A 57671-nucleotide genomic window follows, 5' to 3' on the forward strand; every position below is an offset into this window, starting at 1 on the left:
CGGCGTTTCTCGCTGATGGCGGCAAAATTGTTGTACAAAATGCAACATTTCTGCCCATGCCAGCATAGACCACCTCAAAATGTTGCAAAAACTACAACATTTCGCGGCTGCAGTGAGGAGTTGACGGTAACCAAAGTGTGTAGATTCGCTCAGTCGCACGCGCTAGCTCCCTAAGCACGCACTAGCTCCAGTGCACGCACTAGCTCCAGTGCACGCGCTAGCTCCCCAAGCACGCATTTGCATCAGTGCCATGCGCCTGCTCCAATGCACGCGCGAGCTCCCTAAGCACCCGCTAGCTCCACCCACGCCTGCCGTACGCCACGCGCTAAGCGCCGCGCGATTCTCGATCAGCCTTTCACCGCACCGGCTGTTAAGCCGCTGACGATGTATTTTTGACCAAACAAATACAGGATAAATACCGGCAGGGAAGTTAACACCAGGTTGGCGAAGATCAGGTTCCACTCCCGGCTGTACTTGCCGTAGAAATTGTAGATGGACAGCGGCATCGTCCAGGTCGAGCTGTCGGTCAGGAAGTAGAGCGGAATCGTGATATCGTTCCATACCGACATGAAGACCATGATCGCAACCGTGGCATTCACCGGCAGGATCAGCGGCGTTACGATTCGGAAGAATACGCCAAACACGCTGGCACCCTCCAGGAACGCGACTTCGTCGAGCGCTTTCGGGATCGTTTTGATAAATCCGCTGTACAGAAACACACTAAATGCGGTGTTTAGCGATGCGTAAATTAGGATGACACTAGTGATGCTTCCGTAAAAGCCCAACGCTTGCACAATGCGAATGGTCGTAATCGTAGACATCGGAGCGATCAGACCCATGAAGAAGTACATGTACAGCGTATTTGCGAATTTCGTCTCCCGCCGCGCCAGGATAAAGGAGGCGGCTGAGGAAGCAACGATGTTGATCACGGACGATATGCCGGTAATCAATACGCTGTTCCAGAACGCTCGGGCGAGCCCGCCTTCCTCAAACACGCGCGCGTAGTTGGTGAACATCCATTTTTCGGGCAACTGGAGCGAGAAGTCGAGCACTTCGGCGCTTGTCTTGAACGAGCCGAAGATCATAATCAAGACTGGCAAAATAATCAGCAGAGAAGCTAGAAGCAGAAGGCCTTCAACGATATAGTTTCGTATGGCGACTTTGCGTGTGAATCCCATTATTCGGTGACCTCCTTACGCCGCATAAAGATGAGCAGCGGGATGGCAATGATCGTGACCGCCACGAACAGCAACGTGTTGATGGCCGTCCCCAGCCCCCAGCTTCCTTCGCCGAAGGACCGCAAAATGATCGTACCGACGACCTGGGAAGCGTTACCCGGCCCGCCGCCCGTCAAGACGAAGACCTCCGAGAAGACCTTGAGTCCGCCGATGAGCGTGAGCATCAGGTTAATATTGATCGCTGGCAGCAAGAGCGGCAGCGTGATTTTCGTAAACTTCTTCCAGGATCCGGCCCCATCGATGGTCGCCGCTTCGTAATACTCCTGGGAGATGGATTGGAGTCCAGCCAAGTAAATCGCCATTTGGAAGCCGGCATGCTGCCAAATCGAGATGATGGCGATCGTCCAAATGACGATATGCGGATTCGTGAGCCAAGCCTGGCTCAGAGCGTGCAGCCCAACCGCATCAAACATCCGATTGATGGCGCCTTCGGTGCGCAGGATCGGCGTAAAGACGATGCCGATAACCAGGATGCTGAGGATGGACGGGGAATAAAAGATCGCCCGCAGCAGGTTCCGCGTCTTCAATCGCATGTTGAGCGCGACCGCCAGCACAATGCCGATCAGGTTCTTCCCGAACACGGTGACGACGGCAAAGATCAAAGTGTTCTTCAGCGCCAGAATCAGCGTTTTGTCGGAGAAGATCTTTCGGAAGTTCTCCCAACCAACGAAGTCGATCGTTAGGCGATCCAGCCGCCAATCGGTAAAGGAATAATAAAAGCCCGTAAACGCCGGGATAACGAAAAAGATCGAGTAGATCAATAACGCCGGTAATACGAGATAATAGGAATATAGATTTTTGACCGATGCTTTCGATTTCATGTTCTCCCACCCCATTATAGACTGGGGCAGCATAAAACCCCGGACGGGACTTTATGCTGCCTGCCATTCTTCCGATTTAGAAACCGGGGATTTCTTTATCTTTCATCAATTGGCTGAACTTTTCGTCCCAGGATTTCAAGACTTCTTCCGGCGTTAATCCACCGGCGAATTGATCCTGCAGCAGCCGGTACAATTCACTGCGGTCAACCAGCATGAAGGCGTCGGTCGTCAGCACGGTTTTCTTCGGCGTGATGTAGTTATCGACAATCTCCTGCTTGTAGGCCGGCAGTTCCGGTGTGTTGACGTCGTTCAAGTTAGAGACGTAACCTTTGGAATCAACGATTTTCTGTGCGATTTCCTTGGATCCCATGAAGTTCAAGAACTCTTTCGCTTCTGCCAAGTGTTTGGCTTTCTTCGGAATGAACAGTTGTCCGCCCAGTGGGCTGGCTCCCAGGCTGGCATCCTGCTCGGAAGGGATCGGGAAAACACCTAGGTGCATGTTAGGATCTTGTTGAAGCACGCCTTCGATCAGCCAGTCGCCCATGAACATCATCGCGACTTCCTTGTTCAGGAATTTACCAACCGCCATATCGTAGCTGTCGCTCAGGACGTCGGTGTTGGTGTAGCCTTTTTTATACACTTCATATTGCTGCTCCAGGAACGTTTGGAATTCCGGAATGTCGGACCATTTTCTCTTGTTGTTGTTCAATTCATCAAAGAAGGTTGGATCGTTTTTGGATACGAAGTTAGCAAAAGCGGCGGCCGGCCAAATATTGGCGGACCAATTGTCCTTGTACGGCATGAATACCGGAGTAACTCCGCTTGCTTTAATTTTCTCACAGACGGCCAGGAACTCTTCGAAATTAGTTGGAATCGACAGGCCCAAGTCATCAAAGATGTCCTTGTTGTACACAACACCTTGCATCCCTGTATCCTGGCTGACATGGAAACTGTAGACATGCCCATAAGCGGAAAGGACGTCTTTGTTCAGAATCCGGCTGGCCCAAGGCTCGTTATCTAGAATCTCGAAGTTGCGCTCCAGATTCAGGTCGGTGGTGGCACTTGCCAGGTTGTATTGAATGATGTCCGGCGTTTCCTCAACAGCCAGCTTCGTTTGCAGGACCGTGGTCGTTTGCTCGGCTGGAATCAACTGAAGATTCACTTTGATGTTCGTTTGCTTCTCAAACTCATCAAGCAGGTCTTGCTGAATGAAGGCGGAGTCCTGCGAGCTCTTGGAGATCGCTAACTCGATGGTGACTTTGTCTCCTTTGGCGGCACCGGCGTTCGTACCGTCCTTCGCGGTATTGCCGGATTTTGCGCCTCCCGACCCGCAGGCCGCGAGCGATACGGCCAGTAAACCGGCGACAATCGCGGTGGTCGTTCTTTTCATTGCGTAATTCAAGGCAAATCCCCCCGTCTTTATGTTGTGAACTTGAATGCGCTTGCAACTTGATTATAGAATCCAGGGCAGCGAAGGTACATGTCTGAGGGTGACAGATGATGTGTAAAATTGTGAACTTGAAACCGTTGTCATGACGGGAGCCGAAATGGTACAGTTATACCATCAATTAAACGCAACAAGGCACAGTAAGGAGGCCTAAGGCTACGTCATGAGAGCTTTTTTCCCCGGCAAAAATCAGCTCAGTCTGCAAAACAAAGTCTTTCTAACTTTTGTGGCCTTGCTGTTGTTTATACTCGGCTGCTTTATCGTATATGTGAATCTGGTCGTCATCAAACCGCTGAAGGAGAAGACGGTCGAGGCCAAGCTGGCCGCGGCGACGAAGGTCAGTCAACAGCTCGACGACTATGTCGACAGCCAAAACCAGCTGTCCCAGCGGATCTTATCCAGTAAGGACATTTTTGCCATCCTTGAACGAGGGTATCAAACCGATGTAAACCTCGAACGGCTGAATCAAAGCCGCAGGCTCAAGGATCTGATGTTTCAGGCCATCGGACCACGAATGAACATCAAGGATATGGTGATTTACGACAAGTCCGGACGGCAGATCGTGTCTTACCTTGGGGAACGGGGCGACGAAGCTTCTTTGGAAGGCTATTTAAAGAGAAGCCTGATGAACGGGAGCTGGAGCGGCAACGGATTTGTGCTGGAGCGCCAGGGGAAGTCCATTTCGTTCATACGCGCGATCAACAACCAGAACGGCAAAGTGTTTGGATATCTCAGCATTCAATTGAACGAGACGTTTCTGCAGAGGATGACGAATGGCGTAGGCGCCGGAGAGGTATATATCCTGGATCGGCAAGGCCAAGCCGTTGCCGGTTCCAAGCCGGAGGCGGAGCATGCGGAGCTTACGGCGCGAGATTCGGACAGCGGGGTTTATGCGGATAATTACCGGAATTACGTAGCCTATTCCCGCTCAGAGAGCACCGGATGGACAACCTATCTCGTAACGCCAAAACAGGACGTGCTGGGACCGGTGAACTCAGTGAAATACCTGTCTATCTTGTTGATTACGTCGTTGTTGCTGTTGTCCTTCGTCTACATTTACTTCTCCTCGCGGAACCTGTTGTTGCCTATTCGCAAGCTGCGCAGCCAGATTTGGCGGATCAGCTACAGCAATATGAATATCAAAATGGACACTCGTTCGCAAAACAACGAACTGATCTTGCTGAACGAAGCGTTTCAGGACCTTATGGAACGTCTGCAGGAGTCGATCGAACGGGAGAAAGTCGCTCTGCACGAGGAGGTCAAAGCGCGAAACTCCGCGCTCCAGGCCCAAATTGCGCCGCATTTCATCCATAACGTGCTTTATTTGATCAGCATCGCCGCTCAAGAGGGCAAGACCGACGTTGTCTCCGATATGTGCAAGCATTTGTCGGACAGCTTACGTTACATCGTCTCATCGCCTTATGTACATGTAACCTTGGCCGATGAGCTGGAGCATACACGGCACTACTTGTCTCTCGTTCAGCAGAAATATGAAGAGGATCTGGTGTGGGAGATCCATGCGGACGAGTCGGCGCGGAACGTCCAGCTGCCGAGGCTGGTGCTGCAGCCTTTCGTGGAGAACTGCATCGAGCATGCCTTCTCGCGCAGCGACCCGCCTTGGCGGATCGACATCACGGTTAAACAGTTCAATGGCTTATGGGCGGTAGAGATTAAGGATAACGGCGATGGATTTCCACCCGGGAAAATCAGCGAAATCATGGACAATCTACGGGCAGCGGAAGCCGTCGGAGAGGGAGAAACACGGGGGACCTCGATCGGCAACATGGGGATCGTGAACAGTGTGGGACGGCTGAAATTGATGTATCAGAACCGGTTATTCTTTAATGTGTTCAATCACGCTGACGGAGAGAAAGGGGCTACGGTGCAGATCATCGGATCGTTAACGAAGGACTTCTACTGAACAAGGAGGGCACAGCATGTACAACGTGATGATCGTGGAAGACAGCAAACCGATTTTGCGGAACATCCGAACGCTGCTCAGTTCTCTGGAGCTTCCGGTTCAGGTGGTGGCGACAGCGACGAACGGTGAGGAAGCGCTGGAGTTGATCCGACAACAGCCGGTGGACCTGGTGCTAACCGATATCCGCATGCCGAAGATGGACGGTTTGACGTTGATCGAACAAGCGAAGCAACTCCGCCCGCGACTGTTGTTCATATTGATCAGCGGGTACAACGATTTTGAATACACGCGGAAGGCCATCAATTTGCAGGTCTTCGATTATTTGCTGAAGCCCATTGAGCGCAAACAGCTGGCGGAGGTCATGGATCGGGCGATCGAGCGGCTCCATAGCCGGATTCCCAGCGAAGCGGAGTTGTTCAGGGAGATTGTGGAGCCCGGGTTTTATGAAGAGCTGCAGCTCGGCGACCAGTTTCGTCATTATGGCAAGCTCCTGATCCTCATTCGGAGGCAGCCGTTTACGGTCGGACGGGAGCGTTGGAGTCCGGAGGAGCTGCAGCGCAGGCTGGGGGAGTTATTTTCCCCGCATCTGTGCTGGGTGTTTCCAACCCAAATGGCTAGTCAGTTCCTCGTGTTGGTGCAAAAAATGGCCATGGAGCCCTATTCCTCGGTGTATGAATGCTTCGAGTCGGTCCGCCGTACCTTAGAGGCTGAAGGGCTACCGGTATCGGTTGGCGGGCAATTGCAGTCCGGGGATCCGGACAGACTCCCCGAGTTGTATCACCGCGTATCGGGGATTTTGGATAAAGAGCAGCGCATTCACTGCGGCGTGGTGATCGATACGGAGATCTCGCATGGGCTCGGCGGTTCGGATAGCCCGGACTTGGATCGGGTGACGGTGGCCGCCTTCAACGAGCTCATCCAGGGTCGAGGGAAGGAGCAATTTTTGTTAAAGCTGAACGAGCAACTGGCGAAATGGGCCGTCGACAATTTCCGGCTCACGGAGCTGGAACGGTTCGTCGCGTTGATGGTGGATGCCTTCTCCCAAGCCTGGAACGACCAAGGCACCGGACACCGTCTGGAGCTCGAAGCGACATCACGGCGGTTGTTGGAGGCAGATAGCTTTGAGAAGTTCTGCCTGGGGTTTCAGGAATGGGCAAAGCAATCCTTCGAACAGGTGCAGGCACAGAACCGGAAAAGCGGGGAGGAGCTGTTTCGACAGATCGAAGAGTACGTCAGGCTCAACTTGTACTCGTATCTCTCACTTGCGGATGTAGCGCTCAAGTTTCATGTCAGTCCCTCGTATGTGAGCCGGGTCATGAAAAAATATACCCAAAGCACGTTCGTGCAGTATTATACGGGACTGAAAATCAAAGAGGCCTGCAGGCTGATGGCCTGCAAGCCGGAAATGCGTATGAAAGAGGTGTCTGACGCCTTATCGTTTAGCGATCAGCACTATTTCTCCAAAGTGTTCAAGGAATACACGGGGTACAGTCCGACGGATTATAAGGAACGTTGTCCTCCAAACAATTCCGACAGCAGCTCGTAAGAACGTAAACGAGCCTGATGATCGTAGACCTGCGCGGCGACGATGATCTCGTCGGCTTCGGTCTCCGCCAGCAAATGCTCCAGCCGGTTCCGTACGGTTTCCGGCGAGCCGATGGCCGAATAGCTGAGCTGACGTTCGACCAGGGCTTGCTCCTGCGGCGTCCAATCCAGCTGGTCGACGGGCGGGCTAAGCTGCGCGGTGCGCCGGCGGATTAGGTTGAGGAACTGCTGCAGCTGGGAAGTCGCCAGGCGGCGGGCCTCCGCGTCGGTATCGGCGACAATCACGTTAACGCCGATCATCGCATAAGGCTTCGCCAGTTCCTCCGACGGGCGGAAGTGCGTGCGGTACAGATCGAGCGCCGGGAGCAGGTAATCCGGCGCGAAATGGCTGGCGAAGGAGAACGGCAGACCGAGCTGGGCGGACAGCTGTGCGCTGAAGCCGCTGGAGCCTAGCAACCAGATCGGGATATGCAAGCCTTCGCCGGGGATCGCCCGCACGCGCATGGAGGAACCTGAGACGGGCTGGAAGTAGTTCCGCAGCTCGGCGAGCCGTTCCGGAAAGTCCTGCCCGTCGCTGCCCGGTCCGCGCCGCAGCGCATGCGAGGTCAGCGGGTCGGAGCCGGGCGCCCGGCCAAGTCCGAGATCGATCCGCCCCGGGTATAGCGACTCCAGCGTGCCGAACTGCTCGGCGATGACCAGCGGCGCATGGTTCGGCAGCATGATGCCGCCGGAGCCGACGCGGATCTTCTTCGTGCCTCCGGCGATGTGGCCGATGACGACCGAGGTCGCCGAGCTGGCGATGCCGGGCATGCCGTGATGTTCCGCCAGCCAATAGCGATGGTAGCCCCAGTCTTCGGCGTGCCGGGCCAGATCCAGCGAGTTGCTCAGGGATTCCGTAGCGGTGCTGCCGGTCGTGATTGGCGCCAGGTCGAGAATGGAGACGGGAATATGGGATAAACGATGCGATGAATCGTGTGAATGTGATGCGTTGGGCATAAATACAAGCCTCCTTAGGCATGAAATAGATACGAAAGCCTAATTTCTATTATAATCGAATTTTAAATAAATGAGAAAAACAATCACCAATCCGATAACAGTTATGAATAGGAGGAAATAACATGAGTGAACATGCTAGCATCACGAATCCGATTTTACGCGGTTTTAATCCGGACCCCTCGATTCTACGGGTCGGAGACGACTACTATATCGCGACCTCCACCTTCGAGTGGTTTCCAGGCGTACAGATTCATCATTCCCGGGATCTTGTGCACTGGCAATTGATCGGTCATCCGCTGACTCGGGTTTCGCAGCTCGACATGCTGGGTAATCCCGGGTCCTGCGGGGTATGGGCTCCGTGTCTCAGCTATGATAACGGTTTGTTTTACCTCATCTACACGGACGTCAAAAGCCGCCACGGCGCATTCAAGGACACCCCGAACTATCTGGTCACGGCCACCGATATTCGCGGCCCTTGGTCGGAACCGGTGTATTTGAACAGCAGCGGTTTTGACCCTTCCTTGTTCCACGACGAGGACGGGCGCAAATGGCTGGTCAACATGTTGTGGGATCATCGGAAAGGGAAAAACCATTTTGCCGGCATCGTCCTTCAGGAATACGATCCACAACAACAGAAGCTGGTTGGCCCGGTCAAGAATATCTTTCTGGGTACGGAGCTTAGGTTAACCGAAGGCCCGCATTTATATAAAAGAAACGGATACTACTACCTGCTCACGGCGGAAGGGGGCACGTATTACGATCATGCGGTAACGATGGCCCGCTCGCGAACGATCGACGGACCGTATGAAGTCGACCCCACCAATCCGATTCTGACGTCGTCGGGCAAACCGCATCTAGAGCTGCAAAAGGCGGGACATGCCTCGCTGGTCAAAACGCAAACGGGCGAGTGGTACATGGTCCACCTGACCGGGCGGCCGACGAAAGACATCTATTGCACGCTCGGCCGGGAAACGGCGATCCAGCGCGGCGTCTGGATTGAAGACGGCTGGTTCCGGCTAGAGACTGGCGGGAATGATCCGCGGGTCGAGGTGGATGCGCCTGCACTGCCGCCGCATCCGTTTGAACCGGTGCCGGAGCGCGACGATTTCGACGGCGGTGGGTTCGAGCTCGGCGTTCACTGGAGCACGCTGCGCGTTCCGCCAACGGAGGATTGGTTGACCTTACGCGAGCGCCCCGGTTTCCTGCGCTTGTATGGCCGCGAGTCGATGAACTCGTTGTTCCGGCAAAGCCTGGCGGCTCGGCGGCAGCAGTCGTTCCATTGCCTGGCGGAGACGGTAGTAGAGTTTGAGCCGGAGACGTTCCAGCAGATGGCCGGCTTGACCGTCTTTTACGATACGAATGATCATGTCTATTTGCGTATCTCCCGTGATGAAACGAAGGGAAAAAGTCTGAATCTCATCCAAACGAAAGCCGGGGTTTATGACGAACTGCTGGAAGAGGACATCTCGATCGAAGGCGTTTCGCGCTGCTGGCTGCGAGTTACCATTGAGCGGGAGCTGGCGCGTTTCGCCTACAGCCTCGACGGGGAGACCTGGCAGGCGGTCGGCAAAGCGGTTGACGTTAGCCACTTGGCCGACGATCCGGCGGAGAAAGTACGGTTCACCGGCACCTTCCTCGGCGTATGCGCCCAGGACCTCAGCGGGATGCGTAAGCCTGCCGACTTCGACTATTTTATTTACAGGGAGCTCGATTAATTCACACCGAAGGGAGAGGACGCGAGATGTATTTAAGAGAGGTGACGCTCCTGAAAGACAACATGCCCTCATCCAGAGAATACCCTTTCTCTCTCCCGTTAGTCCGGAAGTTGAACAAGCTTCGCCTTAGCCGTCCGGTCACGTTTTTTGTCGGGGAGAACGGTTCGGGTAAATCTACGCTGCTGGAGGCCATCGCCTACCAATGCGGGTTTAATCCGGCCGGGGGCGGGAGAAATAACGTCTACGAGGTGGACCGGTCAGAATCGGCGCTCGGCGATTATATCCGTCTCTCGTGGAACCCGAAAGTCACGAACGGCTTCTTCCTGCGGGCGGAATCGTTTTATTCGTTTGCTTCGCATATCGATGAGGTTGCGGCAACGCCGTCCTACGGAGGGTTGTCCTTGCACAACCAATCGCATGGCGAGTCGTTCCTCAGCTTGTTCAAGTACAGATTTGGCAGTCGGGGCATTTATCTGCTCGACGAACCGGAGGCCGCGTTGTCTCCAGCCCGACAACTGGCCTTGATGCGGATCATCCGCGACTTATCGGATCGCGCCCAGTTCATCATCGCCACGCATTCACCGATTCTAATGGGTTATCCGGATGCAGATATCTTGAATTTCGATGGGGATCGAATGGAAACCGTCCGTTACGAGGATACCGATCACTACCAAATTACGCGTCGTTTCCTGGAGAACCGGAACAGCGTACTTCGCACGCTGTTTGAGGATGAGGACGAGGATGACACGGTTTAGCCGAATAACTGCAAAAATACAGTTATTTACCAAATAACACGATTTACGCGAAATAGTTGCAAAAGCGCAGTTTTTGACTGCTTTTTTCGGCCTAATCGCAAAAAAGCCCAAAACACCTGCACTTTTGCAGGTGTTTTGGGCATTTGTCGATTTTACCCGCAAATACCTTCAGTTTTGCAGTTATTTGCTAAGCAACACGAAAACAGCCCCCGGTCCGTTGGACCAGGGGCTGTTCAAATTCCGCTTTAAAAGAAGATCAACCTTTCACCGCGCCGGCGACAACGCCTTTGACGATGTATTTTTGCAGGAAGATAAAGACGATGATCGAAGGCAGTACGGCCATCACCATGGCGGTCATCGCGTATTGCCAGTCGGAGGTGTATTGTCCGACGAAGGTGTACGCAGCCAGCGTCAATGTCTTCGTTGCCGGAGAGCCGTTAACCATGAGCAATGGGAGCAGGAAGTCATTCCAGATCCACATGACGTCGATGATGATGATCGTGGTGGTGACGGATTTCAACAGCGGGAAGATCACGCTGAAGAACAACCGGAAGCCGGAGGCGCCGTCGATCGTAGCGCTTTCGTCGATTTCCTTCGGAATCCCCTTCACGAAGCCGTGGTAGATGAATAGGGCGAGCGGAGCGCCGAAACCCCAGTACAAAATGCCGAGTCCCCACGTGCTGTCGGAGAGATGGAAGTTCTTCGCCATCTGCAACACCGTCAGCATGATCGATTGGAACGGAATCAGCATTGGCATGATACAGATGAAGTAAATGATCGAGCTGGCTTTGGATTTCGTACGAGCCAGCTTGTACGCAGCGATGGATGAGATCAACACGATCCCGGCCAAGCCGAGGACGGTAATGACCGTATTATTCAGGAACAGCCGCGGGTAGTTGATGAACTCCCAAACATAGCTATAGTTGGCAAAGGTCAATTTTTTCGGTAAAGCGATCACGTCGGTCATGACCTCGGAGAAGCTCTTCAACGAGTTGATGATGGTCAGGAACAACGGATAGAGGAACAGGATGGAGAGGAGCACCATCCCAATTTCCAGGACGATGCGGCCTGTTTTATGTTTTTTCATTACGCCTCAACCTCCCTGCGTTTGAAGATAGTAAGTTGGATCACCGTAATAATCAGCACCGCTACGAACAGAATCAGCGCTTTGGCCGTACCGTAGCCGTACAGGTTGTTCTGGAACGTGTCGCGGTAAATGTCGTACGCCACGCTGTAAGTCGTTCCGCCAGGCCCGCCGCCGGTCAAGGACAAGATGACGTCAAACACCTTGATCGAGTTGGTCAGCGCCATAAAGACAGAAATCGTAATCGATGGAGCGAGCAATGGCAGCGTGACGTTAAAGAATCTGCGGATTGGGCCGGCACCGTCCACCGTTGCAGCTTCCTTCAGATCTTCCGGAACCGATTGCAAACCCGCGATGTAGATGACCATGTAGAATCCGATGGATTGCCAGATGGATACGAACAACACCGAGATAAAGGCGAGTCCGGGTTCTCCGAGCCAGCTTAGGGCAAATACCCCCCAGCCGGTGCTGGCGCCAAGCGATTCAAAACCTTGCATGAAGATGAACTTCCAGATGAAGCCGACAATGACTAAGCTGAGGATGTAAGGAATAAAGAAGGCCGCTCTGAGCCAGGTTGTCGATTTCAGCTTCATATCGAGCACCAACGCCAGCAAAATCGCCAGCACGTTGATGAGCACGATATAAAGGATGGCGTATTTGATCGTAAACCAGGCCGCATGCGAGAAATTCGCATCGCCCATAAAAATCTGCTTAAAGTTGTCGAGCCCGACAAATTTCGGATGCTTGGAGATCCCGTTCCATTTGGTCAGAGAATAACGTATCGTCATGATGAACGGATAATAGAAGACGGCGATGATGGAAATCAGAATCGGCAACGTGAATACGCCAAACTCCAATTTATCGCCCCGTTTTCTCCCTAGTTTGAACATAATGGCACCTCTTTTTCGTGACGTATTGTTTAAAGCTCGGGTGAGGTTGGTTCCCTGCACACCTTGACTTTTTCGGCTATAATGATTATAAAACAGCGGTATTGCCGCCAAAATGGATTTAAGAAAACAGTTAAGGGTAAAAAGGTGAACTTGCTTTTTTCCCCGACGTACTAGAAATGAGGGGCTATGTTCAACCGCATCTTAAGCCTGCTAACGACGCTTACTGACCGGATTTCGCGCAGACTGGTCAATAAGCTTATTTTGTTGTTTACAACGATTATTATTCTGGTAGTTGGGCTCTTGACGGTCATCTCCTATCAGATGCTGGAGCGAGAATCGGTAAACCATAGCATGGCCAGCACGACAAACAACCTGAAGCTGATCAATCAGAAGCTGGAGGATTACCTCGCCGGCATCGAGCAGTTGTCTCTGCCGCAAATCCACTACGAAGAGATTCTGCAGGCGATTATGAACGAAGAATCGGATTATGCGTCGAAAATGTACCTAGAAGATTATTTGCGCGAGCTGTTCTATTCGCGAAATGACCTGGAGAGCATTTATCTATACCTGATCGATCAGCAGAAATACTACGCCATCACGCGGGAGGCTTATAACGTTACGGTTCGGGCGAGCTACCAAGAAGGGATTCCGGACCAGCCTTGGTACAAGCAGGCGATGGAAAGCCGTCACAACCAGTCTTATCAATCGTTTATCGTTCCCGGGGCCAAGTCGGGGTATGTCATGAACGAAGAGCCTAGCTTTATGGGATATCACCGTGTCCTGCGTTCCTTGGTAACCCGCGATCCGAAAGCGGTCATCTCCTTCTATATCAAACCAACGGTGAAGGATCAGATCCTGAAGGACGTTCCCTTCGAGAATGGGGAGCATCTGCTGTACCTCGATCCAAACAACGTTCCTTTTCATGCGGACGACCCTGCCTTCCTGAATCAGGCGGGCCAATCGCCATGGCTTGCCCGGCTTGGGGAGGACCTGTTGATGAAGCCGCTAACCTGGACTGGCAAGTCGGGCGATAAATATCTCATCGTGTATAACATTGAGGCGGGCGGAGGCTGGAAGCTGGTGAAGCCGATCCCGTACAGCAATATCTATGCAGCTGCTAAGGCAACGCGAAATTTGGGGTATTTGATCGGTTTGATTTTTTTGCTGATTTCGCTCATTCTGGTCGCGTTGTTCTCCAATAAAATTACGAGCCCGCTCAAAGATTTGTCGCTCCAGATGCGCCGCTTTAGCGAAGGGACCTTTGACGCGGAAATTCCGGTGAAGGGCCGGGATGAGATTGCCTATTTGTCACGGCATTTCAACCGAATGGTGCGCAGGACCAACGATTTGATCAATGAACGCTATAAGATGAAGCTGGTGGAGAAGAACGCGATCCTTAAAGCGCTCGAGGCGGAGATTAACCCGCATTTTCTGTATAACGCCCTGCAGGCGATTTCGACCAAAGCGCTCAAGAGCGGGGACGATGAGGTGGCCGATATGGTGGATGCCCTGGCATTAACCCTAAGATATTGCATAAGTGGAAAAGACATCGTAAACGCTAGGGAGGAGCTGAAGCACATCGAACGTTATCTGGCCCTGCAAAAGGCCCGTTTTGGCAGCCGGTTGCAGGTAACGGTCGAGTGGGAGGAGGCCCTCAAGGAGCTGCAAATTCCCAAGCTGTCCATTCAATCCCTAGTCGAAAACTCCATCAAGCACGGGCTGGAGAAAATGTCGAGCGGCATCTCTCTTCGGATTCACGCCGAGCTGGGCGACACCCATGCCGTGATTTCCGTGCGGGACAACGGTCCGGGCATTTCTCCGGATCGCATGGAGCAAATACAGACTTCCTTCCGTCAGGAATGGGAGGAGCAGGAGGGAGAGAATATCGGGCTCAAAAACCTGTATACCCGCCTGAAACTTCTCTATGGGGAAGAAGCCGAGCTTAGCGTTCAAAGCGATGAGCACGGCACAGAGATGAGGATGATGATACCGCGGGGGGGCAGCAGTCATGTATAAAGTGTTGATTATCGACGATGAGGAACCGCTGCGCGAAGCGATTCGAATATTGGGGAATTGGCAGGACCTTGAGGTTGATGAAATCTGGGAGGCGACCGACGGCAAGGCGGGGCTTGCGATGCTGGAACAACACAAGCCGGATATTGTGATGGTCGACATGAAGATGCCTGAGCTGAACGGGGTCGAATTTTTGCAAATTGTGGAGCAGAAGTACCCCGAGCTGTTGACGATCGTCATCAGCGGGTATAACGACTTCGAATTCACCCGTCAAGCGATCCATGCTCGAGTGGTGGACTATCTGCTGAAGCCGGTCAATCGAAAGGATTTGAACCAGGCGCTTCGCAAAGCGATCGACGTGCTCCAGGCCAAACGTCAGATACAAAGCGAATCGATCACCCGGAATATTGCCTTTAACATGTCGCTTCCTAAATTGAAAGAGAAAATCTATCTGTCGATTATTGAACGCAGCTTTAAGAAGCAAAGCAATCAGGCTTTCTTGCCGCTCATTGGCGCCGATCAGCAAGATCATCGGTTTGGCGTGCTCGTCCTGCGGATCATGAATATGGAGGCCGTGAAGGACAGCCGGTTTAATCGCGACAAGGAGCTGCTTTATTTCGCCGTGGCCAACGTCATTAACGATGTTGCCGTGGACAGTCTGCAATGCTTCAGCTTCGCCAATCCGAAGCAAGAGCGGGAAATGATTGCGGTTTACACAGCGTGGGGCGGATACCCGCAGGAGATCGCCTTTCGTGCGGGGGAGTTGATGCGGAGAGTGGTCTCCACCTTAAGCGATTTGTTTGGGGTACTGGTCGCGGGAGGCATCGGGCGATATTGCGAGGATGTACTGGACCTTTCGGTCTCTTATGAAGAGGCGGTCTCCGGCATCCAAGGCATCGATCTGCTGAAGCTGAAAGGTCATGCCGTCATCGGGGAAGCGGACAAGCCGGCGATGAAGGAGACGTTCTCCTTCTCCAGCCGCATGCCCATTCTGCGGGGGGCCCTGGAGGCGGGCAATCTGAACCATGCCAAATCGGTCATGGCCGAATTCGCCAAGAGCATTAAGGTGTCCGGCTCCTTCAGCATCGGTGCGGCCGACCGGTTACTGCGGGAAATCGTCGTGCTGATGAACGATACGGCTTCGGAGCTTGGTGTTCCGGCGGACAAGCTTCCCTCCTCCGGGGGAGATCGATCGCTGCAGGTGCTTGGGCTGCGTACGGATGTTGCCACGTTTGACCAGTTCGAAGCCTTGCTGCTGGAATTGGCGGAGTATTATCACGAGCAAGTCCGCCGCTCGATGGCCGTGGGCCGTCCGTTCAGCGTAGAAGATATCAAGGAGTATATCGACAATCACTATTTTGAGGACATCAAAATTTCGATGTTCACGGAGAAGTATTTTCTAAGTCGCGAGTATTTGATGAAGTTATTTAAGCAACAATATGGCTGCGGGATCCACGAATATGTGCAGAAGATTCGTATGGACAAGGCTAAGGAGCTGTTGGACGACTCCATGCTCAAAATCCAGGAGATCTCCGAAATGCTTGGTTATAAAGATAAGAACTATTTCAGCAAGGCGTTCCGGAATTATTATGACCTGTCGCCTTCCGAATATCGTCAGCAGCAGGAGGAAAGGGTCAAAAAGTGAACTCAAGGGAGGACTCCACTTTTTTACCCTTAAATCACCACATATCTACATTTTTTCACCCGGACCTTTTCTTTAGAATAGGGAGCATAGCAAATGAACAACCAAAAGAAAGTGGGGGCGTTAGTAATGAAGAAAAAAATCCTGGCCTTATCGTTCAGCCTGGTGCTGCTCATGGGCCTGTTATCCGCATGCGGGGGCAACAATAACGCGGCGAATAACGGAGCGAACAACGCGGGTGCCGGCAATGGCGCTGCAACGGATGATTCCAAACCGGTCACGATCAATATGTTTACGGCTTCTCCGGAATATACCGATGCGTTTAACGCCTACATTGAGGAATATAAGAAAGTGAAACCTAACGTGACGATCAACCTGGAGATCATGCAGGCGGACTATAACACGGTCTTGAAATCGAGAATCGCGGCAGGCAGCACGCCTGACGTATTCCAAACAACGGCAGGCGGCGATATCGACACCTTTGCCGAATATAGCGCGGATTTGACGGATCAACCGCTGGCCGCTGCCATGACGGACGCCGTTCGTGCGAATATGACTTCCACCGACGGCAAAGTGCTGGGTCTGCCGGTTAAAGGCAACCTGTTCTCCGTGATCTACAACAAGAAATTGCTGGATGAAGCAGGTGTTACGACGTTCCCGAAAACGACGGCCGAACTGGACGACGCGATCGCGAAGCTCGAAGCTAAAGGTATCACGCCTTTCGCAAATGCGTACAAGGAATGGTGGGTATGGAAGCACGTATTTCAGCATTTCGTGAATGCAGCAGCGCAAGATGCCGGCGTAACGACACAAGACCTGGTTAACAGCTTTATCGCTGGGGACGTGAAAATCAAAGACTACCCTGCGCTGTACAACAACTTCTTTAGCTTCGTTGATACGACGGTGAAACATGGCACCGACAAGCCGCTGGAACGCGACAGCAATGCGCAAGTGAGTGACTTCGCATCCGGCAAAGCGGCAATTATGATCGGTAAAGGCGCATGGGACGAAGAAGCGATCAAGAAAATTACTCCGGACATCCAAATCGGCATCGCGGGTTATCCGGTTAGCGACAAAGCCGAGCAAGCAACCATTATTACCGGCGCGGACCAAGCTTTGCGCATTAATAAAGATTCCGCCGTTGTGAACGAAACAGTTGAGTTCTTCAACTGGTTGTACACGTCCGAATACGGCAAGAACTGGTTCTCCACGGTAGCGAAGGTTATTCCACCGATCAAGGATGCTCCTCTTCCTGATCTGGATATGCCGAAGAAAATGAACGAAATTTTGAAATCGGAGCCGTCGGGCGACCTGGCGATCAACTACTCGCTGGATACGTTCCATCAAAAATTCGGCGAGATCATGCAAGCCTACATTGGCGGCAGCAAGTCGAAGGATCAGGCGGTAACGGAAATCGAACAAGCTTGGGTACAACTGGGTTCGGCTCAATAAACATTGAACATCACGGTTGTTCCTTAAACACAAATGAACCCAGCACCACCTCCGGTGCTGGGTTTTGTTATTACTTACGACGTTGAAGGGGAGTGCGAAGGTGATGAGCAGAATCGAGATTCGGGAAAACGGCTTACATCTGGTATTGGAGGTCACCCCGGAGCAGGATGTGCGGCTGCTTCATTTTGGGGCAAACGCGCTGGACGAGGCGCGGATCCGAGAGGAGCACCAACCGGGCTTCCGTCTCATGGAGCTCCAGCTGACTGGAGAAGATCGAGCCGAATATCATGGGCGAACCCACCGGGCCTCGTACCCGGGGCTGCGGATGGTTTATGCCGGTCATACGAATTGCCGTAACGAATTCGGGCGGAAACTGGAGGTCGCCCTACGCGATCCGAAGACCGGTCTGGAAGCCGTGCAGCACTTGCAATTTTATGATGGGGTGCAGACGATCCGAGCCTGGGTGGAGTTATTTAACGCTGGTTCAGCGGCGGTGGGCGTCGAATATGTCTCTTCCTTCGCACTGACCGGACTGGATAAGGAAGGCGGACAAGACCGGGACGACAAAATGCGGTTGTCCATTCCCCATACCGGATGGCAAAGCGAGCTGCAATGGCGCACCTACCGCTTGCCCGAGCTCGGTTTATCCCATTTGACCGACCGCAGCTCTAAACGGATCTCCTGCAGTAATACAGGCTCTTGGTCAGCGGCGGAGCATGTTCCGATGGCGGTGCTGGAGAACCGGGAAGCGAACACCAGCTTATTCTGGCAAATCGAGCATAACGGTTCTTGGCATTGGGAAATCTTCGACCAGGTTGACCAGTTGACCTTGCTCCTGAGCGGACCGACCGAGCACGATAACCACTGGTGGGTATCGCTTGAACCGGGCGAGCGGTTCGTCAGCGTACCGGTCGCGGTTGGTGTAACCAATGGCGGCTTTGAAGCGGCGATCGGGCAACTGACCGCTTATCGTCGCCGGATTCGTCGGCCAAACGCCGATAACCGGGAGCTGCGGATTATTTTCAACGATTACATGAACTGCCTATGGGGCTCCCCCACGACGGAGAAGCTGCTGCCCTTGATCGATGCCGCCGCCGAAGCAGGCTGCGAATATTTCTGCATCGATGCTGGCTGGTACGCTCCTGGTGAATGGTGGGACGGGGTTGGGGAATGGCTGCCTTCTTCGGAACGGTTCCCGGTAGGGATCAAGTACGTGCTGGACTATATCCGGGGTAAAGGGATGGTACCGGGGTTGTGGCTCGAGCTGGAGGTGATGGGCATCAACAGTCCGAAGTTGGCGGACACCGATGACAGTTGGTTTTTCCTGCGGCATGGCAAGCGAGTGATGGACCGCAGCCGTTATCAGCTGGATTACCGGAACCCGAAGGTTGTCGCGCACGCCGATGAGGTCATCCGCCGGCTGGTGGAAGATTACGGGGTTGGTTATATCAAGATGGATTATAACATCAATGCGGGGATCGGGACGGAAGCAGCTGCGGACAGCTTCGGCGATGGGCTGCTGCAGCATAACCGCGCGTACCTCGCTTGGCTTGATCGTATCTTCGCTCGGTATCCGGAGCTTGTGATTGAGAACTGCTCCAGCGGCGGGATGCGGATGGATTACGCGATGTTGAGCCGTCATAGCATCCAGTCGACCAGCGATCAGGAGAACTTTGTGAACTATGCGGCGATCGCCGCCGCGTCCCCTTCGGCACTGACGCCGGAGCAATCCGCCATCTGGTCGTATCCGCTGCGGGAAGGCGATGATGAAGAGGTCGTCTTCAACATGGTCAACGCGCTGTTGCTGCGCGTGCACCAAAGCGGTCATTTGGCCGAACTGAGCCCGCGACGCCGGGAGCTCGTGAAGGAAGCACTGGATTACTATAAGTCGATTCGCGCGGATATTCCGGAGGCGTTACCGTTCTGGCCGCTGGGGTTACCGAAGCAGCAGGATGACTGGGTCAGCCTGGGCTTGCGGCGGCCGGGAAGCGATACGATTTACCTGGCCGTGTGGCGAACTCGCGGAGAGACTTCGTCTCAGATCCTGCTGCTTTCGACGCTGCAAGGGGAGGAACTTGACATTCGGTGTGCGTACCCGCAGGACTTGGGTTGTGCTTGGAGCTGGGAAGCTGCCGGCGGTCAATTAACCGTCACTCTGCCGCCTGCACCATCCGCTCGATTGTTTGAGATCCGCCGTCGCAAACAAGCTTAAGTAGAAAGATCCGAAAGATCCGCATCCCTGCTTATACGCAGGGGATGCGGATTTTTTTATGTGGACGGGGAAGGAAATGTTGCAAAATCTACAACATTTTCGTCGAGTCGTGAGGGTTTGGAGTCGATTTGTTGCAAAAAATGCAACATTATTGCAGGCAGGGGATCTAATACGCCTTAAATGCTGCACAAAAGGCAACATTCTGTATGTGGTCAGCCCGTTCGCTTCAAAATGATGCACTAAATGCAACAATCAATAAATTATTTGCAAAGAGGAGAATATATGATGGATCAGAATAATACGGGCAAGCTGCCGGACATTCGGCATACGATTCTGCTAAATGCACCGATCTCCCGGGTGTGGGAGGCGGCTGCAACATCGGAGGGGATTGCGGCTTGGTTCATGCCGAATACGTTCCAACCGGTAGAAGGGTTTGAATTCGTCCTGCATGCCGGTCCCTTCGGCGATTCCCCCTGTAAGGTGACGGTATTGGACCCGCCGCGCCGGTTAGCTTTTCATTGGGGCAAGGACTGGACGCTCACGTTTGAGCTGGAGGAGAAAGGCAATCAAACGGAATTTACGTTGATTCATAGCGGCTGGACTGCCGACCAAGTGACCGAGTTCGGCCAGCCGCACGAAGTGGTTCGCGGCAACATGGATCAAGGCTGGGCCGGTATGGTGCGCAAACTGGCTGAATACGTGCGGGTGTAAGCCATGGAGGAGGCGGCCTCTGCAAAGCATGATGTGTTCCAGGCGATCGCCGACCCGACGCGCCGGGAGCTGCTGCAGCTGCTAGGCGGGCGGGAACTGCCGTTGAAGGACATCAGCGGCCGATTCCCGATGAGCCGAACGGCGGTATCCAAGCACCTGCGGATCTTGGCCGAAGCCGGACTGGTGCAGGAGCGCAAGGTCGGTCGGGAAACGCGCTACCGTCTCGACGCGAATCCGCTGCTGGAGCTCAAACAGTGGTTGGCATACTACGAGCGCTTCTGGGAGAACAAGCTGTCCCTGCTCAAGCATTATGTCGAAATCGATCCGGACACGGAGCCGGCGGGGCTTCGCCCCGTTCCAGCTCCGCCGTCCAACATGACCAACGATTCCCCGGGCGGATAAGCCGGGGGATTTTTGGGTTGTCTCCTTTTTAGTTTGGTATATAATGGGTTTGTATTCATTCAAATTGTACCTATCCTACCCAATCGTTAAGGAGGTTGTTGACATGAAGTACACCAGTTTGGGAAGAACCGGATTAAAGGTGAGCCGTCTGTGCCTGGGGACGATGAACTTTGGGCCGACAACGGACGAGAAGGAAGCCTTTAAGATCATGGACGCGGCGGTTGACGCCGGTGTGAATTTCTTCGATACGGCCAACGTCTACGGCGGAGTAGAGCACCGCGGCTGGACGGAGGAGATCATCGGGCGCTGGTTCGCGCAGGGCGGCGGCCGAAGAGAGAAGGTTGTGCTGGCTACGAAGGTGTACGGAGCGATGAGTGGTCCGGAGGGAGACCCGAACGAAGGTGGTTCCGGCCTATCGGCTTATAAAATTCGCCGCCATCTGGACGATTCGCTGCGGCGGCTCGGCACAGACCATATCGAACTGTACCAGATGCATCATGTCGACCGAAACGTAACGTGGGAAGAGTTATGGAATGCTTTTGAGGTGGCGCAAAACCAAGGGAAAATCGGATACGTCGGCGCCAGCAATTTCGCCGGGCGGGATCTTGTGAAGGCACAATATGAAGCCAAAGCCCGCGGGGCGCTTGGGCTGGTATCCGAGCAACATAAATACAGCCTCCTTTGCCGCTTGCCGGAGCTGGAGGTGCTGCCGGCGGCCGAAGAGCTGGGAATCGGCGTTATCCCGTGGAGCCCGCTGGACGGCGGTATTCTCGGAGGTAACTTGAATCCACAACCCGGATCGCGTACGGCTAGGCAGGGCGAACGGGTTGAGAAGCTGCGTCCGCAGCTGGAGCAGTTCAGCAAGCTGTGCCAAGAACTTGGCGAGTCAGAGGCCACGGTGGCCTTGGCCTGGACGCTGGCCCATCCTGCGGTCACGGCGCCGATTATCGGGCCACGGACCTTGCAGCAATTTGAGGAATCGCTGCGGGTTGTTGAAGTTGAACTGAACGAGGAGACGCTGAAGGCGATTGACGGGATCTTCCCGGGGCCGGGCGGAGAAGCGCCCAAAGCCTATGCATGGTAATGCGGGCGAAGGAGAACTTGGTAATGATTCGATACGAACGAGGCACAGACCTGGAAATAGGGACGATTTATCAAGCGTTTCTGCGTGGATTCGCCGATTACATCATCCAATTTAACTTGACCGAAGCGGAATTTGTGGATCGTTTCTTTGGTCCGGAAGGCAACGCGCTGGAGCACTCCTTTGTGGCTCTTGACGGAGAAGAACCTGTAGGCGTCGTCCTGGGCGGTAACAAGATTTATGAGTCCATCCCGACGATGCGTTGCGGTGCGCTGGCAATCAGCCCGGAATACCGGGGCAAAGGCGTGAGCGCAGGGCTGATGGATCTACACCGAGAAGAAGCGCAGCGGGCCGGATGCATGCAACTGTTCTTGGAAGTCATTGCCGGGAACGACCGGGCGATTGCTTTTTACCTGAAGAGAGGATACCGCCGCGTTTATGATGTCTCGTTCTGTACGCTTCCCGATGCATCCCGATTGGAGGCCCCGCATGGGGCTTCTGCGGGAGGTAGGGTAGAGCGGATCAAGTTTGAGGCGTTTGTCGGCATGGTGGAGGCGTGGAAGTATTTTCACATCAATTGGCAGAACGATTTGGAGTACCAGCAACTGAGCCCATCCAATGTCTATTACGGATTCCAGACGGATGGCGAATGGGCAGGGGGACTCTCCATCAGTTCGAGCGGTAAAATCAACCTGCTGATCGTGAGTAACCGGCATCGGGGGAAGGGCATTGCCACCCGATTGCTGATTGCCGCCCGTGAAGAGTTGGGCTTTCTGAAGTTTACCGCTTCCACTCCCGACAATGCACTGCTGGAAGGATTCTTAGATCGGCAGGGATTCGTGCGTGATCAGATTCGTCTGCATGAGATGTATCTACGATTATAAAAAAGGGCATACCGGACCTCAAGTGTTGACACAAGACTTGGATATCGTTTATCATCATGTAGACCGATCGGTCTAATCTACGCGGAAAGGTACCGGTATGCATGCCTAATCAGAACACAACCCGGCAACTGCTGATCGAAACGACAGCAAAGCTGCTGCAGAACCAAGGCTACAACGCAACGGGCTTGAATCAAATCACCCAAATGAGCGGTGCGCCCAAGGGATCGTTGTATTACCATTTTCCCGAAGGCAAAGAGCAACTTGCCTGTGAGGCCGTCGTTTATACGAAGAACGTGACGTTAGCGAGTCTTCGGACCGTGCTGGACGCTACACCGGATGCAGTTGGGGCCGTGCAAGCGCTCCTGACCTTCATTGCCGATAACTATGACCGAGAGGATGCGGAGCTGGGGGTGCCGATTGGCATCGTCGCTCACGAGACCGCCCGCAGTAACGAGAATATACGTCAAGCCTGCTGCGGAGTATACAACGCCTGGATCGCCGAATTCGAGAAGAAGTTCACCGCCTCGGGTTACAGCGCGGAAGAATCGGCGGATTTAGCGCTCCTCATCAACGGGATCGTGGAAGGCTCGATCATCATGTGCTTAACGCAGAAGAGTAGCCAACCGCTTCGCACAGCAGCTCGACTGATTCCGCGGCTATTTCCTTCCTGAACGTGTTTTCATGGAGATATCTCAGCATGAGGTAGAGGAAGGAGTTTCGCGCCCCTATATTTTAAATTTTATATATAGAATGGTCTAATAGGAACGCTGGTCAAACCCCAAGGCAAGCTTTGCCTTGTTCATTATATATAAACCTAAATAGAGACAAAAAGTCCAAATAGGAAGATGTGGAGGTAACCCTACAAATGAATACGTCAACGCTGACATCGGTTCAAGGGACCGGTGTGGAAGGAATTAAGCGTCTGCCGATTACAATTGCCCTGGTCATTGGGGCCTTTGTGTCCATTTTGAACGAAACTTTGCTGAACGTAGCTTATACCGACCTGATGCAGGAGCTGAAGGTGGGGGCTTCAACCATACAATGGCTTTCTACTTCTTATATGCTGGTGATCGGGATTCTCGTGCCTATTACGGCGTTGTTGATCCAATGGTTTACAACCAGGCAGATGTTCCTGTCGGCAATGATCCTGTTCCTGGTCGGAACCGTCGTCTGCGGGATCGCGCCTTCGTTTGCCGTGCTGCTGCTGGGCCGGGTCATCCAGGCGATCGGGACGGGGCTGCTGCTCCCGGTGATGATGAACACCATTCTAACTATTTACCCTCCAGAAAAAAGAGGCGCGGCCATGGGTACGATCGGCTTGGTCATCATGTTTGGTCCGGCGATCGGCCCAACCTTGTCCGGACTTATCCTGGACGCTTTGGATTGGCGCTGGTTGTTTTATCTGGTCATTCCGCTGGCGGTCTTCTCCATCGCCTTTGGCGCCATGTATCTGCGGAACGTATCAGAATTAACGAAACCGCGGGTGGATCTGTTGTCCATTCTGCTGTCGACGGTCGGCTTCGGCGGGATCGTTTATGGCTTCAGCCATGCAGGGGAAGGGGAAGGCTGGTCAAGTCCGGTCGTTTATGCCTGCCTGATTGCTGGATTTATCGCTTTGGTTTTGTTCGTCTGGCGGCAATTGAAAGTCTCCGAGCCAACCCTGGACGTTCGCGTCTTTAAATACCCGATGTTCGCCTTGTCGGCCGTGCTGCTGATGGTCATGATGATGACCTTGTTCTCAACGCTGATTATTCTGCCGATGTACCTGCAAGGAGCGCTGTTGTTGGCGCCGTTCGCAGCCGGGCTCGTGCTGCTTCCCGGCGGGGTGATCAACGGCCTGATGTCGCCGGTAGCGGGCAGGCTGTTTGATAAATTCGGCCCACGCGCGCTGATCGCACCGGGACTCATCATCGTCATCGCGACATTGTGGTTCATGCGTGGTTTGACGACGGGCAGCTCAACCGGTGAGGTCATCACGTTGCACATCGCGCTGTTGATCGGGATTTCCCTGGTGATGATGCCAGGGCAAACGACGGGGTTGAACCAGCTGCCGCGCAGCCTGTATCCGCATGGTACCGCGATCATGAACACGCTGCAGCAGGTGTCCGGCGCAATCGGCACCGCCCTGTTCATCAGCATCTTCTCGCACGGCCAGGAACGTTACCTGAAGGCAGCGACGAATCCTCAGGACCCGGCGGAGCTTGGAAATGCGCTGGTGTCCGGGATGCAAAATGCCTTTACGATTTCCATGTACGTCGGCGTGGTGGCACTGCTGATCGGCTTGTTCCTGCGGCGCACCTACGCGCCGGAAGAACCGCAAGAAGCGGTGAGCAGCCATCCGGAATTCAAGCCGGAGGTTCAGTCGGAAGTACGTTAACATCAAGGACAATCACAGCCGTTATGCTTCAGGCTTGCAAAGACCGGTTCGGTGAAGAGACTTCCGCCGAGCCGGTTTTTTTGCACTCCATAAATGTGAACATTCTGGAAAACTTGCGAAATTGGATTGAACATCCGTCGTTGAACAGGGATGATGGCAGAGGAGGTTTTTGCGGAGTAAGCAAAATCCAATCTGAACGGGAGTGAGTCGATCGTGTCCCAATCATCCCACGTCATCGGCGTTCTGCTGGCGCAAGTCGGCACGCCGTCTGAGCCGACCGCCAAGGAGGTACGGCCCTTTTTGCGCCGCTTTCTATCCGATCGGCGCGTCATCGATTACCCGCCGTTGCTGTGGCAGCCGCTGCTGCGCGGCGTGATCCTGGCCGTCCGCCCGAAGCGCTCGGCCCGGCTGTACGCTCGCATCTGGGGCGAAGAGGGCTCGCCACTGCTGGCGATCTCGCGCCGGCAGCAAGCGGGCTTGCAGCAGCGGCTCGGCGACCGCTATAAGGTCGAGCTGGGCTTCGCCTACAGCGAACCTGACATCGCTCAGGCGATGAGCCGCCTGGAAGCGGCGGGGGCAGACCGCATCCTCGTCCTGCCGATGTACCCGCAGTACTCATCAACGACGACCGCCGCCATTTATGACGCGGCTTGCTTTGCCGCCCTCGGCAAGGCTCGACGCTCGGGGCCGTCCGCGAAGCGGTTCGTGCCGGAGCTGCGCCTGGCGGGTACGTTCTTCGACCATCCCGGTTATATTCGCGCGATGCAGGTGCATCTAACGTCGCTGCTGCAGGGCCTTTCGCAACCGCCGGACCGCTTCCTGCTTAGCTTTCATGGCATTCCGCAGCGTTATGCGGACGGCGGCGACCCGTACCCGGAACAGTGCCGGGAAACCGCGCGCCTCTTGGCTGAGGCTATGGGCTGGACGCCGGAGCAATGGGACCTCGCGTACCAATCGCGGTTTGGTCCGGAAACGTGGCTGGGGCCTTCAACCGCAGAACAGCTGCAGCGTTTGGCCGACAGCGGCGCGAAACGTCCGTTGCTATTCGCGCCTGGTTTTGTGGCCGACTGCCTGGAGACCCTGTATGAACTAGGGGTTGAAGCGAAGGAAGACTTCACCGCCCGAAGCGGCGGTGCCTCGGATGGTGACGGCTTTACAGTCGCCCCCTGCTTGAACGATCAACCGGATTGGCTGGAGGCCCTCGCAGGGATTGTCCGCGACCAAACCAAGGGCTGGGCCGACGCCTAGGAGGGAAGACAAGCTTCCGGAATGGCTATACTGTCAACAAGAGTGTACTTAAGGAAGGGGTATCTGTTTTTATGGAACGGTTTTTTAAGCTAAAAGAACATGGAACTACCGTCAGAACCGAGCTGCTCGCCGGGTTAACCACCTTTTTGGCGATGGCCTACATTCTGGTGGTCAACCCCGCGGTGCTTAGCGCCGCGGGCGTTCCGTTTGACCAAGTTTTCATGGCGACGGTCATTGCCGCAGTAACAGGCACGTTGTTTATGGCGCTGTTCGCCGGTCATCCGATCGCCATCGCGCCCGGCATGGGGTTAAACGCCTATTTTACCAGCGTTGTGGCCAGCACCGGGCTGTCTTATCAGACGGTGCTCGGAACGGTGTTTTTTGCTGGGGTGCTGTTTCTGCTGCTGAGCTTGACCCAACTGAGAGAAGCGTTAATCCGCGCGATTCCCGATTCGCTCAAGTTTGGAATTACCGCAGGGATCGGGTTATTCATTGCTTTCCTCGGTCTAAAAATGTCCGGCATTGTTGTCGCCAATCCTGATAATCTGGTCACCTTCGGTGATTTGCATCGTTCAGTAACCCTACTGACCTTATTCGGGGTGTTTGTCACGCTTGTCCTGATGGCCCGCCGTATCCCCGGCGCGTTGTTCATCGGTATGGCGTTGACCGCGGTGCTCGGCTATTTTACCGGACAGCTGAAATTAACCGGTTTCGTCTCCGCGCCACCAGCCCCGGTGTTCTTCGACATGGATTTAACCGGTGTCTTCAGCCAAGGGTTGTACACAACGGTATTTGCATTCCTGCTCGTAACGTTGTTCGATACGACTGGCACGCTGATCGGTGTGACCGAACAAACCGGTGCGATGAAGAACGGCGAGCTTCCGCGGGCCAAGGCCGCACTGCTCGCGGATGCGACGGCAACCACCGTCGGCTCAATGTTCGGCACCAGCCCGACGACCGCCTTCATTGAGTCGACAACCGGCGTGGCTGCAGGCGGCCGCACGGGGCTGACGTCGCTCGTCGTAGCCGTGCTCTTCCTGCTGTCGATGTTCATCTCGCCGCTGGTCGGAGCGATCTCGGGACTGCCGGCCATCACCGCTCCCGCACTGATCATCGTGGGGTGCTTCATGATGGAAGGGCTGGCCCGGATTCAATGGAAATCGTTCGACGAGGCATTTCCGGCCTTCGCCATTCTGTTGATGATGCCGCTCACCGCGAGCATCGCCACCGGCATCGCCGTGGGCTTCATCACGTATCCCGTGATGAAACTGGTCAGCGGCAAAGGGCGGGAGGTTCATCCGCTGCTTTACGTATTTGGCGTAATCTTCGTGATTCAGCTGGCCTTTTTTCCGGCGCATTAAAATAAGGAAATGAAGAAGATTTTGTTACCCGTTTTAACCTGGGTGTGACCCTTTTTTCGGCGGGCCGTCATATAATGAACCTGTAAGCCATACAATGGATATCCTGAGGCGATTCGATCGCCTGATGTGCTGACATGGAAAGGCGGACCTGAGATGAAGAACTGGTTTGCAGCGCTGCTTCCACTAGCGCTGGTTGTAATGTTACCTGCGCTCGACGCCAAGACACCGGCATCGGCAGGATTCCTGGCAGGAGCGGGGAGCCAAACGGCAGCCGTCGGTACGGCGGAGATCCGAGTACCGGAGACGGTCACGGTATATTTAAACGCCGTTGATCTTGGAACCGGCGGCGGAACGCTGGCGGGAGATCCGATCTTGTGGTATCAAGGAGAAGAAGCGTCGGCGGTCTTCTCGGAACGCGAACCGGATGCCGGGATCGACGGCCCCCCTGACGGCTATTATATTGTGAACGATACCGAGGAAGCGATCGCGTACCCCGTATCTCCGGAGGCCGAGGTTCGGCTGCAGATCTATGATCGCACCGGACAGCCGGAGGATATTGAAATCGTGGGGGATGAAGCGGTATCCTTGCAGAAATTCAGCGAGTTGTTCGAGAAATCGGACCTGCTCGACCTTAGTCAGTTCCCATATCATCTGACGATTCAGAACGGTCAAGTCGTGCGGATCGTGCAGCAATACGTGCCTTAACCCCAAGTTAAACATCTTAAATCCACAAGCCCAAAGCCGGAGAAACGATTCCGGCTTTTTTTATTTGCATGTTTGTCAACAAAAACGTGTAGCACAATTTTGTGATTGTAGTATAATATTTCCTTAGACATAGTTCTTTGTACCTAAAATTTCCCAGTCGGTGGGGTTAGGGTTAATCCTCATATCAAGGGGGTAAGGAAACGCATGGACGCCCATCAAATTCATAACAAGAACGTCTGGATGCTAAGGCTGCTCGCTGGCTTTTTTGCCGTTTCCAGTTTGCTCCTCATGATTGTTAACCGGAACCTCGACGCAGAAATTCCGCTTCTGGGCGGTTCGATGCTCTTGGTGCTGGCTGGAATGGTCGGCAGCCGCAAATGGCCGCGTTTTACGATGGTACTGACCATCGTCATGCTGTCTGTTTATCTCAACGTGATGGTCATGAAGGACATGACGGTGACGAGTTATATATTTTTGGGATTGCTGCCGCTCCTTAGCTTGATTTATCTCAATTATACGGCGGTTACCTTGGCAGGAACGCTTCATCTGGTATCGGGGTTATATTATGTTTTTGCCCACAAGGAGCTATTATTCAGTGGAAATTTGAATTTGAACGACGCAATGTATTTCTTGGTTTACGGATTGTTTATCCTATTGTTCACAGCCATCTACATCCTGGTAACCAAGAAATTGTCCCAACGCGCCGAAGACAGCGAACAGCGTTTGCGCGATATCCTTGAAAGCGTATCCGTTGGAATCTGGACCTATGATTTCAATACAATGGAGCTTGAAGTTTCCGATGGCTTTGAACAGATCACCGGGTATACTCGCCAAAGCCTGAAGGGTCAGGTAAGCCGTTTTCAGACGATGATCCACCCCGAGGATCTGGGCTTGTTTTACGAGATCCAGCAGGAACTGATTATCAAGAAATCCAGCTCGGTGAAAGAGTGCCGAATCATTCGGCCGGACGGAGAGATTAAATGGATTCAGGGGCGGGGACGGCCGTATTTCAATTCATTGGGGAACCTCGTACGTCTGGAAGGCGTTATTATCGAAATTACCGAACGGAAGCACTTGGAGGAAACGATTCAATTCCTTGCGTTCCATGACGAGCTGACTGGACTGGCGAACCGCACAAAATTTACGGCAAAATTTGCAGAGACGAAAGGGCAGGGGAAGCCAGTCGCTTTGATGTTTCTGGACCTGGATAACTTTAAGGAAGTGAACGATACATTTGGGCATGAAGCCGGAGATGAATTATTGAAGCATATCGCGGGACGGCTGGTGTCTTTGGTACGGGCCGAGGATATGGTCTGCCGCTTGGGCGGTGACGAGTTCGTGATTCTGTTGGCGGACCTAAATGAGGACGGAGTCTTAAAAGTCATGGAACGGATTCGGTCAAGCCTGGCCGAAGGGTATGTATATCGGGGGACGCTGATCGGCGTCTCGGCAAGTATCGGCATTAGTATGTCGCCGGACGGGAACGCCAACTTGGAGGACATGCTTCGGCTTGCGGATGCCACCATGTACGACGTCAAACGGGGCGGCGACTCCATCCAGCTTACCGCCGAACGGAATCTGCCGCTGCCCAGCTGACCTACTTCTTCGGGCCTTTGTTTTCTTTGTGTTCTAAATAGATAGCTCCCAGCCACTGGCTTGCGGCAAACAGCACCACCATGCCAAGGATCAGCAGAAACCGATCGTCCCCCTTGCGCAGGAGCAGCTGCAGGAGGAACAAGGCGACCGCAACCTCGGTCCACATCAGACCGCGTTTACGCAGTGCCTTGAGGTCGTACGTCCCGGAACTCATCTTACGCAGGTTCCAAAAGGCGACGATGCCCAGAATGAGGAGAAAAATCAATGACCCGATCCAATCTTCTCTAGAAAACATAGACAATATGCGAACCCCTCTTCAATCGTTTATGGTGCGACTTACTTTGCATTTTAGCTTAACGCATCCAGTCTGGCAAACCGGCCGGAGTTCAATCATCAGGCACTCGCGTTTGTCAAGGACATATCCAACAGCCATTATTTCAAAAATAAGATATCTTCCTTTTAACTAGACAAAAAAGAGGATGATGGAGAATGGCGATCACCAAATTTCTCAAGCTGGTCGAAATCCAGACCAAGGCGGCCAGTATGATTCCGCTGCTGTTCGGCACGATTTATGCCGTCTACCGGTTCCACGTGTTCGAGCCTTGGCATTTTGTACTCATGTTGGTTTCCCTGCTTAGTTTCGACATGACCACGACAGCGATCAACAATTATTACGATTACAAAAAAGCGGCTCGCAAGCACGGCTACGGCTACGAGAAGCATAACGCGATCGTGAAATATAACATGAGCCCGGCGGCGGTGCTGGCGTTGATTATTTTGATGTTCGTCATCGCGGTGACCGCGGGAGTAATCTTGTTCCTTCAGACAGGGTGGTTGCTGCTGTTGCTCGGCGGCTTGTCGTTTGCGGTCGGTATCTTGTATTCCTTCGGGCCGATTCCGATTTCTCGGATGCCGCTGGGCGAAATTTTTTCCGGCTTGTTCATGGGATTTGTTATTATATTTGTATCTGCTTACGTTCATGCGGGCGACCGTTTGGCGTCGTTGACGCTGGAGGGCGGCACGGTGACACTGCAGGTTCATTTACTGGAGACCCTGTTGGTGTTCCTGATCTCCATTCCAGCGATCCTCGGGATCGCGAACATCATGCTGGCCAACAACATTTGCGATATGGAAGAGGATATCGAAAATAAACGCTACACCTTGCCGGTGTATATCGGAAAAGGACCGGCGCTGATCCTGTTTAAGCTGCTCTACTATGCGGCCTACGTGGATGTAATTGTACTGGCCATTCTGGGGGTTCACCCGTTAATCTTGCTGTTAGTGTTCCTTACCGTGGTGCCGGTGTCGAAAAATATCAAAACATTTACCGCACAACCAACCAAGCAATTTACGTTCGGCTTGTCGGTACAAAATTTCCTGCTAACCAATGCGGCGCGGATTGTCGCGCTGGGTATCGCCGTCATATTTACCTTCTGACGATCCGACCGGTGACGGCGAATCCCCGCGACCCGTGCCTTCGCTTGCGTTAGCTTAACTTAAAAGCGGAGGCGAAGGAAGAGATGGACACGATTCGGATTGGCCTCATCGGCGGAGGCTGGCGGGCAGAGTTTTACTTACGGATCGCCCGCGCGCTGCCGGAGCGGTTTGAAGTTAGCGAGATTTATATGCGGGACGAAGCGAAAGGCCGGGAAGCCGCCCAAATCTGGGGCGTCCCGGTCACTTCGCATTTCGAGGCGTTCCTGGAGCGGCGAAACTTCGATTTCGCCGTGTTGTCACTGCCCCGCGCGGTTACGCCGGACTTCCTGATCCGGCTCAGCGCCGCGGGCATCCCCGTCTTGACGGAGACGCCGGCGGCAGCGGATTTGGACGGGCTGCTCCGGCTTTATAAAGCGGTGGGGCCGGCTGGACAAATCCAGGTAGCCGAGCAGTTCCTGTTCCAGCCGATGCATGCGGCCCGCCTTGCCATCGCTCGATCCGGCCTGCTAGGCGAGGTGTCGCATGTGCAGGTCTCCGCCGGGCACGGCTACCACGGCATCAGCTTGATCCGGCAACTGCTCGGAGTGGGATTCGAGGAAGCGGAAATTCGCGGGGAGCAGATTAATTCCCCACTGGTGCAAGGCTCCGGCCGCGGCGGATGGCCGGAGGAGGAGCGGATCGTCTCCTCGGCGCAGACGATCGCGCTGCTGCGTTTCGGCGAGCGGACGGCCTTGTTCGATTTCACCTACGATCAATATTTCTCGCCGATCCGACGCCATCGCGTGCTGGTGCGCGGAGTCCGGGGTGAGATGGAGGGCACGGAGCTGCGTTACCTCCGTGATTATCGCACCCCGGTCGAGCTGCAGCTGCGCCGGGTGGATGCCGGCCAAGACGGCAGCCTCTTAGGGTTTTACCACGAGGGTGTGCTGGCCGGCTCCGAATGGGTCTACGAGAATCCGTTCCGCCCCGGACGGCTCAGTGACGAAGAGATCGCTATCGCCACCAGTTTGGAACGCATGGGGCGTTACGTCCAGGGAGGCCCCTCCTTCTACAACTTGGCGGAAGCTGCGCAGGACCAATACCTCTCCTTGATGCTTGAGGAGGCGGTTCGATCCGGTCAGACGGTGCGAACTGAACGCCAGCCTTGGGCAACCCGCGAATAATCAACGCAAACAAAGAGCCGTCCGGATCAGCCGGACGGCTCTTTGTGCGTTTTTTGACGAAAACGATTAGTGTCGTTTCCTTGGGGCGATCATCACGCCCGCGCCGATGGCGATTAAGGCGATGGCCAGAACCGGCTGTCCGAAGATGAGTCGATTGTACAGCGAACCCAGCGAGAACACGGCGAAGAACAACAGCGACAGCACCGTTAAAATGTTGATCGGGATCAGCAGGTACTTGTTGCGGTTACCGAACCAGTAGAACTCAAACAAGCCGACGGCGGGGGCCAGAATGAAGCCTGGCCATAAATACTCCCAGCTGTTGAACAACGTAGCTAGCTGGCAGACCAGACCTACGGTGAACAAGATTCCCCCGGGGATGAGCAGTCCAGTCGCCTTCCGATTGGTAACCGAGAAATACATCCAGTGGAAGAATAAGCCAAGCGGAAGGACAAACAAGGTGGGCCAGAAGTTGCCGAATAACGTTCCCGCGCTGATCGCTTCCTTGCGGAAGAAGAGGAGGTAGAGACCGAGCAAGATAAGCGCTGGACCGATCCATGATTTTTTATTCAAATTCATATCCAATCTCCTTTGCCTATGTACTTAACTGATAACAGCATACTACAAAAGCGCAAGGATGACTTCGGTCTCTAGGGGAGCCGTGAAACTGGACCTAAGTCCAGTCCATCTGCCGAGAATAAAAACAGCCCGGGCAAGAAACGCTAACCCAAGGAATAGGCAGGGCGACCTTTCCCATCCATCACGAAACGCTCAGGAGGTTAGAACGACATGGAAAATAACAAGCAGCAACGGAAACCCGGCACCGGAAATGGCAGCAGCAACGGGCAGAACCAAACGACCGGCAATGGAGGAGAAGCGCATAACGGCCGCTTGGCAACGATCAAGAACCACCGTACCGAAGGCGGGGAGACGTTAAACGAATTTATTTCCGGCGAAGATAAGTACGAGGGATAATTGTAGAGAAGTCGAAAGCCGCTTCACAGGTCTTGTGAGCGGCTTTCTTACGCATTTATTTCTGCGTGCTATGCTGTTTAGTTGGAAGTTGGCCGGCCGGATTTCCGTGGCCGCGTTTTTTGTTCTTGGCTTGCTTCTGCTGCTGATCCTGAACCTTCTCGACGAATTCGTGCAGATTTTCCATGAGGTCATCGTCTCCTTGGGTAAAGTGTAGTTGGTAATCTAGTTCTCCTCGGTTACTATACCCCGTTTACGTGATTTTCATCAGGCGGGGGGGCTCTATACTTGCTATCGTCGGACAGGTACAATGAAGGGGACAACCACGGGAAAAGAGGGTGTATAGCCATGGAACATAGCAGCAATCGTCAACTGCGATGGGGAATCGTTGGCTGCGCGGGTATCGCGATCAACGCCGTAATGCCGGCGATTCAGCAGTCCGCCAGAGGGAGCCTTTCTGCGGTCTCTAGCCGTAACCTGGACAAGAGCCGGGAGGTCGCCAGTCGGTTTGACATCCCGAAAGCCTACGGAAGTTATGAAGAGCTACTGGCGGATGGCGATATCGACGCCGTGTATATTCCGTTGCCCAACCATTTACATAAAGATTGGGCGATTCGCGCGATCGAAGCCGGGAAACATGTGTTGTGCGAGAAGCCGCTCGCGCTGACATCTGCCGAGGCCGAAGAGATGGCGGCAGCCGCCGCCAAAGCCGGCGTCGTACTGGCGGAAGCATTTATGTACCGCCATCACCCGCGCTGGAGTCGGATTCGCGCCATCCTGGACGGCGGCGAGATCGGCGAACTTCGCGCGATCCGCGGGGCGTTTACGTTCAACAACGCTGAGGATCTGGCCAACATCCGGCTGAAGCCGGAATGGGGCGGTGGCTCGTTGTATGACGTCGGCTGTTACCCACTCAGCGCGGCGCGGTTCTTGCTCGGCCAAGAGCCGGAAGCGGTCACCGTGTTGGCCCAGTTCTCCGACCGGCACGGCGGCGTCGACATGATGGCTTCCGGGCTCGCGGAATTCCCCGGCGGCGTCGGGTTGACGTTTGACTGTGGCATGTGGACGGAACACCGCCAGTTGCTGGAAATCGTCGGCTCGGAGGGAACGATCGAGTTGCCGCTGGCCTTCACCGCCGGCGGGGAAGACGCCGCGTTTACCGTTACCGTGCACGGGGAGAAGCGCACGGAGGTGCCGGAAGCGGCCAATCCTTACGTGGCCGAGCTGGACGATTTCGCAGCCGCTGCCTTTGGCGAACGTCCGCAGCGCTTCTCCCCGGCTGACGCCGTCAAAGGCATGGCCGTGCTGGAAGCCTGCTTGGCTTCGGCGAGAGAGAGAAGACGGGTAACGCTGTAGGCTTGCGTTTGCCGCGGATACATTTGTACTACTTTCGGGGCATTCGCCCCGGTCCAGGCTCTCCAAACGGAGCTTGGGCCGGGGCGGATGCTTTTTTTGCCGTGAAGGGCCTTGAGCGCGTGATGATGCAGGCCGGATTTTTGGCGGCGTGGTGCTAACGGACACCATAGACGCTAAATGTCTTAGAAAGTAAGCCGTTAAATTGTAACGGACTGAGGAGACCTTATTTCATGCTAATGGCCCCTAATCGAGCCTTTTTAGCCCAATAACGGCTATGGAGTCCGTTAAAACGGGAAATGAGCGGGAAATACACAAATAGCGTCGCTACAGTCCGTTACGAGGTCGAAGGGAAGCAGAAGGGGAGCAGAAGTGAGCGAAGTTGATCAGAAGTCGAACCAGAACCCGAACCAGAGGCTAATCAGTAAAGTTGGAGCATTCGAAAGACTGATTTGTACAGGGTAATGGAACGGACTTCGTTAAAGTTTCAATTTTAAAATGGTTGACAGTGCCAAAAACGAGACGGTATAATTCAAACTAATTGATAATGAATATCATTATCATAAATCGTCTGTCCTGCCGGCAGCGAGAAACTTGAACTTCCTCATGGCCAGAGGAAGGACAGTAAGGACGAGGATTATGAAGAAAACTTACATGGCAGTGCTGCTGGTTGCTCTATCCCTTGTCTCCTTGTTTATCGGAGTCGGGGAACTATCCCTAGTCGCCCTGCTGCGTTTCGATCCGGAGCAATGGGAACTCTTGCGCATCAGCCGGATTCCCCGGTTAATCAGTATTCTCATCGCCGGCGTCAGCATGAGCATCGTCGGCTTGATCATGCAGCAGCTGACCCGCAATAAATTCGTGTCCCCGACGACGGCGGGAACGATGGACTCGGCGAGCTTTGGCATTATGGTATCGCTGCTTGTCTTTACGACCGCAGGGCCGCTCGTCAAGATGTCCGTCGCCTTCGGATTCGCCTTACTGGGTACGTATCTCTTCATGGCGATTCTCAATCGGGTGAAATACAAGGATGCCATCTTCATCCCGCTGGTCGGGTTGATGTTCGGCGGCATCGTGGCTTCGGCAACGACCTTTTTTGCTTACAAATACAATTTGATTCAGAGCATGTCCGCTTGGCTGTACGGAGATTTCTCCATGATCATGCAGGGCCGATACGAGCTGCTGTATATCAGCGTCCCGCTTGTGGTGCTCTCCTACCTCTACGCCAATAAATTCACGGTGGCGGGCATGGGCGAGGAGTTCTCCGTGAATCTCGGATTGAACTATAAGCAAGTCGTCAATATCGGATTGGGCCTGGTGGCGCTCGTGACGGCTGTTGTCGTGCTGACGGTGGGATCGATTCCTTTTCTTGGACTCATCATTCCAAACCTGGTAACGATGTTCCGCGGAGACAACCTGAAAGATAATTTGACCCATACAGCTTTGCTGGGGGCGGTCTTCGTGCTGGCCTGCGACATCTTGGGTCGAGTCATCATCTATCCGTACGAAATCTCGATCGGCCTGACCGTCGGGGTGATCGGAAGCGGGATCTTCCTGTATCTGCTGATGAGGAGAAAGACTTATGAGTCATAACGCCAAACTTTGGACCCTCGTCGGTATCGCCGTTCTGCTCGCCATCGTCTTTATGACGATCGATGCGGGAGGACAGTGGGACTACATATTACCGCGGCGGGGCAAGAAACTATTTGCCATCCTTCTTACGGGGACCGCCATCGCCTTTTCCACGGTCGTCTTCCAGACGATTACGAACAACCGGATCTTGACGCCGAGTATCATCGGCATGGATTCGCTTTACATGCTGTTGCAGACGGTGATCGTCTTCCTGATCGGCGGCACGGCTTTGACGATGATGAGCAAAAATTTGCGATTTGTCATGGCGGTTGGATTGATGGTTGTGTTTGCGATGTTGCTCTACCGCATGCTGTTTCGTAAGGAAGGGCGCAACATTTACCACCTTCTGTTGATCGGGATTATCTTCGGGACGTTTTTCTCCAGCGTAACTTCCTTTCTGCAGAAGCTGATCGACCCAAATGAATTCCTGGTCATCCAGGATAAAATGTTCGCCAGCTTTAACAACGTCAATTCCGATTTATTATTGATTTCGCTGGCCGGGGTGCTGCTCGTGGCGCTTTATTTTATGCGATTCGCGAAATATTTGGATGTGCTGTCCCTGGGACGGGATCATGCGGTGAACCTCGGCGTCAGCTATGAGTATGTCGTCAAGCGGATGCTGATCGTCGTGGCGGTCCTGATTTCGATTTCGACGGCGTTGGTCGGACCGATTACGTTCCTTGGTTTGCTGGTCGCCAATGTGGCGTACCAGTTTCTGAATACCTACCGCCATAAAACGTTAATTCTCGGCGCCTCCTTGATTGGCTTTATCGCCCTGGTTGGCGGTCAACTGATCGTTGAAAGAGTGTTTACTTTCTCTACTTCGCTTAGTGTCATCATCAACTTTGCCGGCGGAGTGTACTTCATCTATCTGCTGCTAAAGGAGAATAAATCGTGGTAAAGGTCAGTGGAGTAACCAAACAATATGGCGGCAAAAAAGTCGTCGACAACGTGTCGCTGGAGATTGCCAAGGGCAAAATCACTTCCTTTATCGGACCCAACGGAGCGGGGAAAAGCACCCTGTTGTCCATGATCAGCCGGCTCATTGTCAAGGACGCGGGAGAGATCCAGATTGAGGGCCGGGAAATCGGCAAGTGGAAAAGCGGAGAGCTTGCCAAGAAAATATCGATTCTCAAGCAGTCCAATCACATCAACATTCGCCTTACGGTGCGGGATCTCGTCAATTTCGGGAGGTTCCCGTATTCGCAGGGGCGCCTGACGAAAGAAGAAGAAACCTATGTCGACGAAGCGCTCCGTTATATGCATCTGGAATCGATGCAGCACAAGTTCCTGGAAGAATTGAGCGGCGGGCAGAAGCAACGAGCGTTCATCGCCATGGTCATCGCGCAGAACACCGAATATGTGCTGCTCGACGAGCCGTTAAACAATCTGGATATGAACCATTCGGTGCAAATCATGAAGGTGCTGCGCCGATTGGTGGACGAATTGGGGAAAACAGTGATATTGGTCATCCACGACATCAACTTTGCTTCCTGCTATTCCGATTACATCGTGGCGCTGAAGGAGGGCAAGGTAGTCAGGGAAGGCCCGACGGATGAAATAATCGAACCGTCCGTGCTGCGGGAGGTTTACGACATGGACATTCCGGTCCAGGAGATCGGCGGCAACAAAATATGCGTGTATTTTCATTCCATATGACCAGATAGGGGGAGTTTGAAAAGTGAAGGCGAAGAAAATTACGTTTATGCTTGCTACATTAACGTTGGTATTTGCGCTTGCGGCATGCGGCGCGAACAACAATAGCAGTAATGGTGGGAATAAGGGCGGCGGTAATGAAACAGCGTCCGGCACCAATACGGCGGAGCCGGTGGCGGCAGCGCCTGCGGAGAATGAGGAAATGACGATCAAGCATCAACTCGGTGAAGCGACCTTGAAGAAGAACCCGGCGAAGGTCGTCGTCTTCGACTATGGTACGCTCGAAACGCTCGATAAGCTAGGCATAGAGATTGCAGCCGTACCTCAGGGGAATTTGCCGAGCCATCTGGAGAAATATAACGATAGCAAATACACCAACGCGGGTACGTTGTTCGAGCCGGATTTTGAGAAGCTGAACGCGTTGAAGCCGGACGTGATTTTCATCTCCGGACGTTCTTCCGAAGCTTATGAGGAGCTGAACAAGATCGCACCAACGATCTTCTTGGGTGTGGAAACGCAGCGCTATATGGAGTCCTTCACGGAGAACGTGAAGACGATTGGCGAACTCTTCGGCAAAGAAGCGGAAGCCGAGAAGGAGTTGGCAGCCATCAATGATTCGGTTAAAGCGGTGAATGACCTGGCTTCGGCTGGCGGCAAGAAGGGGCTGATCATCCTGACGACCGGCGGTAAGGTCAGCGCGTTTGGTCCAGGTTCGCGCTTTGGCATTATTCATGATGTATTGGGTGTCACGCCGGTGGACGAGAGCATTAAGGTCGATACCCACGGGAACTCGATCTCGTTCGAATTCGTGGCCGAGAAGAACCCGGATTACCTGTTTGTCATCGACCGCGATGCGGTCGTCACCGAAGAAGGTAAACAGGCGACTCCTGCCAAGGAGATCGTCGAGAACGACCTCGTCAAGAAGACGAATGCCTTCAAGGACGGCAAAATCGTGTACCTTGATCCGAGCTATTGGTATCTCTCCGGCGGCGGGTTGATCTCGGTTCCGGAAATGATCCGAGAGGTGCAGGAAGGAATTCAGTAAATCAAAACGCGGGCTGCATGGGAATTCCCATTGCAACCCGCGTTTTTGCTTGCTAACGGACTCCGGAGCCCTTATTCCGGCCAGCAACGGTCAATTCGTTCTTAAAAGGACCCATTAAGGGCTTTGGGGTCCGTTACAGCGGGAAATCTACGGGAATTGGGCCAATAAGGTCCGTGGAGTCCGTTAGGATAAACCACAGCGAGACCTTAACGCACGTGCATCTCGTTTGGATGAGAACCTTTGCGGCGGTTGAGGTTCAAGCTGTCAATTTGCTTCATTTCCGCATCGGTCAGATTAAAATCGAACACGTTGAAGTTCTCTTCGATCCGCGAAGGGGTGACCGATTTCGGAATAACGATCGTGTTGTTCTGCAGATGCCAGCGGAGAACGACCTGGGCCGGTGTCTTCCCGTGAGCTTCAGCGATGGATTTGACCACCGCATGAGTGAGCACCTCGCCGCCTTGCTCCAGCGGACTCCAGGCTTCAACGAAGATGTCGTGCTTGGCGCAGAATGCCTTCAGCTCGTTCTGAGCCAGATGCGGATGGCATTCCACCTGATTCAACACCGGTTTGATTTCCGTTTCCTTCAACAGGCGCTCCAGATGTTCGATCTCGAAGTTACATACCCCGATCGCTTTGACGCGTCCGTCACGATACAGCTTCTCAAGCGCTTTGTAGGTCTCTACATATTGATCCACTTGCGGCATCGGCCAGTGAATCAGGTACAAATCGACATAATCAAGCCCAAGTTTCGCCAGGCTTTCGTCATAGGCATGCAGCGTATTGTCGTACCCTTGATCGCTGTTCCACACTTTTGTGGTAATGAACAACTTCTCGCGAGAAATGCCGGATTGCTTAATCGCTTTGCCGACGCCAACCTCGTTGCGGTAAATCATCGCCGTATCGATTGAGGTATAGCCTACCTCCAGCGCTTTGGCCACTGCGGCGGTAGCCCCTTCATCAGGCACTTGCCATACTCCGAACCCCAGCTTGGGCATTTGCAATCCATTATTTAAAGTAACGAAATCCATCTGTGTCGCTCCTTCTCTGTCTGCTTCTTAATTTCAGGGTGAGTATAGCATTCTCGGGTACGGTTTTCAAATAGCCGAGACCAAGATCCCACATGGAAAGTGACATACTGAGGTCACTCCCTCCATATTCTCATAATAACGAAGGTAAAAAGGGAGCGGCTGAGTTTTCTTCATCAAGCTCTCACGGAACCTTCATGCAGCCCAGAGGTGGACGTGGTAGTATTTATTATAGATTTTAGAATAAGTCTAAGTGCAATAATAAATTGAAAGGAATGATATAATGGATAACCGGCTGACAACGAATCAGGGAGCTCCGGTAGGCGATAATCAAAATTCACGGACGGCGGGAGGGCGTGGCCCCACGTTGTTGGAGGATTATCATCTGCTCGAGAAGCTGGGTCACTTCGACCGCGAACGGATTCCAGAACGTGTCGTACATGCGCGTGGTGCGGGTGCCCATGGCATATTCGTAACGGAGCGCAGCTTGGCGGAGTACACAAAGGCCCATTTTCTGCAGGAGGCGGGTCGTGAAACACCGGTGTTTGTCCGTTTCTCCACGGTCATTCACGGTCAGGGCTCTCCAGAGACGGCACGCGACCCGCGGGGGTTTGCGGTGAAATTTTATACGGAGGAAGGGAACTACGATTTGGTGGGCAACCATCTCCCGGTCTTCTTCATCCGCGACGCGATCAAGTTCCCGGACATGGTTCACTCTCTGAAGCCCGCCCCGGACACGAATATTCAGGACCCTGCCCGGTATTGGGATTTCATGACCCTGTCGACCGAATCCACACATATGATGACCTGGGTGTTCTCGGACCACGGGACGCCGGCGAATTACCGTCAAATGGACGGCTTTGGGGTTCACGCGTTTAAGTGGATCAATGCCGAAGGTAAAATCACTTACGTGAAGTACACCTGGAAGTCGAAGCAGGGGGTGGAGACCCTATCGGCGGCCGAGGTTCAAGAAGTGCAAGGTCGTGATTTCAACCATGCCACGCGCGACTTGCATGAGCATATCGAGAACGGAGACTTCCCGCAGTGGGAGCTGAACGTGCAGATGATGCCGGTGGAGGAATTGGACCTCTGGAGCTTCGACCCGCTCGATCCAACGAAGGTATGGCCGGAAGACCGCTATCCTTTGGTGAAAATCGGCACGATGACGCTGAACCGCAACCCGGAGAACTTCTTCGCGGAGGTGGAGCAGTCGGCGTTCTCGCCAAGCGTGCTCGTCTCCGGCATTGAACCGTCTGAGGATAAGCTGCTGCAAGGCCGGTTATTCTCCTACCCGGATACGCAGCGTTACCGGCTAGGCGCCAATTACTTGCAAATCCCGGTTAACTGCCCGTATGCCCCGGTGCGCAACCATCAGCGGGACGGCCACATGAATGTGAAGCAAGATCCATCGCCGATCAATTATGAACCGAACAGTTTCGACTCGAGCCCGAAGGAAGATTCAGCCTACCGCGACAGCGTGGTGCCGGTCAGCGGACAGATCGGCCGCGAGAAAATCGCCAAAACCGATGATTTCACGCAAGCGGGCGAGCTGTATCGGAGCTTTACGGACGAGGAGAAGGATCACCTCATCGCCAACCTGGTGAACGATCTGTTGCAGACACCGGAGCAAGTGCAGCTGCGCGCGGTGTGCAACTTCTTCCGTGCCGACCGAGAATACGGCATGCGTCTGGCGCAAGGGCTTGGCGTGGATATCAGCGGATTTATTCCGTCCAATTCTCAGGGATAATCAACATCCCTTTTAAATAAAGAAGGCATCTTCCGTACCTTAGGTCCGGGAGGTGCCTTTTTCTGTGAGGAATCACCCGCTTTCATTAGGAAATCTATGGTAAACTAGGGGCAGTGGAAGGGAGCTGAATCGATTTGATGACGACGACAAAGGATCCGGTGATCAAGTTGGCGAATTTGCGTATGAGTTACGGAGGACGCCAGGTTTTAAACGGGGTTGATTTGGAGGTGTACCCCGGTCAAATTATCGGTTACATCGGGCCAAACGGGGCGGGCAAGAGCACCACCGTGAAGATCATGCTTGGGCTGGTAGAGGGATATCAAGGCGAGGTACAGGTATTCGGACAACATCCGGGTGACGGCGACGCCAGTTATATGAAGCGAATCGGATATGTACCGGAAATCGCTGAGCTTTACGATACGCTGACAGCACGGGAATATCTGACTTTCATTGGTGAGCTGTACGGGTTATCCACTGATGAAGCCGAGATGAGGGCCCGGCGGATGATGACGGAGTTTAGTTTGGGGGATGTGTTTAACTCCCGGATTACGACGTTCTCCAAAGGGATGAAGCAAAAGGTGCTGCTGATCTCCAGTCTGCTGCACAATCCGGACGTGTTGTTTCTGGACGAGCCACTCAGCGGTCTGGACGCCAACAGCGTCATGGTCGTCAAGGAAATGCTTGCTCTGTTGGCTGCGCAAGGCAAAGCGATCTTTTACTCCTCTCATATTATGGACGTGGTCGAGAAGATCAGCAGTCGAATTGTCCTGTTGGACGGGGGCCGCATTGTGGCTGATGGGAGCTTTGATGAATTGAAGGCTCAGAACCATGAAGGGTCGCTGGAACAGATTTTCAACCAATTGACCGGGTTCAACGAACATCAGGATATCGCCGGACGGCTCGTATCTATTGTGCAAGAGGTGTAGCTTATGGAAGAGATGAAGAGCCTGCAGGTGTTGGACCGATTTCGCGGATTATTTGTGAAGATGGGCGTGGACTATCCGGTGATGCGGCGAATTGTTCAGGTCAAGCTGACGATGGATGCGAGAAGGGTACCGACGCTGGTCAACAAATCGAAGAAGAAATCGCAGAACGAAACCGAGGACGGGAACCAGTTCTTGCGTTCGCTTTGGTTGTATGTCATTTTTGGCGGATTCAGCTCGATGTTTGTATTGATGGGGGACAATTTGCTGTTTGAGGCGAGCATCTTGTTCGGCATCATCATGTTTATGGTCATGACCGCGATGATTTCCGATTTCTCCTCGGTGCTGCTGGATATCCGGGACCGGAGCATTCTGGCTACCAAGCCGATCAGCCGCCGTACCCTCACCATGGCGAAGACGGTGCATATCTTTATTTATTTGTTTTTCCTGACCGGAGCGGTCGCGGTCATTCCGCTGGCGGTCGGATTGTTTCGGCAAGGGATCGGCTTCTTTGCCCTGATGCTGCTGGAGTTGATCCTGATGGATCTGCTGATCGTGGTGTTGACCGCGCTGCTGTATTTGGTTGTGCTGCGGTTTTTTGACGGCGAGAAGCTGAAGGATATGATCAATTACGTGCAGATCGGAATGACGATCACGATTACGGTTGGCTATCAGGTGTTGGTCCGGCTGTTCGACTTCACGGCCATGGACATCGTTTTCAAGCCGGAGTGGTGGCAATACCTGCTGCCGCCGGTATGGGTCGGCGCCGCATTTCATACGCTGCTTCATCCGAACGGAGGGTTGACTTATGTCGGGCTGGCGGCGTTGTCTATCGTCGTTCCACTGGCGGCCTTCTTGTTGTACCTGAAGCTGATGCCGGCGCTGGAGCGAAACCTACAGAAGCTGGCGGAACCCAGTACCAAGAGCAGCCAAAGCTCGGGGAAGGCGCTGCGCCGGTTATCTGATTGGCTTTGTTCTACGCCGCAGGAAAGCGCCTTTTTCCGTTTTGCCTGGGCATTAATGGGCACGGAGCGGGAGTTTAAGCTGAAAGTGTATCCTTCCTTGGGCTTCTCCATCGTGTTTCCCTTCATCTTCTTGTTCTCGAACGGACTCGATCAGGGCTTGGAGGGGATATCCGGCACCCGGACGTATTTGTTCATCTATTTTAGCGGGATCATGGTTCCGTCTTTAATTATGATGCTGCGTTACTCAAGCCAATACAAAGCGGCCTGGATCTACCGGACCGCCCCGATCTCCGGCGAAGCGCCGATTTACAAAGGGGCTCTGCTGGCCTGCCTGGTCCGGCTTATGCTGCCCTTGTATATGGCGGAGGCTGCGATTTTCGCCGTGCTGTTCGGAGCATCCATTTTACCGGACCTTATTGTAGCTGGAGTGGCGATGCAAGGTTTCGCCATCCTTTGTTTCGTGTTCTTACGCAAGGGGTTACCTTTCTCCGAGCCGTTTGAAGCAGCGGGGCAGCAAAACCAAACCTTGGTCATTATGGGGTTGATGCTGTTGCTGGGCGGGTTCGGCTTGCTGCATTGGCTGGCGACGACCCTTCCGTTTGGGGTTGTCGCGTACGGCATCCTGATGATCGTAGGGACATGGCTCGGTTGGAGACGTGCCTTTCGGACGCGCGAAACGAAAAAGGAGGAAACGCCGGATGGCATCTAGCGTCAATGGGCCGCAGATTCGCCGCGAGAAGGAAACCGTGGCCCTGATGATCGCGTTGTATTGCCGCAAAGTACATGCCGGCAGGGAGCGGACCGACCCGCGAGAGCGGGTCCGGGACGCGGCAGCTCCGTTATGCGCCGAGTGCGCCGAGCTTCACCGCTATGCCGAGCAGCGGCTCGACCGCTGCCGGTTCGGTGAAGGCAAGACAACCTGCCTGGCGTGCCCCGTGCATTGCTATGCGACCGCCCAGCGGGATCAGATCCGCCGAGTGATGGCTTTTGCCGGGCCGCGGATGCTGTGGCGTCACCCGGTATTCACGCTACTGCACCTCCTCGACGGGTTGAAAAAAGGCCATTCACAGTAATGTCAAAATTGGCCAACCCTCAAAAAACGTTGATCTGACGCGGGTTTCGTCCCCAAGTTCGGAGTTGTGACATTTCTCATGTGATTTCTGTCACAAAATTATTATTTTTTGATCGTTCGTTTTCATGATCCGGTGATAGAATTCACATTAGATAATAATCATTAGAAAGTAGGGAAAAGAAATGCTGGATCCGATTGTACTTGCTCGCCTTCAGTTTGCGGTCACAACGATATTCCATTTCTTCTTCGTCCCGGTATCCATCGGTTTGGTGCTGCTCATCGCGATCATGGAAACGATGTACGTGACCAAGGGGAAAGAAGAATACAAACGGATGGCGAAGTTCTGGGGGAAACTGTTCCTTATCAATTTCGCGGTAGGGGTCGTGACGGGGATTCTTCAGGAATTCCAGTTTGGCATGAACTGGTCGGATTATTCCCGATTCGTCGGAGACGTCTTTGGTGCGCCGTTGGCGGTAGAAGCGCTGTTTGCCTTCTTCATGGAATCGACGTTTATCGGGCTTTGGATTTTCGGCTGGGATCGCTTGTCCAAGAAAGTTCACCTGTTGTGCATTTGGTTGGTTGCTTTGGGAACCACAGTTTCGGCTTTCTGGATTCTGGCGGCCAACTCATTCATGCAGCGCCCGGTTGGTTTCGAGATCAACAACGGACGCGCGGAGATGAACGACTTCTTCGCCTTGATCGGCAACGGGCAGCTGTGGGTAGAATTCCCGCATACCGTGCTGGGTGCCTTTGCGACGGGGGCTTTCTTGATTGCGGGTGTCAGCGCCTATAAAATGCTGAAACGTCAGGATGCTGCTTTCTTCAAGAAATCCTTTGCGATCGGGATTATCGTTGCACTGATTGCTTCGTTCGGAACGGCCATGTTTGGTCACCAGCAAGCACAATACCTGGTCAAGACGCAACCGATGAAAATGGCCGCCTCCGAGGGCCTTTGGGGCAAGTCAGGCGACCCGGCGCCGTGGACGGTGTATGCGCATATTGATTCGGATAATGAAAAGAACAATTTTGAAATTAAAATTCCTTACTTGCTGAGCTTCCTGTCCTACAGTAAGTTCTCCGGCGAGGTTAAAGGCATGCATGAGTTGCAAGCGGAATACGAGCAAACTTACGGTCCTGGGGACTACATTCCTCCCGTTCGGACGACGTTCTGGAGCTTCCGGATTATGATTGTTGCCGGATGCTTGATGATCGTGCTTGGTTTGTACGGTACGTATCTGGCTTGGCGCAAAAAACTCGATAAACCCAACACCTGGTTTTACCGCTTCATGTTGTGGTCGATCTCGCTGCCGTTTATCGCGAATACTTCGGGTTGGATCATGACGGAATTCGGGCGTCAGCCGTGGACGGTATTTGGGCTGATGCAAACGGCGGACAGTGTTTCACCAAGTGTAACGGGCGGGCAGATCCTGTTCTCGTTAATTGCTTTTACAGCGATCTATTCGGTACTTGGCGCCGTATTGGTTTACCTGTTCGTGAAAGTCATCAAGAAGGGACCGAATGACGAAACGGGAGACGGTGCGGATCATTCGTCGGATCCATTCGGTAAGGAGGGATATCATGCTGTCTCTTAATGAGCTCTGGTTTGTCCTTGTCGCAGTGTTGTTTATCGGCTTCTTCTTCCTGGAAGGTTTTGACTTCGGGGTGGGGATGAGTACCAAATTTTTGGCCAAAAATGATATGGAACGGCGCGTCCTGATCAATTCGATCGGACCGTTCTGGGACGCGAACGAGGTTTGGCTGTTGACGGCTGGCGGCGCGATGTTTGCCGCTTTCCCGAACTGGTACGCTACGTTGTTCAGCGGATATTACACCCCGCTTGTCGTCTTGCTGCTTGCTTTGATTGCGCGGGGCGTTGCGTTCGAGTTCCGTGGGAAAGTGGACAGCGGGAGATGGAAAGGCACTTGGGATTGGGCGGTCTTCATCGGCAGCCTGCTGCCTCCGTTCCTCCTCGGCGTTGTATTCTCCGGCTTGCTGAAAGGGTTGCCGATCGGCGAAGACATGGAAATGAAGGCCGGGTTGTTCGATATGGTTAACCTGTACACTTTGGTCGGCGGCATTACGGTTGTGATGCTTTGCCTCGTTCACGGATTGCTGTTCGCTTCCTTGCGGACGACCGGCAGCCTGCAGGAACGGGCTCGCAAGCTGGCTCACAAGCTGTTGATTCCACTTGCTGCATTGTTCGTCATCTTCGGCGTGATGACGTACTTCGAAACCGACGTGTTTGAAGTGCGAGGTGTGTTGATCAGCTTAGTAGCGGTCCTGGGCGTCGCGGCTTTCGTGCTGGCTGGCTGGTTCATCCGTAAACAAAGAGACGGCTGGGCGTTTGGGATGACGGGCGCGATGATCGTGTTGTCGATCGCTGCAGTATTTGTCGGCTTGTTCCCACGCGTCATGGTCAGCTCGATCAGCGAGGCCTTCTCCTTAACGATCGATAACGCGGCCTCCGGGCACTACTCCCTGAAGGTCATGACCATCGTGGCGTTAAGCCTGCTACCGTTCGTGCTGGGTTATCAAATTTGGAGTTATTTTGTCTTCCATAAACGCGTACACGAGAAGGAGCATTTGGAATATTAATGGGCCGCGGAGTCATGAAAATCACAGGGATCAAGCCGGTCATGGCGATCATGGCCCTGCTGACCCTGGTTCAAAGCTTTGCTATCATCTGGCAGGCCAAATGGTTGGCGGAGATCGTCTCCGCCCTGTTTGCCGGAGCCAAGCTGCAGGAACAAGCCGGCGGGGCCGGTTTGTTCCTGCTTGCTTTTATCGTACGGCAGGTCTGTGGCATGCTGCAGCAGAAAACGGCGTACGCTTTTGCTGAGGAGACGGGGCGGGGCCTGCGGGAGCGGGTGCTAGAGAAGCTGTTCCAACTGGGGCCGCGCTTCGCCGGAACCGAAGGAACTGGGAATTTGGTGACCCTCGTCCTGGAGGGTGTAACAAAATATCGGAATTATCTGGAGTTGTTTATTCCGCGCATGCTGGCAACGGGTTTAACGCCGGTTCTGATTTTGGCCTACGTTTACAAGTTGGATTTGGCTTCCGGGATTATTCTGACGCTGACAATGCCGATCCTGATCGCCTTTATGATCCTTATCGGGCTTGCAGCGCGCAAGCAAACCGAGCGGCAGTTGAAATCGTATCGGATCTTATCCAATCATTTCGTTGATTCGCTGCGCGGGCTGGAAACGTTGAAATTCTTGGGGCGCAGCAAAGCGCATGTGACGTCAATTGAGCGGGTCAGCGACTCCTATCGGTCGGCAACGATGCGAACGCTGCGAGTAGCATTCTTGTCCTCGTTCGCCCTGGATTTCATTACGATGTTATCGGTCGCCTCGGTGGCGGTTAGCTTGGGGCTGCGTTTGGTTGATGGCGAGATGGTGCTGCTGCCGGCATTAACCGTGCTGATTCTGGCGCCGGAATATTTCCTGCCGGTGCGGATGGTCGGCGCCGATTTCCATGCGACGCAGGACGGCAAAGCCGCCGGGGAAGCGATGAATGAGATCATCGCCACGGCGGATGAGGAGGCGGCCAAAGCTGCGCCGGTTCCGGCGGGTACGGTCTGGACGTGGACACCGGAGAGCACGCTGAGCTTGCGCGGGATTGGGGTGGTCCATGAGGAGGAAGCCCGTCCGTCGTTGGCCGAGGTGAACTTGACGTTGGGCGGCATGGGCACCATCGGGATTATCGGCGAGAGCGGAGCCGGCAAATCTACGTTGATTGACGTGCTCGGCGGATTTCTGCGGCCGACCTTGGGCCGAGTGGCCTTAAACGGTACGGAGCTGGGGGATTTGACGGCGCAGGGCTGGCGGGAGCAAATGACCTATATCCCGCAGAACCCGTATATTTTCAGCGGATCGTTGGCGGACAACATCAGCTTTAATGCGCCGGAAGCGACACGGTCCGAGGTGGAGCGCGCGGCGACGGCGGCCGGACTGGACGGGCTTGTGCGCAGCTTGCCGGGCGGCCTTGACGAGCTGATTGGCGGCGGCGGTCGGCCCTTGAGCGGCGGTCAGGAGCAACGCGTGGCGTTGGCCCGGGCTTTGCTCAGCCGGCGGCCGGTCATTCTGCTCGACGAACCTACGGCTCACCTGGATATTGAGACGGAATATGAACTCAAGAATACGATGCTGCCCTTGTTTGAAGGGAAGCTGGTGATCCTCGCGACCCATCGGTTACACTGGATGCGCGAAATGGACCGCATCGTGGTGATGGAGCAGGGCCGAGTGGCGGAAGCGGGGACGCATACCGAGCTGATGGCCAAGCGGGGAGCTTATTATCGGTTGGTATCGGCACAGCGGGAGGAGATTGTATGAAGCAGGAATCCTGGATTCGGCCCTATTTTCGATGGTATAGCGGAAGGTTTACGTTATATCTGATCCTGGGCGTGCTCACGCTGTTGTCTGCCGGGATGCTGATGTTTACTTCCGGGTTCCTGATCTCCAAGTCAGCGATGCAGCCCTATAATATCTTGCTCGTGTATGTACCGATTGTCGGCGTTCGCACATTCGGCATTAGTCGGGCGGTAATCCATTATGTCGAACGGCTGGTTGGCCATGATACCGTACTGCGAATCTTGGCGAAAATGCGCGTTCGTCTGTACCGCGTGCTGGAACCACAAGCCTTGTTTATCCGCTCCCGTTTCCGGACGGGGGATATTCTCGGCGCTCTTGCCGATGATATCGAACAGCTGCAGAACGTATATATTCGCACCGTGTTTCCGAGCGTCGTAGCGCTGATTTTATATGCCGCGACCGTGGTGGCCATGGGCTTGTTTGACGTCACGTTTGCGTTGTTGTTGGCAGCGTACATTTTCGTCCTCGTCGTGGTGCTGCCTTACCTCTCGCTGTGGTTCACACGGCGGACGAACGAGGAGGTTAAACGCGAGCGGAACGGGTTGTATCAGAAGTTGACCGATGCCGTCATGGGGATCGGCGATTGGGTGATCAGTGGGCGGACGGCGGAATTCCTGAAGTCCTATGCGCAAGATGAGGCTGCGGTGGCCCGTAAGGACCGCAAGCTGCGGGCGTGGGCTCGCTGGCGCAGCTTCATCGGCCATTTCGTCGTCGGCCTTGTCGTGGTTTCGATGGTTTATTGGGCCGGCGGCGAAGCGGCGGCCGGACGGATCGACGCGACGCTGATTGCGGCGTTCGTCTTGATCGTGTTCCCGCTGTCGGACGCGTTTCTGCCCGTGTCCGAAGCGGTGGAGCGCACGCCGCAATATCGCGTGTCGCTGGACCGGCTCGCCCGGATCTCGGGGGGCGGCGCTGAGGCGGTAGAGGCTGCGGCGGGCGAAGTAGCGCCTCGCACCGCTGCCGCTGATGTGCGGCTGCGAGACGTCCGCTTCGCCTACGCCGCGGAAGACGCCGACTCGGTTGACGGCTTCTCGCTGGATTTCCCGCAGGGCAAGCGGGTGATGGTGATTGGCCGCAGCGGCGCCGGCAAATCGACGCTGCTGAAGCTGATCCAGGGCGCGCTTGCCCCGAGCCACGGGACGGTGCAGATCAACGGCATCCCAGCCGCCGCTTACGGCGACCGGATGCCGGAGGTGATCTCCGTCCTGAATCAAAGCCCCCATCTGTTCGACACGACGGTGTCGAACAACATCCGGCTCGGCCGTCCGGAGGCGACGGACGAGGAGATCGGCCGGGCCGCGCAGGCGGCGCAGCTCGGTCCGCTGGTTGCGGCGCTGCCGCAGGGGATGAACACGCCGATGCGTGAAACAGGTCGGCGATTCTCCGGCGGCGAACGGCAGCGCGTGGCCCTGGCGCGGATCCTCCTGCAGGATACGCCGGTGCTCATCCTCGATGAGCCCACCGTCGGCCTCGATCCGCGCACCGAACGCGAGCTGCTAGCGACGATCTTCCGCACGACTCAAGGCAAGTCGCTGATCTGGGTGACGCATCACCTTGTCGGCGCCGAACGGATGGACGAGATCGTGTTCATGGAGCACGGGCGCGTCGTGATGCGCGGCAGCCATGCAGAGCTGCTGGCTCGCGAGCCGCGGTACCGCAATCTGTACCGGCTGGATTGTCCGGAGGAGTAAGACACATAATGAGAGTAGGCGGCGAGGCTAGGGAAACCGGCATCGCCGCTTTTTTTATGCAGGGTTTTCCTTACCAATATGCCTTTTGCGCTTCCGTTTTCGGAGGGGAGTCGGGTATAATGGTTTTTAATATATTTCACAGGGTGTAAGCTATATACGTACTCGAACAGGTTGGAACCAAAATGCGGCGAACGGGGTGAGGGGATGGAGCTCAGGCAAATCCAATACTTTATGGAGGCGGCCAAGCTGGAGCATGTGACGGAAGCGTCGTATGCCTTGCATGTGTCGCAGTCGGCGGTCAGCCGGCAAATCTTTAAGCTGGAAGCAGAGTTGGGCGTCGATCTGTTTGTCCATGAAGGCCGCAAGGTGAAGTTGACGCCAATTGGCCGGCAGTTCCTGCAGCATATGGAACAGATGATGAAAGTAATCGAGCAGGCGCAGCAGGAGATCAACGAATATCTTGATCCGGAGCGCGGGACGGTGCGGATTGGGTTCCCGAGCAGCCTGGCTGCGAACCTGGTGCCTACGGTTGTGTCGGCATTCCGGCGCCGGTATCCGGAGGTGCATTTCCAACTGCAGCATGGATCTTATCGAGAGCTGCTGGATTGGGTCGGCGGCGGCGTGATGAACTTGGCCATGATCGGTCCGGTGCCTCAAGGGGAAGCACAGGTAACGGGCGAGGCATTATTCCGCGAGAATTTCAAAGTGCTGTTGCCCGCTGGGCATCGGTTGGCCGACCGCGACTCGGTAGGGCTGGATGACCTGCGGGAGGACGTGTTCGTCTTATTTCCCAAGGGATTTATCTTGCGAGAAATCGTAGTCGACGCCTGTGACAAAATGGGATTTCAACCGAAGGTTTCGTTTGAAGGGGACGATTTGGACGCGATCAAAGGGCTGGTGGCCGCCGGACTCGGTTTAACCTTGCTTCCCGAAATTGCCCTAGGCGAGCATATTCCTTCCACGATCGTGTCGCTGCCGATGATGGAGCCGCAGGTGACCCGGGATGTCGGCGTGATCATTCCAGCCAATCGGGAGCTTGCGCCGACCGAAAAGCTATTTTGCGATTTTTTGAAGGAGACGTTACCGTCCTCTTACGGAGCTTAGAATTCATCGAAAATTGATATCGATAAGGGCCGTGAATTTTGTCACTTATACGGTCCTTTTTTGTTGAAAATATGTTACAATTTATTCGGATTGTTCAAGGTTAAGATGTGCAAATTTTCACTAACTTGAAGCGGTTAGAGGCATCCAAAGGAGGAACACTATGCATGAACTGTAGTTCGGCAGGGTCGTCCTCAGATTATCGCAAAGGAGAATCGGATATGTCAGAAACAGTTACTGAAACGAAAGCGGAGCAATCCGCAGCCCCAAACGCAAGCGGGCAGCAGGAGCTCCTGGAGCAGCTCTTGAAACCGGAGGTACAGCAATCGCTGACGGCTCTGGTCGAGCAGCTTCCTAAATTGAACGAACTCGTAGGAGTGTTGACGAAATCGTATGATTTTGCTAAATCCGTAGCTTCGGATGAAGTCCTGAAGAGCGACACCGTCGGCGCCATTTCGGAAATTGCCGGACCGGTCGTGGGTAAAGCGAAGCATCTGGCGGCTAACGTGATGGAAGCGAAGGACCGCGCCGAGGACAGCCAAGAGGTGATCGGTGTATTTGGGTTGATGAAAATGCTGAAAGATCCGCAAACCCAAAAGCTGCTTCGTTTCGTGAATGCTTATCTTCAAGTCTCCGGTGAACGGGACCGCCATCAAAACTAACGGAGGAATACGATTATGTCAAAACATATTGTAATTTTGGGCGCCGGCTACGGCGGTGTACTCAGCGCATTGTCGGCCCGTAAGTTCATGGATCAGTCGCAGGCGCGGATCACGGTGATTAACCAATATCCGACGCATCAGATCATTACCGAGCTGCATCGCCTTGCGGCGGGCAGCATTTCCGAGCGTGCCGTATCCTTGCCGCTGGAGAAGCTGTTCAAGGGGAAAGATATTGATTTACGGATCGCCAAGGTAGAGAATTTTTCGGTGGATAAGAAAGAAGTGAAGCTCTCCGACGGCACCGTCTTGACCTACGACGCCCTTGTCGTTGGTTTGGGAAGCATTACCGCTTATTTCGGGATCCCGGGCTTGGAGAAGTACAGTATGGTATTGAAGTCGGCGGACGACGCCAAGCGGATTCACGAGCATATCGAATCGCGTATTCGTGAATATGCGGCTACCGGCAACGAAGCGGACGCATCCATCGTGATCGGCGGCGGCGGATTGACCGGAGTCGAGCTCGTTGGGGAGATCGCCGACAAACTGCCGGAGATGACGAAGAAATACGGCGTTCTCCAAAGCGACATCAAGCTGATACTCGTGGAAGCCGGACCGAAGATCCTGCCGGTCCTGCCGGACGTGCTGATCGAACGTGCAACAGCCAGCCTGGAGAAACGTGGCGTGAAGTTCTTGACCGGATTGCCGGTAACCAATGTGGAGGGCAACGCGATCGATTTGAAAGACGGGCAAAAAATCGTAGCGAACACCTTCGTTTGGACGGGTGGCGTGCAAGGGAATCCGCTCGTTGGCGAATCGGGACTGGAAGTGAACCGCGGCCGCGCTTCGGTCAATGACTTCCTGCAGTCCGTCTCGCATCAGGACGTGTTCGTTGCCGGCGACAGCGCCGTTTACATGGGCGCGGATGGCCGCCCTTACCCGCCAACGGCGCAAATCGCTTGGCAAATGGGCGAGCTGATTGGCTATAACTTGTTTGCGTACCTGTACGGCAAACAAATGAACGCATTCAGCCCGGTCAACTCCGGTACACTGGCCTCTTTGGGACGCAAAGACGCCGTAGCAACGATCGGTGCGAGCAATACCCAACTGCGCGGATTGCCAGCTACGATGATGAAGGAAGCGAGTAACATTCGGTACTTGTCCCATATCAAAGCGCTGGACGCTTTGGCTTACTAATCTCAATCTAGTAAACAAAAGAGTCGCCTGGAGAACGAATCCTCCAGGCGACTCTTTATGTTTAATGGATTCCTTATACAATACCGTGAGCCAGCATCGCATCAGCGACTTTCAGGAAGCCGGCGATATTGGAGCCCACAACCAGGTTGTCGGAATAGCCGAATTCCTCAGCTGCGTTCACGCTACCTTGATAGATATTACGCATAATGTCTTTGAGCTTAGCGTCCACTTCTTCGAAGGTCCAAGCAAGTCTAGCGCTGTTCTGCGCCATTTCCAGCGCGGATACGGCGACCCCGCCGGCATTGGCCGCCTTAGCCGGTCCAAAGTATACGCCATTATTCAGATAAACCTCGATAGCCTCCAACGAGGACGGCATGTTCGCCCCTTCAGCTACGTATTTAACTCCATTGGCTACCAGCTGTTTCGCCGCAGCTTCGTTGATTTCGTTTTGCGTTGCGCATGGCAAGGCAATATCGCAAGGAATACTCCAGATCTTCTGGCAGCCTTCCACATACTCTGCAGACGGATGCTCGTTAACGTATTCACTGATCCGTTTCCGTTCCACTTCCTTCAGGCGTTTCACTGTTTCGAGATCAATGCCGTTCTTGTCGTATACATAACCATTCGAATCACTGCAGGCGACAACCTTGGCACCTAGCTGCTGTGCTTTCTCGATGGCATAGATCGATACGTTACCGGAACCGGACACCACAACGGTCTTCCCGGCGAAGCTATCGCCCCGGCTCGCCAGCATCTCGCTGGTGAAATAGACCAGCCCGTAGCCCGTAGCTTCGGTCCGAGTCAAGCTGCCTCCGTAGGTGAGGCCTTTCCCGGTCAATACGCCGGTTTCATTGCCATACAACCGTTTGTATTGGCCGAACATGTAGCCGATTTCCCGAGCGCCAACGCCAATATCGCCAGCGGGTACGTCCGTGTCAGGGCCGATGTATTTGGACAATTCCGTCATGAAGCTTTGAGTAAAACGCATCACTTCAAGATCCGATTTGCCTTTCGGATCGAAGTCAGATCCGCCCTTGCCACCACCGATAGGCTGGCCGGTCAGGGAGTTCTTGAAGATTTGCTCAAACCCGAGGAATTTGATAATGCTGGCGTTCACGGACGGGTGAAAACGGAGCCCGCCTTTATAAGGGCCGATCGCACTGTTGAACTGAACGCGGAAACCGCGGTTCACCTGCACTTTGCCTTGGTCATCAACCCAAGGTACACGGAAGCTGACCATTCTTTCAGGCTCGACGATCCGCTCGAGAATCCCTTGGTTCTGGTATTTCGGATATTTGGCGAACACGGGAACTAACGAGTCGAGGATTTCTTTGACGGCTTGATGAAATTCATGCTCCCCCGGATTCCGTTGTTGGACAGTTTCATATACCTGATTAACATAATTGCGAGCTACCTCCAGGCCTGCTTCGCGCTGCTGTGTTAAAGCCATGGTCCACTCCACCTTTCTTGTGATGTAATCGGATGAGTACGTTCACCTTTTCACGATATCTATGACCTTTATTGTAATATTGATGTAAGCTATGAACAAAGCTAATTTGAGATCAACTTGATGATCGCATGAGATGAACTGGAGCGGATGGGCGGCCTCGTGGCCCTGAATTTCAGGAGTATTATGCCCGGCAGAACGGGGGTTCAGACGAGAAAACGACCGGTTCCGCAGGGGAGATGATGCGGCACTGGTCGTTTATGGGTAACCATATTTATTTCTGGAAAGAGTTCCAATTCACCACTTGATCCACCGAAAGACGTGGCGTTGGGTGTGCTGCTTTTGCAGCTTTACCGATTGCAATGAGCAGGATGGGTTTCAAGGTTTCAGGGACCTCGAAAGCCTCAACAAATTTCTCAGCATGATATCCGCCCATCGGAACCGTGTCATAGCCTTTGGCTTTGGCGATCAGCATCAGCTGCATCGACACCAACCCGGCATCCAGCAAGTTGACTTGGTGAAGCCGTTCCGGCCCCATGCCGCCATAACCCTTGTGCAGACGCTCAACAAAATTGGTTTTGATCTCCTCCGTCATCGCACCAAGTCGAACGGCTTCAGCATAGATTTCTTCAGCCCGTTCGTAAGAGTGGAGGTCTCCTAATACAGCGATCACGGCCGCGGAATCAACAACCTGTTGTTGATTGTTGGCGATGGGGAGCAGCTTTTGCTTCAGCTCAGGTTCATCGATGATCAGAAAACGCCATGGTTGCAAATTGGACGAGGACGGAGCGGACAAGGAGAGCTCCACGATCTCTTTCAGCTCTTCACGGGGAATCTTGACGGTCGGGTCATAGACGCGAACGGAATGTCTTTCCTGCAGTACGGCATAAAAATCATCTAATTTAACTTGATTGAGTGTGCTCATCATTATACTCCACCTTTTCTAGATTTAACTCTTCTCGTGATCAGTATAAAACTTAACTGTTACATTTTCAAGAACAGTTCAATGAGGGCTTGATCGTTTGAAGCTTGTGGTTCCTTAGGATAACCATTATCTTAAAGAGGTAGTGGATCGACTTCGTATTTTTGAATCCAAGGAGGTTTTTACATGACATTGCAGATCGGAATCGTTGGTACAGGATGGTTCAGCAAGGTGCATGGTGACATCTTGGCAGGTATGGACGGCATTCGAGTAACGGGCGTTACCGGCACGACGGCCGCCAAAGCTCAGGCCTTAGCCGACCGTTATCCGGGAGCGATCGGGTTTGGCAGCTTAACGGATATGCTGGACTCGCAGAAGCTGGATGCCGTTTATCTCTGTATCCCTCCGATGGCGCATGGGGACATCGAAGCCGAGTTGATCGAACGAGGAATTCCCTTCTTCGTGGAAAAGCCGCTTGCCGCGGATCTGGATACGCCGCAAGGGATTCTCGCGCGTTTGGAACAGAAGCCGCTGGTCCATGCGGTAGGCTATCATTTTCGTTATAAAGAATCGATTCGAAGACTAAAGGAGTCACTGGAAGGCCGGACGATTGGTATGGCGCTGGGGGCATGGATGGGTGATATGCCGCAGGTAGCCTGGTGGCGAAGCCAAGAGGGTTCAGGCGGGCAGTTCGTAGAGCAGACGACCCATATCGTGGACCTGCTTCGCTATACGGCAGGAGAGGTCACGGAGGTTTATGCCGCCTACGGAAATCGCGTAGTACAGGAACACTTTGATAACGTGACCGTGCCGGACGTCGGTACCGTCACCATGAAACTCCAAAGCGGAGCGGTCGCCACGATCTCCAATACGTGCATCTTGCCGGGTGGTGTATCCGAAGTAGGTCTGCATTTATATACGGATTCAGGCATTCTGGCCTGGAGTCCGGAGCGGCTAGAAATCCATGTGCCGGGCACCAAGACGGCCTACACCGGACAGGATAATCCCTACGTGGCTGAAACCGAGGCGTTTATCCATGCCCTGCGTACCGGCGACACCTCGCGGATATTGTCTGATTATGCCGATGCCGTGAAAACGCAACGGATTACCTGTGCCGCTTTAGAGTCGGCTCGGACGGGGAATCCGGTATCGATGGGCGAGTAAAGAAAATTTTTACAGCGGGAGCAGGCGACTATTC

The 57671-nt window shown here is 54.0% G+C and carries 50 protein-coding genes; 38 read left to right on the forward strand and 12 right to left on the reverse strand.

What is annotated here, in order from left to right; translation table 11 throughout:
• Positions 1-347 precede the first annotated feature (347 nt).
• From M0651_RS13025 to M0651_RS13035, 3 genes are all read right to left on the reverse strand, one after another.
• Positions 348-1178 (reverse strand): carbohydrate ABC transporter permease, encoded by an 831-nt coding sequence (locus tag M0651_RS13025; RefSeq protein WP_248552184.1) that lies wholly within the window; start codon positions 1176-1178, stop codon positions 348-350.
• A complete protein-coding gene (locus M0651_RS13030; RefSeq protein ID WP_248552185.1) occupies positions 1178-2059 on the reverse strand; it encodes a carbohydrate ABC transporter permease in 882 nt (293 codons plus the stop codon). The genes M0651_RS13025 and M0651_RS13030 overlap by 1 nt, the downstream gene beginning before the upstream one ends.
• A 76-nt stretch (positions 2060-2135) precedes the next feature.
• Positions 2136-3449, reverse strand: a complete 1314-nt coding sequence (locus M0651_RS13035) for an ABC transporter substrate-binding protein (RefSeq protein WP_372490956.1) — start codon at positions 3447-3449, stop codon at positions 2136-2138.
• A gap of 220 nt (positions 3450-3669) precedes the next feature.
• Here M0651_RS13035 and M0651_RS13040 point away from each other — a divergent pair, with 220 nt between their 5' ends.
• Both M0651_RS13040 and M0651_RS13045 read left to right on the forward strand, forming a co-directional pair.
• Positions 3670-5427 (forward strand): sensor histidine kinase, encoded by a 1758-nt coding sequence (locus M0651_RS13040; RefSeq protein WP_248552187.1) that lies wholly within the window; start codon positions 3670-3672, stop codon positions 5425-5427.
• Positions 5428-5443: 16 nt separating this feature from the next.
• Positions 5444-6973 carry a response regulator gene (locus M0651_RS13045; protein ID WP_248552188.1) on the forward strand — a complete coding sequence of 510 codons (1530 nt, stop codon included), beginning with the start codon at positions 5444-5446 and terminating at the stop codon, positions 6971-6973.
• Here the strand turns inward: M0651_RS13045 and M0651_RS13050 are convergent.
• Entirely contained in the window at positions 6928-7968 is a 1041-nt protein-coding gene (locus tag M0651_RS13050; protein ID WP_248552189.1) for an LLM class flavin-dependent oxidoreductase, read from the reverse strand. The genes M0651_RS13045 and M0651_RS13050 overlap by 46 nt on opposite strands.
• 122 nt (positions 7969-8090) lie before the next feature.
• Here M0651_RS13050 and M0651_RS13055 point away from each other — a divergent pair, with 122 nt between their 5' ends.
• Both M0651_RS13055 and M0651_RS13060 read left to right on the forward strand, forming a co-directional pair.
• The gene (locus M0651_RS13055; protein WP_248552190.1) at positions 8091-9683 is read left to right on the forward strand and encodes a glycoside hydrolase family 43 protein; all 1593 of its coding nucleotides are present in this window, start codon (positions 8091-8093) and stop codon (positions 9681-9683) included.
• A 26-nt stretch (positions 9684-9709) separates the two neighbouring features.
• Positions 9710-10438: an AAA family ATPase gene (locus tag M0651_RS13060; RefSeq protein WP_248552191.1), complete on the forward strand. Its 729-nt coding sequence runs from the start codon at positions 9710-9712 to the stop codon at positions 10436-10438.
• 256 nt (positions 10439-10694) lie between these two features.
• On the opposite strand, the gene M0651_RS13065 is transcribed toward M0651_RS13060, so the two are convergent.
• Complete coding sequence (locus tag M0651_RS13065) at positions 10695-11525, reverse strand: carbohydrate ABC transporter permease (RefSeq protein ID WP_248552192.1); 831 nt, start codon at positions 11523-11525, stop codon at positions 10695-10697.
• Positions 11525-12412 carry a carbohydrate ABC transporter permease gene (locus M0651_RS13070; protein WP_282577904.1) on the reverse strand — a complete coding sequence of 296 codons (888 nt, stop codon included), beginning with the start codon at positions 12410-12412 and terminating at the stop codon, positions 11525-11527. The genes M0651_RS13065 and M0651_RS13070 overlap by 1 nt, the downstream gene beginning before the upstream one ends.
• Positions 12413-12598: 186 nt before the next feature.
• Between M0651_RS13070 and M0651_RS13075 the strand changes: the two genes are divergently transcribed.
• The 14 genes from M0651_RS13075 (at position 12599) to M0651_RS13140 (ending at position 30096) form a co-directional block, all read left to right on the forward strand.
• Complete coding sequence (locus M0651_RS13075; protein ID WP_248552193.1) at positions 12599-14428, forward strand: cache domain-containing sensor histidine kinase; 1830 nt, start codon at positions 12599-12601, stop codon at positions 14426-14428.
• Entirely contained in the window at positions 14421-16070 is a 1650-nt protein-coding gene (locus M0651_RS13080) for a response regulator transcription factor (protein WP_248552194.1), read from the forward strand. The genes M0651_RS13075 and M0651_RS13080 overlap by 8 nt, the downstream gene beginning before the upstream one ends.
• A 126-nt stretch (positions 16071-16196) precedes the next feature.
• Complete coding sequence (locus tag M0651_RS13085) at positions 16197-17519, forward strand: type 2 periplasmic-binding domain-containing protein (RefSeq protein WP_248552195.1); 1323 nt, start codon at positions 16197-16199, stop codon at positions 17517-17519.
• 103 nt (positions 17520-17622) lie between these two features.
• Positions 17623-19731: a glycoside hydrolase family 36 protein gene (locus M0651_RS13090; protein WP_248552196.1), complete on the forward strand. Its 2109-nt coding sequence runs from the start codon at positions 17623-17625 to the stop codon at positions 19729-19731.
• 285 nt (positions 19732-20016) lie between these two features.
• The gene (locus tag M0651_RS13095) at positions 20017-20442 is read left to right on the forward strand and encodes an SRPBCC family protein (RefSeq protein ID WP_248552197.1); all 426 of its coding nucleotides are present in this window, start codon (positions 20017-20019) and stop codon (positions 20440-20442) included.
• Between the two features lie 3 nt (positions 20443-20445).
• Complete coding sequence (locus M0651_RS13100; RefSeq protein ID WP_248552198.1) at positions 20446-20844, forward strand: ArsR/SmtB family transcription factor; 399 nt, start codon at positions 20446-20448, stop codon at positions 20842-20844.
• A 103-nt stretch (positions 20845-20947) separates the two neighbouring features.
• Complete coding sequence (locus tag M0651_RS13105) at positions 20948-21928, forward strand: aldo/keto reductase (protein WP_248552199.1); 981 nt, start codon at positions 20948-20950, stop codon at positions 21926-21928.
• A gap of 23 nt (positions 21929-21951) precedes the next feature.
• Positions 21952-22809: a GNAT family N-acetyltransferase gene (locus M0651_RS13110; protein ID WP_248552200.1), complete on the forward strand. Its 858-nt coding sequence runs from the start codon at positions 21952-21954 to the stop codon at positions 22807-22809.
• Positions 22810-22910: 101 nt separating this feature from the next.
• Complete coding sequence (locus M0651_RS13115) at positions 22911-23480, forward strand: TetR/AcrR family transcriptional regulator (RefSeq protein WP_248552201.1); 570 nt, start codon at positions 22911-22913, stop codon at positions 23478-23480.
• Between the two features lie 194 nt (positions 23481-23674).
• Positions 23675-25186 (forward strand): MDR family MFS transporter, encoded by a 1512-nt coding sequence (locus M0651_RS13120; RefSeq protein WP_248552202.1) that lies wholly within the window; start codon positions 23675-23677, stop codon positions 25184-25186.
• 213 nt (positions 25187-25399) lie between these two features.
• Positions 25400-26434 carry a ferrochelatase gene (gene hemH, locus M0651_RS13125; RefSeq protein WP_248552203.1) on the forward strand — a complete coding sequence of 345 codons (1035 nt, stop codon included), beginning with the start codon at positions 25400-25402 and terminating at the stop codon, positions 26432-26434.
• A gap of 71 nt (positions 26435-26505) precedes the next feature.
• Positions 26506-27795 carry an NCS2 family permease gene (locus M0651_RS13130; RefSeq protein WP_248552204.1) on the forward strand — a complete coding sequence of 430 codons (1290 nt, stop codon included), beginning with the start codon at positions 26506-26508 and terminating at the stop codon, positions 27793-27795.
• 153 nt (positions 27796-27948) lie between these two features.
• Positions 27949-28500, forward strand: a complete 552-nt coding sequence (locus M0651_RS13135; RefSeq protein WP_248552205.1) for a hypothetical protein — start codon at positions 27949-27951, stop codon at positions 28498-28500.
• Between the two features lie 204 nt (positions 28501-28704).
• On the forward strand, positions 28705-30096 hold the full coding sequence (locus tag M0651_RS13140; RefSeq protein WP_248552206.1) for a sensor domain-containing diguanylate cyclase: 1392 nt from the start codon (positions 28705-28707) through the stop codon (positions 30094-30096).
• Between the two features lies 1 nt (position 30097).
• On the opposite strand, the gene M0651_RS13145 is transcribed toward M0651_RS13140, so the two are convergent.
• Positions 30098-30391: a hypothetical protein gene (locus M0651_RS13145; protein WP_248552207.1), complete on the reverse strand. Its 294-nt coding sequence runs from the start codon at positions 30389-30391 to the stop codon at positions 30098-30100.
• Positions 30392-30585: 194 nt separating this feature from the next.
• Between M0651_RS13145 and menA the strand changes: the two genes are divergently transcribed.
• On the forward strand, positions 30586-31533 hold the full coding sequence (gene menA / locus M0651_RS13150) for a 1,4-dihydroxy-2-naphthoate polyprenyltransferase (protein WP_248552208.1): 948 nt from the start codon (positions 30586-30588) through the stop codon (positions 31531-31533).
• 83 nt (positions 31534-31616) lie between these two features.
• Positions 31617-32696 carry a Gfo/Idh/MocA family protein gene (locus M0651_RS13155; protein ID WP_248552209.1) on the forward strand — a complete coding sequence of 360 codons (1080 nt, stop codon included), beginning with the start codon at positions 31617-31619 and terminating at the stop codon, positions 32694-32696.
• A 66-nt stretch (positions 32697-32762) separates the two neighbouring features.
• On the opposite strand, the gene M0651_RS13160 is transcribed toward M0651_RS13155, so the two are convergent.
• Positions 32763-33272 (reverse strand): hypothetical protein, encoded by a 510-nt coding sequence (locus M0651_RS13160; RefSeq protein WP_248552210.1) that lies wholly within the window; start codon positions 33270-33272, stop codon positions 32763-32765.
• Between the two features lie 210 nt (positions 33273-33482).
• On the opposite strand from M0651_RS13160, the gene M0651_RS13165 reads away from it, so the two are divergent.
• Positions 33483-33668: a hypothetical protein gene (locus M0651_RS13165; protein WP_248552211.1), complete on the forward strand. Its 186-nt coding sequence runs from the start codon at positions 33483-33485 to the stop codon at positions 33666-33668.
• Between the two features lie 55 nt (positions 33669-33723).
• Here the strand turns inward: M0651_RS13165 and M0651_RS13170 are convergent, their stop codons facing one another.
• A complete protein-coding gene (locus M0651_RS13170) occupies positions 33724-33852 on the reverse strand; it encodes a DUF4023 family protein (RefSeq protein WP_082691358.1) in 129 nt (42 codons plus the stop codon).
• Between the two features lie 161 nt (positions 33853-34013).
• Between M0651_RS13170 and M0651_RS13175 the strand changes: the two genes are divergently transcribed.
• From M0651_RS13175 to M0651_RS13195, 5 genes are all read left to right on the forward strand, one after another.
• Positions 34014-35021 carry a Gfo/Idh/MocA family protein gene (locus M0651_RS13175; RefSeq protein ID WP_248552212.1) on the forward strand — a complete coding sequence of 336 codons (1008 nt, stop codon included), beginning with the start codon at positions 34014-34016 and terminating at the stop codon, positions 35019-35021.
• A gap of 636 nt (positions 35022-35657) precedes the next feature.
• Positions 35658-36611 (forward strand): ABC transporter permease, encoded by a 954-nt coding sequence (locus M0651_RS13180; protein ID WP_248552213.1) that lies wholly within the window; start codon positions 35658-35660, stop codon positions 36609-36611.
• Positions 36601-37551, forward strand: a complete 951-nt coding sequence (locus M0651_RS13185; protein WP_248552214.1) for an iron chelate uptake ABC transporter family permease subunit — start codon at positions 36601-36603, stop codon at positions 37549-37551. Before M0651_RS13180 ends, M0651_RS13185 begins: the two co-directional genes overlap by 11 nt.
• Positions 37545-38309, forward strand: coding sequence for an iron ABC transporter ATP-binding protein (locus M0651_RS13190; RefSeq protein ID WP_248552215.1), 765 nt, complete (start codon positions 37545-37547; stop codon positions 38307-38309). The genes M0651_RS13185 and M0651_RS13190 overlap by 7 nt, the downstream gene beginning before the upstream one ends.
• A gap of 46 nt (positions 38310-38355) precedes the next feature.
• Complete coding sequence (locus M0651_RS13195; protein WP_248552316.1) at positions 38356-39351, forward strand: siderophore ABC transporter substrate-binding protein; 996 nt, start codon at positions 38356-38358, stop codon at positions 39349-39351.
• Positions 39352-39557: 206 nt separating this feature from the next.
• On the opposite strand, the gene M0651_RS13200 is transcribed toward M0651_RS13195, so the two are convergent.
• On the reverse strand, positions 39558-40382 hold the full coding sequence (locus M0651_RS13200; protein ID WP_248552216.1) for an aldo/keto reductase: 825 nt from the start codon (positions 40380-40382) through the stop codon (positions 39558-39560).
• A gap of 280 nt (positions 40383-40662) precedes the next feature.
• Between M0651_RS13200 and M0651_RS13205 the strand changes: the two genes are divergently transcribed.
• The 11 genes from M0651_RS13205 to M0651_RS13255 all read left to right on the forward strand — a co-directional run bounded on the left by M0651_RS13205 (position 40663) and on the right by M0651_RS13255 (position 54104).
• Positions 40663-42126: a catalase gene (locus M0651_RS13205; RefSeq protein ID WP_248552217.1), complete on the forward strand. Its 1464-nt coding sequence runs from the start codon at positions 40663-40665 to the stop codon at positions 42124-42126.
• Positions 42127-42263: 137 nt separating this feature from the next.
• Positions 42264-43052: an ABC transporter ATP-binding protein gene (locus M0651_RS13210; protein ID WP_248552218.1), complete on the forward strand. Its 789-nt coding sequence runs from the start codon at positions 42264-42266 to the stop codon at positions 43050-43052.
• 3 nt (positions 43053-43055) lie between these two features.
• A complete protein-coding gene (locus M0651_RS13215) occupies positions 43056-44723 on the forward strand; it encodes a hypothetical protein (protein WP_248552219.1) in 1668 nt (555 codons plus the stop codon).
• The gene (locus M0651_RS13220) at positions 44713-45087 is read left to right on the forward strand and encodes a nitrous oxide-stimulated promoter family protein (RefSeq protein WP_248552220.1); all 375 of its coding nucleotides are present in this window, start codon (positions 44713-44715) and stop codon (positions 45085-45087) included. Before M0651_RS13215 ends, M0651_RS13220 begins: the two co-directional genes overlap by 11 nt.
• A gap of 181 nt (positions 45088-45268) precedes the next feature.
• Complete coding sequence (locus tag M0651_RS13225; RefSeq protein ID WP_372490948.1) at positions 45269-46678, forward strand: cytochrome ubiquinol oxidase subunit I; 1410 nt, start codon at positions 45269-45271, stop codon at positions 46676-46678.
• A complete protein-coding gene (cydB, locus tag M0651_RS13230) occupies positions 46665-47681 on the forward strand; it encodes a cytochrome d ubiquinol oxidase subunit II (protein WP_248552221.1) in 1017 nt (338 codons plus the stop codon). The genes M0651_RS13225 and cydB overlap by 14 nt, the downstream gene beginning before the upstream one ends.
• Complete coding sequence (gene cydD, locus M0651_RS13235; protein WP_248552222.1) at positions 47681-49417, forward strand: thiol reductant ABC exporter subunit CydD; 1737 nt, start codon at positions 47681-47683, stop codon at positions 49415-49417. The genes cydB and cydD overlap by 1 nt, the downstream gene beginning before the upstream one ends.
• Positions 49414-51147 (forward strand): thiol reductant ABC exporter subunit CydC, encoded by a 1734-nt coding sequence (cydC, locus tag M0651_RS13240; protein ID WP_248552223.1) that lies wholly within the window; start codon positions 49414-49416, stop codon positions 51145-51147. Before cydD ends, cydC begins: the two co-directional genes overlap by 4 nt.
• Before the next feature lie 204 nt (positions 51148-51351).
• Positions 51352-52251, forward strand: coding sequence for a glutamate biosynthesis transcriptional regulator GltC (gene gltC, locus M0651_RS13245; RefSeq protein WP_248552224.1), 900 nt, complete (start codon positions 51352-51354; stop codon positions 52249-52251).
• A 218-nt stretch (positions 52252-52469) separates the two neighbouring features.
• Complete coding sequence (locus M0651_RS13250; RefSeq protein ID WP_248552225.1) at positions 52470-52910, forward strand: DUF1641 domain-containing protein; 441 nt, start codon at positions 52470-52472, stop codon at positions 52908-52910.
• A 15-nt stretch (positions 52911-52925) separates the two neighbouring features.
• Positions 52926-54104, forward strand: coding sequence for an NAD(P)/FAD-dependent oxidoreductase (locus M0651_RS13255; RefSeq protein WP_248552226.1), 1179 nt, complete (start codon positions 52926-52928; stop codon positions 54102-54104).
• A gap of 73 nt (positions 54105-54177) precedes the next feature.
• Here the strand turns inward: M0651_RS13255 and gdhA are convergent, their stop codons facing one another.
• Both gdhA and M0651_RS13265 read right to left on the reverse strand, forming a co-directional pair.
• On the reverse strand, positions 54178-55554 hold the full coding sequence (gdhA, locus tag M0651_RS13260; protein ID WP_248552227.1) for an NADP-specific glutamate dehydrogenase: 1377 nt from the start codon (positions 55552-55554) through the stop codon (positions 54178-54180).
• A gap of 271 nt (positions 55555-55825) precedes the next feature.
• Complete coding sequence (locus M0651_RS13265; RefSeq protein ID WP_248552228.1) at positions 55826-56476, reverse strand: nitroreductase family protein; 651 nt, start codon at positions 56474-56476, stop codon at positions 55826-55828.
• Between the two features lie 183 nt (positions 56477-56659).
• Between M0651_RS13265 and M0651_RS13270 the strand changes: the two genes are divergently transcribed.
• On the forward strand, positions 56660-57637 hold the full coding sequence (locus M0651_RS13270) for a Gfo/Idh/MocA family protein (RefSeq protein WP_248552229.1): 978 nt from the start codon (positions 56660-56662) through the stop codon (positions 57635-57637).
• Positions 57638-57671 lie beyond the last annotated feature (34 nt).

It is taken from the genome of Paenibacillus mellifer (assembly GCF_023195895.1).
GTDB classification, from domain to species: Bacteria; Bacillota; Bacilli; order Paenibacillales; family Paenibacillaceae; genus Fontibacillus; species Fontibacillus mellifer.

What these genes read in the sequence shown, in the direction of transcription:
- M0651_RS13025 (WP_248552184.1), bottom strand. Translation starts at nt 1,178, where the DNA reads ATGGGATTCACACGCAAAGTCGCCATACGAAACTATATCGTTGAAGGC.
- M0651_RS13030 (WP_248552185.1), bottom strand. Translation starts at nt 2,059, where the DNA reads ATGAAATCGAAAGCATCGGTCAAAAATCTATATTCCTATTATCTCGTA.
- M0651_RS13035 (WP_372490956.1), bottom strand. Translation starts at nt 3,449, where the DNA reads ATGAAAAGAACGACCACCGCGATTGTCGCCGGTTTACTGGCCGTATCG.
- M0651_RS13040 (WP_248552187.1), top strand. Translation starts at nt 3,670, where the DNA reads ATGAGAGCTTTTTTCCCCGGCAAAAATCAGCTCAGTCTGCAAAACAAA.
- M0651_RS13045 (WP_248552188.1), top strand. Translation starts at nt 5,444, where the DNA reads ATGTACAACGTGATGATCGTGGAAGACAGCAAACCGATTTTGCGGAAC.
- M0651_RS13050 (WP_248552189.1), bottom strand. Translation starts at nt 7,968, where the DNA reads ATGCCCAACGCATCACATTCACACGATTCATCGCATCGTTTATCCCAT.
- M0651_RS13055 (WP_248552190.1), top strand. Translation starts at nt 8,091, where the DNA reads ATGAGTGAACATGCTAGCATCACGAATCCGATTTTACGCGGTTTTAAT.
- M0651_RS13060 (WP_248552191.1), top strand. Translation starts at nt 9,710, where the DNA reads ATGTATTTAAGAGAGGTGACGCTCCTGAAAGACAACATGCCCTCATCC.
- M0651_RS13065 (WP_248552192.1), bottom strand. Translation starts at nt 11,525, where the DNA reads ATGAAAAAACATAAAACAGGCCGCATCGTCCTGGAAATTGGGATGGTG.
- M0651_RS13070 (WP_282577904.1), bottom strand. Translation starts at nt 12,412, where the DNA reads ATGTTCAAACTAGGGAGAAAACGGGGCGATAAATTGGAGTTTGGCGTA.
- M0651_RS13075 (WP_248552193.1), top strand. Translation starts at nt 12,599, where the DNA reads ATGTTCAACCGCATCTTAAGCCTGCTAACGACGCTTACTGACCGGATT.
- M0651_RS13080 (WP_248552194.1), top strand. Translation starts at nt 14,421, where the DNA reads ATGTATAAAGTGTTGATTATCGACGATGAGGAACCGCTGCGCGAAGCG.
- M0651_RS13085 (WP_248552195.1), top strand. Translation starts at nt 16,197, where the DNA reads ATGAAGAAAAAAATCCTGGCCTTATCGTTCAGCCTGGTGCTGCTCATG.
- M0651_RS13090 (WP_248552196.1), top strand. Translation starts at nt 17,623, where the DNA reads ATGAGCAGAATCGAGATTCGGGAAAACGGCTTACATCTGGTATTGGAG.
- M0651_RS13095 (WP_248552197.1), top strand. Translation starts at nt 20,017, where the DNA reads ATGGATCAGAATAATACGGGCAAGCTGCCGGACATTCGGCATACGATT.
- M0651_RS13100 (WP_248552198.1), top strand. Translation starts at nt 20,446, where the DNA reads ATGGAGGAGGCGGCCTCTGCAAAGCATGATGTGTTCCAGGCGATCGCC.
- M0651_RS13105 (WP_248552199.1), top strand. Translation starts at nt 20,948, where the DNA reads ATGAAGTACACCAGTTTGGGAAGAACCGGATTAAAGGTGAGCCGTCTG.
- M0651_RS13110 (WP_248552200.1), top strand. Translation starts at nt 21,952, where the DNA reads ATGATTCGATACGAACGAGGCACAGACCTGGAAATAGGGACGATTTAT.
- M0651_RS13115 (WP_248552201.1), top strand. Translation starts at nt 22,911, where the DNA reads ATGCCTAATCAGAACACAACCCGGCAACTGCTGATCGAAACGACAGCA.
- M0651_RS13120 (WP_248552202.1), top strand. Translation starts at nt 23,675, where the DNA reads ATGAATACGTCAACGCTGACATCGGTTCAAGGGACCGGTGTGGAAGGA.
- M0651_RS13130 (WP_248552204.1), top strand. Translation starts at nt 26,506, where the DNA reads ATGGAACGGTTTTTTAAGCTAAAAGAACATGGAACTACCGTCAGAACC.
- M0651_RS13135 (WP_248552205.1), top strand. Translation starts at nt 27,949, where the DNA reads ATGAAGAACTGGTTTGCAGCGCTGCTTCCACTAGCGCTGGTTGTAATG.
- M0651_RS13140 (WP_248552206.1), top strand. Translation starts at nt 28,705, where the DNA reads ATGGACGCCCATCAAATTCATAACAAGAACGTCTGGATGCTAAGGCTG.
- M0651_RS13145 (WP_248552207.1), bottom strand. Translation starts at nt 30,391, where the DNA reads ATGTTTTCTAGAGAAGATTGGATCGGGTCATTGATTTTTCTCCTCATT.
- menA (WP_248552208.1), top strand. Translation starts at nt 30,586, where the DNA reads ATGGCGATCACCAAATTTCTCAAGCTGGTCGAAATCCAGACCAAGGCG.
- M0651_RS13155 (WP_248552209.1), top strand. Translation starts at nt 31,617, where the DNA reads ATGGACACGATTCGGATTGGCCTCATCGGCGGAGGCTGGCGGGCAGAG.
- M0651_RS13160 (WP_248552210.1), bottom strand. Translation starts at nt 33,272, where the DNA reads ATGAATTTGAATAAAAAATCATGGATCGGTCCAGCGCTTATCTTGCTC.
- M0651_RS13165 (WP_248552211.1), top strand. Translation starts at nt 33,483, where the DNA reads ATGGAAAATAACAAGCAGCAACGGAAACCCGGCACCGGAAATGGCAGC.
- M0651_RS13170 (WP_082691358.1), bottom strand. Translation starts at nt 33,852, where the DNA reads ATGGAAAATCTGCACGAATTCGTCGAGAAGGTTCAGGATCAGCAGCAG.
- M0651_RS13175 (WP_248552212.1), top strand. Translation starts at nt 34,014, where the DNA reads ATGGAACATAGCAGCAATCGTCAACTGCGATGGGGAATCGTTGGCTGC.
- M0651_RS13180 (WP_248552213.1), top strand. Translation starts at nt 35,658, where the DNA reads ATGAAGAAAACTTACATGGCAGTGCTGCTGGTTGCTCTATCCCTTGTC.
- M0651_RS13185 (WP_248552214.1), top strand. Translation starts at nt 36,601, where the DNA reads ATGAGTCATAACGCCAAACTTTGGACCCTCGTCGGTATCGCCGTTCTG.
- M0651_RS13195 (WP_248552316.1), top strand. Translation starts at nt 38,356, where the DNA reads ATGCTTGCTACATTAACGTTGGTATTTGCGCTTGCGGCATGCGGCGCG.
- M0651_RS13200 (WP_248552216.1), bottom strand. Translation starts at nt 40,382, where the DNA reads ATGGATTTCGTTACTTTAAATAATGGATTGCAAATGCCCAAGCTGGGG.
- M0651_RS13205 (WP_248552217.1), top strand. Translation starts at nt 40,663, where the DNA reads ATGGATAACCGGCTGACAACGAATCAGGGAGCTCCGGTAGGCGATAAT.
- M0651_RS13210 (WP_248552218.1), top strand. Translation starts at nt 42,264, where the DNA reads ATGACGACGACAAAGGATCCGGTGATCAAGTTGGCGAATTTGCGTATG.
- M0651_RS13215 (WP_248552219.1), top strand. Translation starts at nt 43,056, where the DNA reads ATGGAAGAGATGAAGAGCCTGCAGGTGTTGGACCGATTTCGCGGATTA.
- M0651_RS13220 (WP_248552220.1), top strand. Translation starts at nt 44,713, where the DNA reads ATGGCATCTAGCGTCAATGGGCCGCAGATTCGCCGCGAGAAGGAAACC.
- M0651_RS13225 (WP_372490948.1), top strand. Translation starts at nt 45,269, where the DNA reads ATGCTGGATCCGATTGTACTTGCTCGCCTTCAGTTTGCGGTCACAACG.
- cydB (WP_248552221.1), top strand. Translation starts at nt 46,665, where the DNA reads ATGCTGTCTCTTAATGAGCTCTGGTTTGTCCTTGTCGCAGTGTTGTTT.
- cydD (WP_248552222.1), top strand. Translation starts at nt 47,681, where the DNA reads ATGGGCCGCGGAGTCATGAAAATCACAGGGATCAAGCCGGTCATGGCG.
- cydC (WP_248552223.1), top strand. Translation starts at nt 49,414, where the DNA reads ATGAAGCAGGAATCCTGGATTCGGCCCTATTTTCGATGGTATAGCGGA.
- gltC (WP_248552224.1), top strand. Translation starts at nt 51,352, where the DNA reads ATGGAGCTCAGGCAAATCCAATACTTTATGGAGGCGGCCAAGCTGGAG.
- M0651_RS13250 (WP_248552225.1), top strand. Translation starts at nt 52,470, where the DNA reads ATGTCAGAAACAGTTACTGAAACGAAAGCGGAGCAATCCGCAGCCCCA.
- M0651_RS13255 (WP_248552226.1), top strand. Translation starts at nt 52,926, where the DNA reads ATGTCAAAACATATTGTAATTTTGGGCGCCGGCTACGGCGGTGTACTC.
- gdhA (WP_248552227.1), bottom strand. Translation starts at nt 55,554, where the DNA reads ATGGCTTTAACACAGCAGCGCGAAGCAGGCCTGGAGGTAGCTCGCAAT.
- M0651_RS13265 (WP_248552228.1), bottom strand. Translation starts at nt 56,476, where the DNA reads ATGAGCACACTCAATCAAGTTAAATTAGATGATTTTTATGCCGTACTG.
- M0651_RS13270 (WP_248552229.1), top strand. Translation starts at nt 56,660, where the DNA reads ATGACATTGCAGATCGGAATCGTTGGTACAGGATGGTTCAGCAAGGTG.